The following is a 56,676-nucleotide window of genomic DNA, read 5'->3' on the forward strand; positions in this document are numbered from 1 at the left end:
GCGGACGTTGTGCACCACCTGCGCGGGCTCGTGGCCCTCGTAGAGATGCTGGCGGCCCATGAGCAGCAGCACCGGCGAATCGTTCACCAGGACCGAGTGAATGGTCCCCTGATGACCCTGCGCGGTGGGTGATCCGAATCCCGGCACCTCACCCATGGGGATGGTGCTCGCCGGTTCACCGATTTCGAGGGCGGCTTCCTGCCAGCCCGATCCGAGAATCACCGCGACCCGGTGACGCTCGATACCCGTTCGTTCCGCAATGGCCTGAGCGGCCTGCTCGGCTAGCATGTCTGCCACCCTAGTCCCAGGCGATCACCGACGCTCGGTCACGCCGCCCACCTGCCGTATTCGCCCCGATTTCGCCGAGCCCGCCGGGCTTCGCGCGGCATGCGAACGACACTTGCTACCCGTCAGTAGGAGCCCGCGCGCGCCCCCGCTAATCTGCACCCATGCCGTATTTGAAGCGTGACGGGGACGTGTTCGTGCTGTACCTCGGAGCCGAGGGACAGAACATCGACAGCGAGAACCGCTTCCACCCGGACTGGATCACCGAGGTGCACGCCCTGCTCGACGAGGTCGAGGCGTCCGAGGGCCCGGCCGCGCTGGTGGTCACCTCGAACGGCAAGTTCTTCAGCAACGGCCTCGACACCGATTGGCTGTTCGGCAATTTCGATCAGAACTGCTGGTATCTGGATCGCGTGCATTCGCTGTACACCCGCCTGCTGGCCTTCCAGATGCCGACCATCGCCGCGGTGAACGGTCACGCCTTCGGCGCCGGCGCCATGCTCGCCACCTCCTGCGATTTCCGCCTGATGCGCGCGGATCGCGGTTTCTGGTGCCTGCCCGAGGTGCACCTGGGCATGCCGTTCACGGTCGCGATGAACGCGCTCGTCACCGGCCGCCTCACCAATCAGGTCGCCGTCGAGGCCATGACCACCGGTCGCCGCTACGGCGCGGATGACGCCATCGCCGCGGGCATCGTGGACGGCAAACTGGCCGCCGAGGCATTGCTGGCAGGTGCGGTCGCCCAGGCCGACGCCCTCAAGGGCAATCGCAAGCCGAACCTGCCGGTCATCAAGCGCGCCCTGCACCAGCACATCCTGGCGGGCCTGGCCGTCGAGACCACCCCGGAGAACCTGGGCTTCAGCCCGAGCTGAGCCGTATCGAGAATGTGCGACCGCCCCGCCTACCAGACCGGATAAGCGGGGCGGTCGGTTTTTATCGGCGGCACGCTGTCCGCTGGTCCGGAGGTTGCGGACCGGCGGAAGAGTGTAAGACTGTGGTTTATGCCACCATCGCGCAACGGCGATGACCGGAATTCATTCCCCCCGATAAGTCGGTACGGTTCGCCCCTGCCGTCATGGCATGCTGCGTCGATGAACGCGTCCGTGGCACCCGGGGATCCGTCGCTGTTCGCCACCGCCGACTCGGCCATAGCGAACGCGCGGGAAGAGTTGCTGGCGCTGTCGCATTCGATTCACGCCGAGCCCGAGTTGGCTTTCGAGGAATTTCGCAGCGTCGCCAAGACGATCGAGCCGTTGCGCGAGCGCGGTTTTCATATCGAGTCCGGTATCGCCGATCTGCCGACGGCCTTTTCCGCGACCTACGGCCATGGCGACCTGGTGGTCGGTATCTGCGCGGAGTACGACGCGCTCCCGGAAATCGGACATGCCTGCGGCCACAACATCATTGCCGCGTCCGCGGTCGGCGCGGCGCTGGGTCTGGCCGCGGTCGCGGACGCCTGCGGCATCACCGTGAAACTGCTCGGCACTCCGGCCGAGGAGAGCGGCGGCGGCAAAGTCCTCATGCTCGAGCGCGGCGCTTTCGACGGAATCGCCATGGCGCTCATGGTGCATCCGGGCCCGGACGATATCTCCGGTGCGCATTCGCTGGCACTCGCGGATTTGTCGGTGACCTACCTGGGCCGGGAATCGCATGCCAGCGCCGCGCCGCAATACGGGCGAAACGCCCTGGACGCGGTCACCGTCGCCCAAGTTGCCCTGGGTTTGCTCCGCCAACATCTCCTCCCCGGGCAACAGCTGCACGGTATAGTCGGCTCGGGCGGTGTGGCCCCGAATATCGTGCCCGGACACGCGGAACTGCTGTATTACCTACGCGCAGTCGACTCCGCGACCCTCGATGATCTGATGCAACGCGCATCGGCCTGTTTCGAGGCAGGCGCCCTGGCAACCGGATGTACCCATGAAATCCGGAAGCTCGCGCCGACATATACCGAGCTGACTCCCGACAGCGCACTACTGTGTGCCTATCGCGAGCAGATCCGCGATCTCGGACGCGAGCCGATAGCCCCGGAACTCGAGGCCGCACGCCCACTGGGCAGCACGGATATGGGCAACATCACCAATGTCATCCCCGGCATCCACCCGGTCATCGGGATCGATGCGGGAGGCGCGGTGACGCATCAGCCCGCGTTCGCTGCTGCCGCGGTGAACGCCTCCGCCGACCGAGCTGTGATCGACGGGGCAACGGCTTTGGCCCGCACCGCGATACAACTCGCAGGCGACAAATTTCATAGGGACAGGTTGTCGGAACGAGTCATGCAACGGCAGTTTCTTCGACAGGAGGACATTCGGTGAGCACAACCGGCCGGTCCACGGGCCACGCCAGCGCAGCGTTCGACACTGCGCGCGCCACGCGGCATTCGGCTGCTACGCGTGCGACGCAGGCTGCGAGCATCGCGGCAGGCGGCTCGGTGGGGGTCGATATGGGCTTGGAAATGGGCACGGTGGGTGTTGACATGGATATGGCTGGATTACCGGACGACATCATGCGCGGCCGGGACGTGGTGGACGCGTGGCTCGCCGAGCACGCCGACGACCTGGTGTCCTGGCGACGGCACATCCACGCCAATCCGGAGCTCTCCCGTACCGAGTTCGGCACCACCGAATTCATCGAATCCTGGCTGGTGAAGGCCGGTCTGGAACCGCGCAAACTACCCGGCGGCACCGGACTGATCTGCGATATCGGCCCGGACACCCCGCGCATCGGATTGCGCGCGGATATGGACGCCCTGCCACTGCAGGAGTACACGGGCCTGCCGTTCGCCTCCACGGTTCCCGGTGTGTCGCACGCCTGCGGGCATGACGCGCACACCACGATCCTGCTCGGCACCGCGCTCGCGCTCGCCGAGGTTCCGGACCTGCCGGTCGGTGTGCGGCTGGTGTTCCAGCCCGCCGAGGAGGTCATGCCCGGCGGCGCCATCGATATGGTCGCCGCGGGCGCCATGGAGGACGTGTCGCGCATGTTCGCGCTGCACTGCGATCCGCGCCTGGAGGTCGGCCGCGTCGGAATTCGGGTGGGGGCCATCACCTCCGCCGCGGACACCGTCGAACTGGTGCTGGACTCGCCCGGCGGGCACACCTCGCGTCCGCATCTCACCAGCGATCTGGTGTACGCCATCGGCACCGTCATCACCGGTCTGCCCGGACTGCTGAGCCGTCGCATCGATCCGCGCACCAGCACCGTCATGGTGTGGGGTGCGGTGTCGGCGGGCAAGGCGCCCAACGCGATTCCGCAGACCGGCATGCTCACCGGCACCGTCCGCACCGGCGATCACGCCACCTGGTCGCTGCTCGAGCCCATGGTGCGCGAGATCGTCGAGGGTTTGCTCGCGCCGACCGGCGTGCGCTGGCAACTCAACTACAAGCGCGGCGTGCCGCCGGTCGTGAATGACGAACTGGCCGTGCGCATGTTCGAGGACGCCATCCGCGAGGTCGGTCCGGACGCGCTGGCCGATACCCAGCAGTCCGGCGGCGGTGAGGACTTCTCCTGGTACCTGGAAGAGGTTCCGGGCGCGATGGCGCGTCTGGGCGTGTGGTCCGGTCAGGGCGAACAGCTCGACCTGCACCAGCCCACCTTCGATATCGACGAGCGCGCGCTCGAGGTCGGTGTCCGAGTCATGACGAATATCGTCCTGAACGGCTACTGACCGGCGGTTACCGCCAAAACCCAAGCGTCGGGCCGCCCCGGGGGGGGGGGGCCCGGGGGGGATGTCGGGCGGGGTCCTCATCCCCGGCGCAAGCAAGCCGGGGGGACGCGGGGGGGCCCGGCCGGGGCGCGCATGGCGGGGATGACATGGCGGAGGGCCCGCACATGATGTGCGGGCCCTCCGGGAATGGTCGGGTGGGGCGGCGGCTCAGAGGCCGAAGGTGCCCGGGCCTACGTTCTTGCTGTTGCGGGTGCGTAGGGCGTGCACGTATTCGCTTGGGGCGCCGGCTTTTTCGGCCCCTTCGGCGATGACGCCGATGTAGCGGGCCGAGGGTAGGCCACCCTCGTAGGCGTCCAGCACGTAGAGCCAGGCCAGGACGGGCTGGGTGGCGGCGCCCTGGTTCAGGGTGACGCGGAGGCGGATCTTCTTGTGAATGCCGAAGTCCGAGCCCTCCCAGCGGTCCAGGCTCGCTTCGTCCTCACCCGGGACGTCGTAGAGGACGACGAAAACCCGGGATCCGGGCTCCTCGACCACGGTCGCGAGCGGTCCCTCCCAGCCGATGTCGTCCCCGGCGAAGGTCAGGCGCCAACCCTCCAGCCAGCCGGTTCCGTACACGGGGGAGTGCGGACAGCGCTTGAGCATCTGCTCGGGATCCATGTTGGATCCGTAGGCGGCGTAAATCGGCACCGTTAGAGCGTATCGAACAATCCCGAGCAACCGCCCCTGATCCCGATCCTCAGCGGTTCGTGTGCAACCCGACCGGTCACCCCGGAGCAGCCCTTATCTCATTTACGGCACTCGCCAATTGTGACGAAGCTGTCTTCAGACGCGGTCGGAGCTGTGGGGATACCGCCCGTTAGGGTTTTAGTGCGGCGCCGGAGATCCCGGTTGCCCACCAGAAGCGAGGGAAACAATGACCCGCATTGCGATCATCGGAGGCGGACCCGCCGGATACGAAGCGGCGCTGGTGGCCGCACAGCACGGCGCGCCCGTCACGCTGATCGACAGCGACGGGATCGGCGGCGCCTGCGTGCTCTGGGACTGCGTGCCCTCCAAGACCTTCATCGCCTCCACCGGCGTGCGCACCGATCTGCGCCGCGCCCGCGATCTCGGTATCACCGTGCATCCCTCGCAGGCGCAGGTGCGCCTGGCCGAGGTGAACTCGCGTGTGAAGGCCCTCGCGCAGGCGCAGTCCGCCGATATCAAGGTGAAGTTGCAGACCGCCGGGGTGACGGTGCTGTCCGGTTACGGCGAACTCATCGATCAGGCCCCCGGTCTGGCCACGCACCTGGTGAAGGCGACCCTCGCCGATGGTCAGCAGCAGGTGATCGAGGCCGAGGTGGTGCTCATCGCCACCGGTGCGAGCCCGCGCGTGCTCGAGGGCGCGGAGCCCGACGGTGAGCGAATCCTGAACTGGCGTCAGCTCTATGACTTGAAGGAGCTGCCCGAAACCCTGGTGGTGGTCGGTTCCGGTGTCACCGGTGCGGAATTCGTCTCGGCGTACACCGAGATGGGTGTGAAGGTGAAGCTGGTCTCCAGCCGCGACCGCGTACTGCCCGGTGAGGACGCCGACGCCGCGCTGGTGCTGGAGGACGCGCTCGCCGAACGCGGTGTGGAACTGGTCAAGCACGCCCGCGCCGATGCGGTGGAGCGCACCGCCGACGGCATCGTGGTGAAGCTGTCCGACGGTCGCACCGTGACCGGTTCGCACGCGCTCATGACGGTCGGCTCCATCCCCAATACCCAGAACCTGGGTCTGGCCCGGCTGGGCATCGAACTCGACAAGGGCGGTTACCTTCGCGTCGACCGGGTCTCGCGCACCACCGCCACCGGTGTCTACGCGGCGGGCGACTGCACCGGACTGCTGCCTTTGGCCTCTGTGGCGGCCATGCAGGGCCGAATCGCCATGTATCACGCACTGGGTGAGGGTGTGCAGCCGATTCGCCTGAAAACCGTTGCCTCGGCGGTGTTCACGCGTCCGGAGATCGCGACCGTCGGTGTCAGCCAGACCGCGATCGACAATGGCGAGGTGCCCGCGCGCACGGTCATGCTGCCGTTGAACACCAATCCGCGGGCCAAGATGTCGGGCCTGCGACGGGGTTTCGTGAAGATCTTCTGCCGTCCCGCCACCGGCGTGGTGATCGGCGGTGTCGTGGTCGCGCCGATCGCCTCGGAGCTGATTCTGCCTATCGCCCTTGCGGTGCAGAACAATCTGACGGTGAACGATCTCGCGCAGACGTTCTCGGTGTACCCGTCGCTGACCGGTTCGGTCACCGAGGCCGCGCGTCAGCTGATGCGGCACGACGACCTGGACTGACGGGTTAACTTCCGGTGTAATGACACTCGCCGCCTTGCCTGGAATACGCTGGTGTGATTCACTTCGCGACGGGAAGCGATCGGCAGGGCGGTCGCGAGAACGCCGGGGGGTCAACCCTTTCCGAGGCGGCCGCTGTGCAGCTCGTACTCGCCCCGCTTGCTCGATCGCGGCGATGAGGTACGAACGAATAGGGCGAAAAGTGAAGCACCGCAAGCCGAATCGGATAAAGGCCAGTACCTCCCTGTCGCTGGCCGGCGCGGTCGCCGTGGTCAGCCTGCTGGGCGCACCCGCGAACGCGGCCCCCAATGACCCGGGCGCGGTCCCGGCGCAGCCCGGCCAGCAGCCGGGCGATACCCAGCAGCCGCCGACCACCGATCCCACCCCTGAAAACCCGCAGGCCGCAGTCGTTCCCGCGCCCAAGCCGGAGAATGTGCAGCCGGGCACCACCAAACCGCAGCAGAGCCAGCCGGGTGTCACCACGCCGGGCTCGCCCAAGCCCGACACCACCCAGCCCGGCACCACGGTGCCCTCGGGTGAGACCCCCAAGGCCGATGACACCACCCCGGCCCAGCCCGCCGGTGTGGCACCGCAGGCGAATCCGAAGGATTCCAAGCCGACCCAGCCCGGTGTGACCGTGCCGCGCGTCGCACCGCTGCCGGTGCCCGGTCAGACCGCGCCCGCCATCCCTGTGCAGAACCCGCCCGCGGGCACCCAGACCAAGCCCGATACCCAGGCGACCAATCCGGGTACGGTGCAGCCCGCCGTCACCACCGATCAGGATCAGCCGGACACCACGCTGAACACCCTGACCGGTGAGCAGACCAAGCCGAAGCCGCAGTGGCAGGCCCCGGCCGTGGAGACCGCCCCCGCGGCTCCCGTGGTCGCCATGCAGGGTCCGCACACCGAGATCGGCGCGAATATCGACGGCGGCGCGGCGCTGCCCGGTTTCGCCGCGAACACGCACCACTTCAGCAACCTGGACGGTTACGTCGGCACCATCGGCTACACCACCCCGGGCGGCACCGGTGAGGCCGGTATGTCGCTGGACTTCACCCAGGTCAATCAGATCAAGGTGACGGCCTTCGCGAGCGCCGGTCCGGGCGATGATCGCAAGCTGGAGTTCGTGCTCGATTCCACCGTGGCCAATCAGGCCAAGGCGGACACCGAGAATTTCATTCGCCTGCTCCCCGGTGGCGGCACCATCCTGGACGCGGCCGCTCAGATTGGTAAGCTCCCGCAGGGCGATATCCCCGGGCAGACCACCGACCTCGGCGGCGTGACCACGCAGGTGGGCGGTTCGGTCCAGTACTGAGAACTGCGGGCGCCCGGGAGGCGCCCGGCAAGCACTGAGTTGTCGCGTGGGGCGGTCGTGAGACCGCCCCACGCGTGTGTGGCGAAAGGACGTGTGATGGATTCCGGCAAGGACACCTCGGCCGACCGCCCCGCATCGGGTGCCGGCGCCGGAGCGCCGGATCCGGGGACCGAGCACGACGCGCTCACCGAAGCGCACCGGCGGCCCCCCGCGGAGCAGCCGGATGACGATTCCGGGTTCGGGCCGCCGGTGTCGGAGTTCGGGCCGTCGCTCAATGACTTCGGACCGCCGATCTCCGTATTCGGTTCCGCCGGTGAGGGTTTCGGCGCGCCGAGTGCCGACTTCGGGGCACCGGCGGCGGATTTCGGTGCGGGTGAATTCGGCCCGCCGACGGGTGAGTACCCGGTGGTGCCCGAGGCGTCCGCGTCCGGATGGACGCCCGCACCGGCACCGGCCAGTCCCGAATTGGCCTGGCGGCCCGCCGATGACGGCGCGGTGACGCCGGGCGTCGCACCGGAGTACCTCGCGCCGGATTCCGGTACGCCCTATTCGGGTGACCCGAATGCGTTGTACGGCAACGATTTCGACGGCTCCGAGCAGACGGTGCGGCATGCGACCACGCCCGAGCCGCCCAAGCGTTCCTCGGGCTGGGCCACCGGCGGCGGTATCAAGACCTCGCAGATCGGCCGGGAATCGGCCTGGCTGCGCTCCGCCGAGAACGGTATGCCGCCCGCGGACTCCGCTGCGCCGCAGCAGGAATCGCTGTCCTGGGCGGACGATCCGCTCACCAAGATGCTGATGCCGAAGAAGGCCGAGCCCGGTAAGGGCGGGGCCAAGAAGGAATCGCTGTCCTGGGGCGATGACGAGATCGCCAAGCGGCTCGCGCCGAAAGCCGCCGCGCCGCAACGCAAGTCGAAGAAGCCGTGGATGCCGATCGCGGTCGGCGCGGGCGCGGTGGTGCTGATCGCCGTGGTCGCGCTGGTGGTGGTGTCGCTGACCGGCGGCGAGGACAAGGCCCCGGAACCGGAGGCGGTATTCGGTCCCGGCGGCACTGTCACCACCGCCGCGCCGACCTCGGTGGCCGCGCTGAGCTGCCCCGCCAAGCGCGAGGGACCGCTGACGATCGGGAACGGCGCCGGTGGCACCGATACCGGTGCGAACGCCATTCTGGGTTTCCAGCACGCGTTCTACGCCGATCGGGACGGCAACAAGGCGCGATCCTTCGTCGCCCCGGACGCGTTGAACGTCTCGCCCGCCGACACCATCCAGAAGGCCATCAACGATGTGATCCCCAAGGGCACCAGCTACTGCCTGCGCATCACCGATGTCAGCACCGAGGACGGTATCCGGGACGGCAACAACGCCTATGACGCCGATCTCACCGAACATCGCACCGACGGGACCACGACGGTCTATCGCCAGCGCATCGGCACGGTGACCCGGGACGGCAAGCACCTCATCTTCGCCATCGACGAGCGCTGATCGCTCGGGGACGCCGGAGTCGCATCTCACAATGCGGGATCGGAATTTCATATTCTGGTAGCGCTGTGAAACAGTGGGTTTTGGCGTACCCCGGCGTTCCCTCGGAGGTGTTTCATGTCCGCGATCACTCCACCGCTGTCCCGGCGGCTCGATGGCCTGCAGAGTTCCGCGATTCGCGATCTGCTCAAGCTCACCGCGCGTGCCGAGATCATCAGCCTGGCAGGTGGATTGCCCGATGCGCAGCTCATGCCCCGGGACCGGATCGCGGTAGCCGCCGACGCCGCGCTGAGTGATCGCTCGGTACTCCAGTACACCGAATCACCGGGCTGGGGTCCACTGCGCGAGGTGCTCGCCGCCCGCGAGTCCACCCGCATGGGCCGCACTATCCCGGTCGACGAGGTGTTCGTCACGCACGGCTCCCAGCAGGCGCTGTCCCTGCTCGCCGAGGTGCTGCTCGATCCCGGCGCACTGGTCGTGGTCGAGGATCCCGCGTATGTCGGTGCGCTGCAGGTCTTCCGGGCCGCCGGAGCCCGCATCGTCGCCGTCCCGCTGGATGCCGAGGGTATGCGCGTGGATGTGCTGCGCGAACTCCTCGCGCAGGGTGAGCGCCCGGCCTTCGTGCACACCGTCAGCAACTTCCACAATCCGGGCGGCGTCACCATGAGCCCGCAGCGCCGCCTGGAATTGGCGGAACTGGCGACGGCGCACGGCTTCTGGGTCATCGAGGACGATCCGTACGGTGAGCTCTGGTTCGACCGCCCGTCCCCGGCTCCCGTGGCGACCTACTCGCCCAACGTGATTCGCCTGTCCAGCGCCTCCAAGATCCTGGCCCCCTCGCTGCGGGTCGGCTGGATGGTCGCTCCCACGCAGGTGTGCCGCGCGGTGGAACTGCTGAAGCAGGGTGCGGACCTGTGCGGTTCCGCGCTCACCCAGCAGATCGCCACCACCCTGCTCTCGGACACCGATTGGCTTGCCGCCCATGTGGATTCGGTCCGCCAGGTGTACGGCGAACGCGCCCGCGCCCTGGTGAACGCGGTCCGCTCGGCCTTCGGCGACCGCATCGTCACCACCGACGCGGCGGGCGGCATGTTCGTCTGGGCCGACTTCCGGGACGGCACCGACACCGCCGCCCTGCTGCCCCGCGCCCTGGACGCGGGCGTCGCCTACGTCCCCGGCGCGGCCTTCGCCGTCTCCACCGACTACACCCACTCCATGCGCCTGTGCTTCACCACCTCGGACACGACGGTGCTGGAGGACGCGGTCGCGCGCCTGGCCAAGGCGCACGCCGCGCAGTAGACGACGGGTAGCGCCGGGAGCGTGCTCGAGCGCCCGGCGAACCCGCGGCTACGCCCAGTTGTAGGTGCGCTCGACCGCCTTGTTCCATTCATGAACGAGGTGGTCGCGGTCGGCGTCAGCCATGGTGGGATTCCAGCGCTTGTCCTCGGCCCAGTTGGCGCGGATCTCATCGGTGGAGGACCAGTAGTCGACGGCGAGTCCGGCCGCGTAGGCCGCCCCCAGGGCGGTGGTCTCGGTGACCACCGGGCGCACCACGGTGGCCTCGAGGATGTCGGACTGGAACTGCATGAGCAGTTCGTTGACGACCATGCCGCCGTCCACCTTGAGCGTCACCTTCTCCACGTCCAGATGCTGCGCCGCCGCATCGGCGCGCATGGCCTCGATGACCTCGCGGGACTGGAATGCGGTGGCCTCCAACACCGCTCGCGCGATATGGCCGCGATTGACGAACCGCGTGAGACCGGCGAACACACCGCGCGCGTCCGGCCGCCAGCGCGGTGCGAACAGGCCGGAGAACGCGGGCACGATGTAGCAGCCGCCATTGTCGGCGACGGTGCGGGCCAGCGGTTCGATCTCATCGGCGCTGGAGATCATGCCCAGGTTGTCGCGCAACCACTGCACCAGTGATCCGGTGACGGCGATGGAACCCTCGAGCGCGTACACGGCGGGCTGATCGGCGAGCCGGTAGCAGACGGTGGTGAGCAGTCCGTGCTCACTGAAAACCGGTGTCTCGCCGGTGTTCATGAGCATGAAATTGCCGGTGCCGTAGGTGTTCTTGGTGTCACCGGGCGACAGGCACGCCTGCCCGAAGGTGGCGGCCTGCTGATCGCCGAGAATGCCCGCGATCGGGGTGCCCGCCAGCGCGGTGCTGGTGATCTCGCCGTACACCTCCGAGGAGCTGCGAATGGTCGGCAGCATGGCCATCGGAATGCCGAAGTCGGCGCAGATGCCCGAATCCCATTGCAGCGTGCGCAGATCCATCAGCATGGTGCGCGATGCGTTGGTGACGTCGGTGATGTGCTGGCCGGTGAGATTCCACAGAATCCAGCTGTCGATGGTGCCGAAGCAGAGTTCCCCGGCCTCGGCGCGCTGCCGGGCCCCGGGCACCCGATCCAGGATCCAGCGCACCTTGGGTCCGGCGAAGTAGGTGGACAGCGGCAGTCCGGTGCGGTCGGCGTAGCGATTCGCGCCCTCGGAACCGGCGAGTTCGACGGTCAGATCGGCGGTGCGGGTGTCCTGCCAGACGATGGCGTTGTGGATCGGCTTACCGGTGGCGCGCTCCCACACCACGGTGGTCTCGCGCTGATTGGTGACGCCCGCGGCGGCGATATCGCCCGCCCCGATGCCGACGTTCTCCAGCGCCTCGGCGATGACGAGTTCGGTATTGCGCCAAATGGGTTCGGCATCGTGCTCGACCCAGCCGGGTTGCGGGAATATCTGCTCGTGCTCGCGTTGCGCGACCCCCACGATGAGGCCCTGGTGATCGAACACGATGCACCGGCTGGAGGTCGTACCGGAATCGATGGCAGCCACATATCGACGCATTCGGGACAGGCTACCCGCCGGGTATGCCCGCGCACCGCCATGACGCGCACCCCGTCCGGACACCACGCCGCCGGGTCGTACACCGAACGATTAGTGTGGACTACGGTTGCTTGCGAGTAGCTGAGCGTCGACATCGATACGAACGCCGCGCCGGACATCCGCGGCGAAAGCCGGAGGAGTCGAGCATGACGAAGAACCCGCGATCGCAGTTTCTCGGCCCCGAACAGCGCGAAGAGGCTTGGGCGCGCTTGGGTAAGGACAACTTCGATGTGGTGGTGATCGGCGGCGGCGTGGTCGGCGCCGGTATCGCACTCGATGCCGCGACCCGTGGCCTGGAGGTTGCTCTGGTGGAGGCCCGCGATCTCGCCTCGGGCACCTCCAGTCGCTCCTCGAAGATGTTCCACGGCGGTCTGCGCTATCTGGAGATGATGGAATTCGGGCTGGTGCGCGAGGCGCTGCACGAGCGTGAACTCTCGCTGTCCAAGCTCGCGCCGCATCTGGTGAAGCCGCTGCGCTTTCTGTACCCGCTCACCCACTACGGCTGGGAGCGGCCCTACGTCGCCGCCGGACTCACCCTGTACGACACCATGGGTGGTGCGAAATCCGTTCCGGGACAGCATCATCTGACCAAGTCGGGGGCGCTGCGACTGGCTCCCGGACTCAAGAACAACGTGCTCACCGGCGGGCTCACCTACTACGACACCGTGGTCGACGACGCCCGGCACACCATGACCCTGGCGCGCACCGCCGCGCACTACGGCGCGGTCATCCGCACCTCCACCCAGGTGGTCGGCTTCCTGCGCGAGGCCGATCGGGTGGTGGGCGTGAAGGTGCAGGACAGTGAGGACGGCCGCCGCACCGAGGTGCGGGGCAGCGTCGTCATCAATGCCACCGGCGTCTGGACCGATGAACTGCAGGCTCTCGCGCATCAGCGCGGACGATTCCATGTGCGAGCGTCCAAGGGTGTGCATATCGTGGTTCCGCGCGATCGCATCGCCAGCGATACCTCGATCATTCTGCGCACCCCCACCTCGGTGCTGTTCGTGATCATGTGGGGCACCGATCACTGGCTGATCGGCACCACGGACACCGATTGGAATCTCGACCTCGCGCATCCCGCCGCGACCAAGAACGACATCGACTATCTGCTCGAACACGTGAATTCGGTGCTGGTCACCCCGCTCACGCACGCCGATATCACCGGCGTGTACGCGGGCCTGCGCCCACTGCTCGCGGGGGAGAGCGATCAGACCTCCAAGCTCTCGCGCGAGCATGCCGTCGCCCGCATCGCCCCCGGTCTGGTGGCCATCGCGGGCGGTAAGTACACCACCTACCGCGTCATGGCCTACGACGCGGTCGACGAAGCGGCACAGGACATTCCGCGCCGCGTGCCGCCGACCATCACCGACAAGGTCCCACTGCTCGGCGCGGACGGCTATCACGCGCTGCTGAACCAGACGCCGCACCTGGCCGAGAAGTACGGCATCCACCCGTACCGAATCCAGCACCTGCTCAACAGGTACGGTTCGCTCATCGACGAGGTGCTCGGCCTGGCCGACGGCAAACCCGAACTGCTGCAACCGATCGAGGCGTCCCCCGGCTACCTCCAGGTCGAAGCCGTCTACGCCGCGGCCGCCGAAGCCGCCCTGCACCTGGAGGACATCCTCGCCCGCCGCACCCGCATCTCCATTGAATACGCGCATCGCGGCGTCGACTGCGCCGAACAGGTGGCCCGCCTGGTGGCACCGGTGCTCGGCTGGGACGAAGCCGAGATCACCCGCGAGATAGCGACTTACGTGGCTCGCGTACAAGCCGAGATCGAATCCCAGACCCAGCCCGATGACGCCTCGGCCGACGCCCTGCGCGTGGCCGCCCCGGAGCCCCGCCCGCAGATTCTGGAGCCGGTTCCCGTCGAAAAGTAGTGCGCTGAAAGGGATCCGACGGCGGCCGCCCGATGGTGCGTCGCCGTCGGGTTCGTCGAGCTCGGTATCGGCGTGGGATACCGGTGATCAGCGGTAGCTGCGCGAAGTAGCGGTTCGCGTGATCCCGCGGTTTACGGCCCGGGCGGCTGGGGCTGGCAGCGCGGGCAGAAGTAGATTCCTCTGTCCGCGCGGGCCAGGGCCGGATCATCGGCGAGCAGGTGCACGACCAGGTTGGTGCCGCAGCGGCGGCAGGGGCGGCGCTGGCGGCCGTAAGCAAGTGCGCGCCACGGGGGTTGGTGGGCGGCGCGGGTGAGGACCCGATGCGCCTCGTCCACGAGGGCGGGGAGATCCTCGACCGCTGCCACCGGGGTGGCGGGGTGCACGCGGCGCAGGAAACAGATGTCGCTGCGGTAGATGTTCCCGATTCCGGCCAGATTCCGCTGATCCAGCAGTGCCAGGCCGATCGGCTGGTCCGGATGCTCCGACAGTCGCCGGACCGCTTCGGCCGCATCCCAATTCGGGCCGAGCAGATCCGGGCCGAGATGATCGGTAGCGGTGTGCTCGGCGGATAGCGGGAGCACCTCCACCAGGCCGAGGGAGAAGCCGACAGCCTCGGCGTCCTCGGTGGCGAGCACCAGGCGGGCGGTGAAACCGGGTTTGGTCCAGCGCTGGCCGGGCGTGAAGACCCGGTAGACGCCTTCCATCTTCAGATGGGTGTGAATGCTCAGCTCTGGGGTGCGCACGAACAGGTGTTTGCCGTAGCTGCCTACGCTCTCCACCGGCTGCCCGCGCAGATCCAGGGTGGCATATCTGGGCACCCGGAAATCACTGCGCGTCAGCACCTTTCCGGCCAGCGCTCTGCGCAGCCGGGCGGCGGTCAGGAATACCGTATCGCCCTCAGGCACAGCCGATCCCGTTCACGGGCGGCTCCGCAACCGGAAACCCTTGGGCGTGGCCGCGAACCCGGCCTGCGTGAGAAACTCCGCGAACGTATTGCCGTGCACCGATTCCCCGTCCACCCGATCGATCACCAGCGAATCCACCCGCCGCTCCCGCACCAGCCCCGCCAGCGCCTCGGCCCCCGCCGCACGCAGGGCCGCATCTTCGGTGAACGTGAGCAGCGTCTTCCCGCCCCGCTCCAAATACAGCGCCAGCTCCCCGTTCACCAGCACCACCAGCGCACCCGCCTTCCGCCCCGGCCGATGACCTGCTCCCTCCACCGCAGACTTCGGCCAAGGTAGCGCCGCCCCATAGGCATTCGCCGGATCGCACGCCGCCAGCACCAGCGCCGTCTCCCGAGCGTTGCCGCCCGGCATTGTCGACGAGCCCGAACCACGTCCGCCTACATCCGACCCGCTGTTCTCGAATGCGCGCGGCCTATCCGTTTCGAACGAACGCAGCCGATCCACCACGTCGGTGGTCGAGAACTGCGCTCCGCCCAGCGAATCCACGAAATAGCCGCGGCGGCACCGTCCCCGATCCTCGAATTCGGTGAGCACCCGGTACATGAGCGCGAACCCGCCCCGAATGCCCTCGCTCTGCACCGACCCGCGCGTCAGCACCCCGTACCGCTCCAGCAGCACATCCGCCGTAGCGTGCGCCCGGATCGTATTGTCGGCCACCCGCTCCGGTAGCAGCGACCATCGCCCGGCCGCACTGGGCGGACTGGTCCGCACCGGAACCCCGGTGCGCGGCAGATACATTCGCCCGCGCGGCGCTCGCCGCGGCGTGCGATGCGCGGTGGTCGTCCGCGCGGTCCCGGCCAGCAGCGCCCGCACCGGCGCGAACGTATCCCCGGCCACATATCCGGCCCACACCAGCTCCCACAGCGCGCCGAGCACCGCCCCCTCATCCTCCAGTCCGCTGGCATCGGCCAACTGCCGGAAGAAATACGCCCCGCCACCGGACATATCCACAACCTGGTAACCGGTTCCCCGCGACGATGATTCGCCCGCCTCGGCTTCGAGCTCGGCCGCGGCGATATCGCCGCTTCCCCTGTTCGCGGACGTGGCGTCGGCTCCGGACTCCGCGTCGGTTCCGGGCGAGACGCCGGCGGACGTCGTCGTCGCCCCGGCCTTGGCGTTGGACCGGGGTGCTTGCCCGTTCGTGCCCGGGCCGCCGATCACCGTGGCGCCCAGGGCCAGCAGCAGGCTGATGTGGGTTTCGGTGAGGTCGAGGTCATCGGGTGGGGGGAGGGTGAGGCCCGCTTGGTCGGCGGGGTGCAGGGCTATCCAGCCGTCCTTGGCGGTGATGGAGCCGTGGCCGGACCAGAGGACTTCGCCGGTGGCCATGAGTTCGTCCAGCATGGCGGGGGAGTAGTCGCGGACGCGGGCGGGCAGGATGAGCGATTCCCAGGCCGAGGCCGGGATCGGTACGCCCGCAAGCTGTTCCACCACGGCCGCGACGCCGTCGACACCGCGCAGTTCACCGGTGCCGATGTGCTGCCAGGACGGCAGGAAGCGGGCCAGGGCGGCGGTGGCGACCGGCTCCACCTCCTTGCGGGCCGCCGCGAGCGAGCGGCGGCGCAGGCGGCGCAGCACTTCGCTGTCACACCATTCGGATCCGGCCGCACCCGGCGTGAATTCGCCTTCCACGACGCGCTTTTCGGCGGCGAGGCGATGTAGTGCGGTGGCCGCGACCGCCGTGCCGAGACCGAAACGGTGCGCGACCTGGGTGAGGGTGAACGGTCCGTGGGTGCGGGCGTAGCGCCCGACCAGATCGCCCAGCGGATCGGCGATCGGTTCGATGAAGGCCGCCGGAACCCCGATGGGCAGCGGCACCCCGAGCGCATCACGCAATCTGGCGGCGTCCTCGACCGCGACCCACCACCGCGAGCCCGCGAAGGAAACCTCCAGGGCGCGATGGCTTTTCACCAGTTCGGCATGCCAGGGCCGGGGATCCTCGAGGCAGCGTTCGGCGGCCTCCTCGGCCGTGATCGGCCCGAGCAGGCGCAGCAGATCGGCCAGCCCCTCCATATCGCGCGCCTGCCGCTCCGGGGTGAGCCGCTGCAATTCCCGCTCGGTCTGTTCGAGCACCTCGGCGTCGAGCAGTTCCCGCAGCTCCACCCGGCCCAGCAGTTCCGCCAGCAGACTGGAATCCAGTGACAGCGCCGCCGCCCGGCGTTCGGCCAGCGGACTGTCGCCCTCGTACATGAACTGCCCGATGTAATCGAACAGCAGCGAATTGGCGAACGGTGACGGCGTGGCCGTCTCCACCTCGACCAGCCGCACTTGCCGTCGCGCCACCCGCCCCAGCAGTTCCCGCAGCGAGGGCAGGTCGTACACGTCCTGTAGACATTCCCGCACCGTCTCCAACAGGATCGGGAACTCCGGGAATTTGCGTGCCACATCAAGTAGTTGGGCCGCCCGCTGCCGCTGCTGCCACAGCGGCGCGCGCTTTCCGGGATCGCGCCGGGGCAGCAGCAGCGCCCGCGCCGCACACTCGCGGAACCTCGACGCGAACAGCGCCGACCCGCCCACCTGCTCGGTCACCAGATCATCGATCTCATCCGGTTCGAACACGAACAATTCCGCGCCCGGCGGATCATCGGTGGTATCCGGCAGCCGCACCACGATCCCGTCATCGGACGGCGTCGGCGCGGCATCCACCCCGAACCGCTCCCGCAATCGCGCCCCCACCGCCAGCGCCCACGGCGCGTGCACCGGCAGCCCGTACGGCGAATGCAATACCACCCGCCAGTCCCCGAGCTCATCGCGGAACCGCTCCACCAGCATGGTCCGATCGGTCGGCAACTGCCCCGTCGCCACCCGCTGCTCCTCCAGCAGCGCAACCAGATTCGCGGTGGCATTGGCATCCAGCCCCGCGGCGGAGGTCACTCGCTCCAACTCGGTCGTAACCGGCCCGGCGGATGCGGATGTGCCCCGCCCGGACCCGTTCTTGCCAGCGGTGTCGGCGGTTACCGCCGTGCCGGATGACTGCTCTACCGCCTTGCCCGCCGTGCGGACGAATTCGCCGAGGGCCGCGCCCAATTCGGCGGGGCGGCCGAGGGAATCGCCGTGCCAGAAGGGGAGTCGGCCGGGGAGACCGAAGGCGGGGGTGACCAGGACGCGGTCGAAGGTGATCTCCTCGATGCGCCAGCTGGTCGCGCCGAGAGCGAAGACGTCGCCGACGCGGGATTCGTAGACCATCTCCTCGTCGAGTTCGCCTACGCGGGAGGCTTTCTCACCGACCATGAAGACCGGGAAGAGGCCGCGATCGGGGATCGCGCCGCCGGAGGTGACGGCGAGGCGCTGTGCGCCCGGGCGGCCGGTGAGGGTGCCCGCATCGCGATCCCAGACGATGCGCGGGCGCAGTTCGGCGAACTCGTCGGAGGGGTAGCGGCCGGACAGCAGATCCAGCACCGAGTCGTAGGCCGAACGGGGCAGGGACGCATAGCTTCCCGTACCGCGCACGGTCTCGAACCACACCTCGGCGTCGAGCGGCTCCAGGGCGCACGCTGCCACCGTCTGCTGGGCGAGGATATCCAGCGGGTGCAGCGGAACCTTGAGTTCCTCGATCTGCCCGGCCGTCATGCGCTGCGATGCCACCGCGCAGTGGATGACATCGGTGCGATGCTTGGGGAAGATCACGCCCCGCGAGATCTCCCCGACCTGGTGCCCGGCGCGCCCGACGCGTTGCAGGCCGCTGGCCACCGAGGGCGGGGCCTCCACCTGCACCACCAATTCGACCGCGCCCATATCGATTCCGAGCTCCAGGCTGCTGGTGGCGACCACGCAGCGCAATCGCCCGCTCTTGAGATCGTCCTCGATGATTGCGCGCTGTTCCTTGCTCACCGACCCGTGATGGGCGCGCGCGAGCAGCGGAGCCGCACCGTGAATCACCTCGGTGGACGCCCCCAGCTGCGCGGGCGGCGCATGCTCGGTATCGACCTCTTCGCCGATCCGCCCCGCGTACTCCTCGTTCAATCGGGCCGTGAGCCGCTCGGCCAGCCGCCGCGAATTCGCGAACACGATCGACGATCGATGTTCGAGCACCAGATCCACGATCGCCTCGTCCACATGCGGCCAGATCGATCCGGGCTGATCCGAATCCTCCGCTCCCGCATCGGGTTCGGTCATATCCGCCACCGGCACCCGCACCGACAGATCGAACGTCTTCGGTGCGGGCGGCTTCACAATGGTGATGGGCGCACTCCCCACCAGGAATCGCCCCACCTCCTCGGGCGGCCGCACCGTGGCCGACAACCCGATCCGCTGCGCCGGGCGTTCGGTCAGAGCATCCAGCCGAGCCAGCGAAAGCGCCAGGTGCGCACCGCGTTTGGACCCCGCGATGGCATGCACCTCATCCACGATCACGGTGTGCACCTCGCTGAGGCTCTCCCGCGCCGCCGAGGTGAGCATCAGGAACAGCGACTCCGGCGTGGTGATGAGAATGTCCGGCGGCGTCCGCAACAGCCCGCGCCGATCCGCCGGACTGGTATCCCCGGACCGCACCCCCACCCGAATCTCGGGCGCGTCCAACCCGAGTCGTTTCGCGGTCTGGGTAACCCCCACCAGCGGGGCCCGCAGATTCCGCTCCACATCCACCGCGAGAGCCTTCAGCGGAGAGATATAGAGCACGGACGTCTTACGCTTCTCGGCGACAGCCTTCGCGCCGCCGTCGGCGCTCACGCCTTTCGCGCTCTTCGCGCTGCTCGTCGCCTTTCGCGCCCGGGTGGTGCGCTTCACATCGGCAGGTTCGACCGCCGCGGTTATCTCCCGAGTCGCCAGCCGATCGATCGCCCACAGGAACGCCGACAGCGTCTTACCCGACCCGGTCGGCGCGATGACGAGCGTGTGTTCCCCCGCCGCGATGGCCTCCCACGCCCCCAACTGCGCGGCCGTCGGCGCCGGGAACGCGCCGTCGAACCACTCCCGGGTAGCTGGTGAGAACCGATCCATCGCCCCAGTCTGCACCCGACCACCGACACCCGGCGCTGATGCGCCGGTCGAACCCGGGATCGTCCGCGTTTCGGATGAGCGGGTGATCGCGCGCATGCGATCAAGATCGACCGGGTGCGGGTCGGGAGCGAAGGACGGGCAATCGGATTACGGCTGCGGAGCCCGCGCGTAGGCTGCGAATCGTGCAGAAGGTGCTCCGGCTCGACCTGGTCAGTCACGGGATGACCGAGGCGATGCGCAAGGCACGATTCCCGGTGGACGAACCCTTGACCGAAGCCGGGCGGCGCGCGGTGTCGGCGTGCGGGCGATTACAGGCGGCGCGGGTGCTGACCGCGCCGGAACGCCGGACCGTGGAGACCGCGGCGCTCATGGGTCTCATCGGTAATGAGGATGATCGATTACGCGATCTCGACGCCGGCGCGTGGCGGGGCGGGGAGCTCATGTCGGTGCCGAAGGAAGATCTGTATCTCTGGCTCACCGATCCCGGCTATCGCGGACACGGCGGTGAATCGGTGGTGGATGTGGTCGAGCGCACGGGGGAGTGGCTGGCCGATATCGCGGTCGAAGGTGAGCCCACCATCGCCATCACGCATCCCTCGGTCATTCGCGCCGCACTCCTGGTGACCCTCGACGCGCCCGCGAAGTCGTTCTGGCGCATAGACGTTCCGCCGGTGAGCGTCACCCGCCTGCACTATCGCGGCGAATGGACCCTGCACTTCCGGCCCTGAGCGGACCGGTCAGCTGGTCAGCGCACCGCCGAGCATCGCCCGCACCGCGTCGGTGATGAGCTGAGCGGACAGCGTCGGATCGATGGCACGCAGAATGCCCAGCCCCAACCCGAGACTCAGCACCGAGGTCGCCGCGTCCTCGGCGGGCAACGGCAGGCTCAGCCCGGTCGAATCGGCGAGGGATTGCAGGCTCGCGGCAATGGTCCCGCGCACCACACCGAGACTCGACACCATGGCGGCCTGCAGCGCCGGATCGTCCCGGGCCACGATGGCGAATTCGAATTCCAGCATGGTCCAGCCGACATCGCCGAGCGTGCGCTCGGCCCAGCCCTGAAACCGCGCGAGCCGTTCCTCGAGCGTGCCCTCGGTGCCCAGCACCTCGGTGACCTCCGCGAATTTGGACTCGTGAATGAGCCCGAGCACCTCCAGGCACAGCGCCGATTTGGTGCGGAAGTTCGAGTACACCGCGCCTTTGGAGTAACCGGCCTCCTCGGCGACGCGTTCCAGGCTGGTCTTGGCGTACCCGTCGGTGAGGAACATGTCGCGTGCCGTCGCGAGCAGGTCGGCGCGGGTGCGGGCCTGGCTCTCGGTGCGGGTCAGTCGTGCCATGCGGACATTCTATGTACTCGAAGATTTGGGATACCCCGGGTATTCGAATCTAGACGCGGGGAGGCGGAGTCGATAGTGTTCGAAACTATGAGTAACAGGAACGGGTCACATCGACGTGGCCTGGCCATCGGATGCGGCGGCACGGTCGGCGCGGCGTGGATCGTGGCCGCGCTGGCGGCGGCCCGCGATGTACTGGACTGGGATCCCCGCACCGCCGACGTCATGATCGGCACCTCCGCCGGCGCGGAAATGCTGACCATGCTGGGCAGCGGCATCGGCGTCGACGAGCTGATCGATATGCAGCGCGGCACCTCGACGAATCCGATCCTCACCGCCCATATGCGTTGTGAGCCACCGCGATTCCCGCCGCTGCCGCGCCCGCGCCTGAACGCACCCGCCCGCGCCGCGCGAGAGTTGCTGGCGCGCCCCGGCAATGGCCACGCCCTGCTCACCGCCGGTAGCGGCCTGCTCCCGCGGGGCAGCGGCGACGCGAGCTGGCTGCAGCGCCTCGCGGACCGCCTCAACCCCGGCCGCACCTGGGTCGAACACCCAGCCACCTGGCTGGTCGCCATGGACGACGCCACCGGCGAACGCGTGGTCTTCGGTTCCCCGCATGCCCCGCGGGCGAGTCTCGGTGCGGCACTTCGTGCTTCCTGGGGCGTCCCCGGCTGGTTCCCGGCCGTGCCCATCGACGGCCGGAATTTCATCGACGGCGGCGCGGCCTCCACCGCCTCGGCCGATCTGCTCATCCCGGCACAGCTCGACGAGGTCGTGGTCATCGCCCCGATGGCCTCCACCGGCCGCATTCCGGCGACCGGCGCGGGCCACTTCCTGGAGCGGCAAATGCGAAATCGCATGAGCGAGAAGCTCGATACCGAGATCGCCCAGCTGCGCGCCAGTGGCACCAAGGTGCTGCGCCTGGACGCCACCGCCGAGGATCTCGCCGTCATGGGCCCCAACTTCATGGACGGCCGCCGTCGCCTCGCCACCTTCGAACACAGCCTGATCAGCACCCGCAAAGCCATGGAACAGGGAGTTTTCGCATGAGCGTCCTCGGAAAGAACTATCCGGCAATCGATCTCGCCGGAGCACGGGTCCTGATCACCGGCGCGGGCCGCGGTATCGGCCAGTGCACGGCCGAACTGTTCGCGAGCAAGGGCGCGGAGGTCGCCATCGCCGATGTGGACACCGCCGCCGCCCAGGCCGTGGCAGCCGCCCTGGACGCCAAGGCTTTCGAACTCGATGTGCGCCACCGCGACCAGTGGGACAAGGTCGTCGCCGACTTCGGCCGCATCGACATCCTGGTCAACAATGCCGGTGTCATGCCCGCGGGAGCCTTCCTCGACGAACCGGATGCGGTGGGCCACACCACCATCGACGTGAACGTCTGGGGACTCATCCACGGTATGCGCGCCGTCGCGCCCGGCATGGTGGACCGGGGTAGGGGCCACATCATCAATGTCGCGTCGCTGGCGGGCAAGATCCCGATCGCGGGCCTGGCCGTCTACAACGCCAGCAAGTTCGCCGCGGTCGGCCTGTCCGCCGCGACCCGGCTGGAGTTCGAACCGTACGGCGTCAGCGTCAGCACGGTCATGCCGTCGGCGGTGCGCACCCGCCTGTCGTCCGGCCTGACGCTGGGTGCGGGCATGCCCACCGTCGACCCGGAAGACGTTGCCGCGGCGGTGGTTCAGACCGTGCGCACCCGCCGGGCCGAGGTCGCCGTCCCCAACTATCTCGGCCCCATCGACGCGGTGTTCGCCGCCGCGCCGGAACCCGCCGTGCGCCTGGTCCGCCGCCTGTTCAACGGTGACCGCGCCCTGCACCCGTCCGACGAATCCACCCGCGCCGCGTACGAACAGCAGATTCGCGCCATCAGCACCGACGAACAGGGCTGATCCGAATACTCGACGGCCCGAACCGCATGGGGGGTTCGGGCCGTTGCCCTTCGGTCATCCGGGCGGGTCAGCCGAACTGAATGCCCTGCGCCAGTGGCAGTTCCGTGGAGTAGTTGACGGTGTTCGTGGCCCGCCGCATATACGCCTGCCACGAATCCGATCCGGATTCGCGGCCGCCGCCGGTCTGCTTCTCGCCGCCGAACGCACCGCCGATCTCCGCACCCGAGGTGCCGATATTGACATTGGCGATACCGCAATCGGATCCGTCCGCGGCCAGGAACCGCTCCGCCTCGCGCTGGTTCTGCGTGAAGATGGACGACGAAAGTCCCTGCGGCACACCATTGTGCAGTTCGATCGCGGTATCGAGATCGTGATAGGTGAGCACGTAGAGAATGGGCGCGAAGGTCTCCTCGCGCACCACCGCGGTCTGCGCGGGCATGCGCACGATGGCGGGCCGGACGTAGTACGCGTCCTCGCCGAAACCGTCGACTCGCTCACCCCCGCACAGCAATTCACCGCCGTCGGCCTGCGCCCGCGCCAGCGCGTCCCGCATCGCGTCATAGGAGCGGCCGTTGATCAGCGGTCCGACCAGCACCCCCTCCTCGAGCGGATTGCCAACGCGCAGTTGCCGATACGCCGAGGAGATGCGATCCAGCAGCGGCCCGGCCACATCCGCGTGCACGATCAGCCGCCGCAGCGAGGTGCAGCGCTGCCCGGCCGTCCCCGCCGCCGCGAACACGATGCCGCGCGCCGCCAGATCCAGATCCGCCGACGGCGTCACCACCGCCGCGTTATTGCCGCCCAATTCCAGCAGGCAGCGCCCGAACCGCTCGGCCACCCGCGGGGCCACGATCCGCCCCATCCGCACCGATCCGGTGGCGCTCACCAGTGCGACGCGCGGATCGTCGACCAGCTGTGCGCCGACCTCGCCCGTGCCCTGAATCAACTGGTGCACTTCGGGATTCACGCCGACATCGACTGCCGCCCGGCGCAGCAGCGAATGGCACGCCAGCGCCGTCAACGGCGTCATCTCCGATGGCTTCCACACCACGGTGTCCCCGCACACCAGCGCCAGCGCGGTATTCCACGCCCACACCGCGACCGGGAAATTGAACGCCGAGATCACCCCGACCACGCCCAGTGGATGCCAGGTCTCCAGCAGCCGGTGCCCGGGCCGCTCGGACGGCATGGTCTTGCCGTACAACTGCCGCGAGAGCCCGATGGCGAACTCGCAGATGTCGATCATCTCCTGGACCTCGCCGCGTGCCTCGGCGCCGATCTTCCCGGCCTCCAGGGTCACCAGTTCGCCCAGCTCGTTCTGGTGCTCCACCAGCAGTTGCGCCAGGCGCCGCACCACGGCGGCCCGCTGCGGCGCGGGCACGGTGCGCCAGTCCCGGAACGCCTCGGCCGCGCGCCCGATCGCGGCGTCCACCTCGGCCGCCGAACTGGGTCGCAGGGTGAGCAATTCGCCGCCGGTGATCGGCGTGCGCACCGAGAGCTCCCCGGGTTCGGGGGTTTTCGCGCCGAGCGCGCGTAGTAGCGACTCGGTGCGAGCGCGGGGCTCGCCGGTCAATTCATCGGTCATTACAGGGTTCATCGGCAGCTCCAGTATGGGTTCCGGCCACGAGTTCGGTTCGCTGAGTTAGCCTTCGCTGATGGCGGATACACCGGCGAAACCACAACTCGACGACATCGATAGATTGCTGATCCGTGAGCTGATAGCCGATGGTCGCGCCACACTCTCCAATCTTGCCGAGAAGGCGAACCTTTCGGTGTCAGCGGTGCAGTCGCGTGTCCGGCGGCTGGAGGCGCGCGGCGTGATCCGCGGCTACACGGCGAACGTCGATCCGGAGGCGCTGGGGCAGATGCTGTCGGCATTTGTCGCCATCACTCCTCTCGACCCGTCGCAGCCCGATGACGCACCCGCACTGCTACAGCACATTCCGGGCATCGAGGCCTGCCATTCGGTGGCCGGAGACGAGAGCTACATGCTGCTCGTGCGAGTGGCCTCACCCCGGCACCTGGAGCAGCTGCTGCAGGAAATTCGCGCGACCGCCAACGTCCGGACTCGAAGCACCATCATTCTGCAGACATTCTATGACAAGTAGGTTGCTTTCGTAATTAGTTCGGAACTTACGGACAAAACCGTAAAAGTTCGTTTACGCTGGGGTGGTGACCCTAGAACTCGATCGGCTCGGGGCGGTTGCCGACACGACCCTGGTCACCCCCGCCCGGGTGCATGAAATCCTGTCCGAGAACATCCTCGCGGACGGCTTCGATCTAGTGCTGGACCTGCGAAAGTCTCGCGGCCGCCGACTGGTCGACGCCCGCGACGGCACGGCTTACCTGGATATGTTCGGCTTCTTCGCCTCCTCGGCGCTGGGCATGAACCATCCGGCCCTGGTCGGTGACCGCCGCTTCCTGTCGAACCTGACCGCGGCGGCCCTGAACAAGCCGAGCAACTCCGACGTCTACACCGTCGAAATGGCCAGATTCGTGGACACTTTCGCGCGTGTCCTCGGCGACCCCCGGCTACCGCATCTGTTCTTCATCGACGGCGGCGGGCTCGCGGTCGAGAACGCCCTCAAGGCGGCGTTCGACTGGAAGTCCCGGCACAATGAAATGCACGGGCGCGCAGCGGAACTCGGCACCAGGGTGCTGCATCTGACCGGCGCCTTCCACGGCCGCACCGGGTACACGCTCTCGCTCACCAATACCGATCCGGTGAAGACGGCACGCTTCCCGAAGTTCGACTGGCCGCGCATCGACACCCCGTACATCGGCGACGCGCATCCCGATATCGAGGCCGCCGAACGGCACGCCCTCGATCAGATCATTCGCGCCTTCGCCGAAAACCCGGACGACATAGCGTGTTTCATCGCCGAACCCATCCAGGGCGAGGGCGGCGACCGGCATCTGCGGCCGGAATTCCTGCGCGCCGTACAGGAGCTCTGTCACGCCAACGACGCGCTGTTCATCCTCGACGAGGTGCAGACCGGCGTCGGCATGACCGGCAGCATGTGGGCGTACCAGCAACTCGGCCTGGAACCCGATGTGGTGGCCTTCGGCAAGAAGACCCAGGTCTGCGGAATCATGGCGGGCGGTCGCATCGACGAGGTGCCTGACAATGTCTTCCACGTCAGCTCCCGGCTCAACTCCACCTGGGGCGGCAACCTCGCCGATATGGTGCGGGCGCGCCGCATCCTCGAGGTGATCGAGCAGGACGCCCTGCACGAGCGCGCCCGCGAACTCGGTGCGCACCTGCTGCGCCGACTGACCGAATTGTCCACCGCCCATGCGGAAGTCACCGAACCGCGCGGACGCGGCCTCATGTGCGCCATCACCCTCGACACGGCCCAACTGCGCGATGACGTGGTGACCCGGCTGCGCGAGCAGGAACACATCCTCATCCTCGGCACGGGGGAGCGCGGTATCCGCTTCCGGCCCCCGCTCACCGTCACCGTCGCCGAACTGGACGAGGCCGTCGACGCGCTGGACCGCGTATTGGGCTGAGCCGCTGGACGATCCGGGCCGGACAACGACGTCCGGCCCGGATGCCCACGGCTCCGGATAACCGGGCGGTCGCGCCGGGATTGCCCATGATTTCGGAATCGCCGGATAGGTCCGAGCCGCGCGACACCCGGTGACGACTCGGTGAAACCCCATGTGGCCTCCTAGCATTCGGCCACATGTCAGCTCGCCGCCATGCCGGTATGACACGGTGCATCGCGTGATCGCGTGCGGTACTCGACCGGTTCTGCTTGTTGCCCTGACCCTGCTGGCCGGATGTTCCGGCGGCCAGGCCGCGACCGATGGCAAGGCGTCCGGAACCGCCGGATCATCCACCTCGGTCCCGGTATCGAGTACCGCAGCGCCCACAACCGTTGCGCCGCAGGCGAATCTGCTGCCCGGGATGCCGCCGCCGTTATCGTCCACCGATGTGTACGCGGCCACGCGCGAGCTGAGTCCGGCCGTCGCCGACCATTTGCCGCGCGTCTACGTGCCCAATAGCGAATCGCACACCATCACGGTGATCGACCCCGCCACCTTCCAGATCGTCGACAGCTATCCGGCGGGCGGGTCGGAGCCGCAGCACGTGGTGCCCTCGTACGATCTGCAAACTCTCTACGCCAACAATGATCTGCCGATCGGCGGCGGCAGTCTGCTGCCCATCGATCCGCGCACCGGTAAGGCGGGGGAGCCGATTCCGGTGCGCGATCCGTACAACATGTATTTCACCCCGGACGGCAAATACGCCCTCGTGGTCGCGGAAGCCGACCGGTCGCTCGATTTCTACGATCCGCACACCTGGGAGAAGCTGCACGCGGTCGCCGTTCCCGACTGCGGCGGCGTCAACCATATGGATTTCACCGCCGACGGCCGCACCGCATTGGTCAGCTGTGAATTCAGTGGCCGCATGGCGGTGGTCGATATCGCGGAGCTGCGCCTGATCCGCATGGTCGACCTGCCGCAGGGCCGCGGGGCCATGCCGCAGGATGTGAAGCTGTCCCCGGACGGCCGCACCTTCTACGTCGCCGATATGGCCACCAACGGCATTCACGTCTTCGACGCGAACACCTTCGAGAACACCGGCTTCGTCCCCACCGGCGACGGTACGCACGGGCTCTACATCACTCGCGATTCCACAGCGATGCTCATCACCAATCGCCATGACGGGACCATCTCGGTGTGGGACTTCGCTACGAACCGGCTGGTTCGCAAATGGCAGATTCCGGGCGGTGGCAGTCCCGATATGGGCAATCTCTCGGCGGACGGCCGCGTCTTCTGGGTCTCCGGCCGCCATCACGGCGAGGTCTACGCCATCGACATCGTGGAATGGAAGTTGTTGGCCCGCATCCCCGTTGGCCGGGGCGCGCACGGACTCACCATCTGGCCGCAGCCCGGACGCTATTCCACAGGCCACACCGGGGTGATGCGGTGACCATTCACAAGCGAGATATTTTTCCCGGGCCACAGCTCGCCTGCGGCGTCAAAACGAGTCTCGACCTGCGGGTTTCTACTGGCAGCCAGTCAATAACCATACTGACGAGTAGGCAAGACGGGATTACCAGAGGGCACTGGTACTGGTTACACTCCCGGGCATGACGAGTGTCCAGCAGCAGCCTTCGCCGGGGTCGGCGGGCGCCCCCGATATCCACACCACCGCCGGCAAGCTGGCTGACCTGCGTAACAGGCTGGATGAAGCCAAGCACCCGATGGGTGAAGCCGCCGTCGACAAGGTCCACGCCAAGGGCAAGATGACCGCGCGCGAGCGCATCCTCGCCCTGCTGGACGAAGGTTCGTTCGTGGAGCTCGACGCGCTCGCCCGGCATCGCAGCGTGAATTTCGGCCTGGAGAACCAGCGTCCGCTCGGCGACGGCGTGGTGACCGGTTACGGCACCATCGACGGCCGCGACGTGTGCATCTTCTCCCAGGACGTCACCGTCTTCGGCGGCTCGCTCGGCGAGGTGTACGGCGAGAAGATCGTCAAGGTCATGGATCTGGCGCTCAAGACCGGCCGCCCGCTGGTCGGCATCAACGAGGGCGCGGGCGCGCGCATCCAGGAAGGCGTTGTCTCCCTGGGCCTTTACGGTGAGATCTTCCACCGCAATATCCAGGCGTCCGGCGTGATCCCGCAGATCTCGCTCATCATGGGCCCGGCCGCGGGTGGCCACGTCTACTCGCCCGCCCTCACCGACTTCGTCGTCATGGTCGATCAGACCTCGCAGATGTTCGTCACCGGACCCGACGTGATCAAGACCGTCACCGGTGAAGAGGTCACCATGGAGGAGCTGGGCGGCGCCCACACCCACATGGTGAAGTCCGGTGTCGCGCACTACGTCGCCTCCGGCGAGCAGGACGCCCTGGACTACGTCAAGGACCTGCTGGGCTACCTGCCGAGCAACAACCGCGCCGAGGCCCCGCGCTTCCCGGCCACCGATCCGATCTCGGGCGCCATCGAGGAGAACCTCACCGAGGACGACATCGCGCTCGACACAATCATCCCGGATTCGCCGAACCAGCCGTACGACATGCACGAGGTCATCAAGGCCCTGGTGGATGACGACGAATTCCTCGAGGTGCAGGCCGAGCGCGCGATGAACATCATCGTCGGCTTCGCCCGCATCGACGGCCGCAGCGTCGGCTTCGTGGCCAACCAGCCCTCGCAGTTCGCGGGCTGCCTGGATATCGACGCCTCGGAGAAGGCCGCGCGCTTCGTGCGCACCTGCGACGCCTTCAATATCCCGATCATCACCCTGGTGGACGTTCCGGGCTTCCTGCCGGGCACCGGCCAGGAGTACAACGGCATCATCCGCCGCGGCGCGAAGCTGCTCTATGCCTACGGTGAGGCCACTGTGGGCAAGATCACAATCATCACCCGCAAGGCCTACGGCGGCGCCTACGACGTCATGGGATCCAAGCATATGGGCGCCGATGTGAACCTGGCGTGGCCGACCGCTCAGATCGCCGTCATGGGCGCGTCGGGCGCGGTCGGATTCGTCTACCGCAAGCAGCTCAAGGACGCCGCCGCCGAGGGCGCCGATGTCGACGCGCTGCGCCTCGAACTCCAGAACGAGTACGAGGACACGCTGGTCAACCCGTATGTGGCCGCCGAGCGGGGCTATGTCGACGCGGTCATCCCGCCGTCGCACACCCGCGGTCAGATCGTCTCGGCGCTGCGTCTGCTGGAGCGCAAGATGGTGACACTGCCGCCCAAGAAGCACGGCAACATTCCGCTCTGATCGGACGATAAGCGCTTCATGGGGCGCACACTGAGGTTGGGACTCCGGTACCACTCGTACCGGGACCCGCACACCGCGCAAGAACGCCCCATCCGAGCAAAGATGGTAGGAACGGGCCTTCGACGTTGAGGGCCCACAAATTACCGTTCGCGGATTCGAACCCATTTCCGCGAACAGCCGCGCCACCCGCGCGGAATTGGACAGGAGGACTGGCGCTGTGACGACCATGGCTGACGAAGAAGTACTGCGCGCCGCCGAACTGGATCTAGCCGTCGATGGATTGACGGAAACGGTCGAAACGGCTGTTGCCGAAGCTGACCCGTCGAGCGCCGGTCCGCTCATCCAGGTAATCAAGGGAAATCCCAGCGATCTCGAATTGGCCGCCCTGGTGGCCGTATTCGCGGCCGCCGCGAGCGTCCCGACTGCCGCGCCCGATAACGGCCCGGCCGATATGTGGGGCCGGCCGACCCTGCTGCACCGCGGCTCCGCGCCGTTCTCGCCCTACGCCTTCCCGGCCCTGTCCCATCTGAAGGACTGACACGCCGAAAGGCGACCGACCGCGCCGGTGCGCGTGACCACCGGCCCGACCGGTCGCGGCAGGGCTCCAAATAGGCTGTGCCCATGACCGCTGTGACCGAGACGAACGCTGTGCCCGGGACGACTTTCGTCCTGGCCTCCCAATCTCCGGCCCGGCTCGGCGTACTCCGCAATGCGGGAGTCGAACCGGTGGTCCGGGTGTCCCACGTCGATGAGGACGCGGTGGCCGCGGCCCTACCCGCGGACACCACACCCGATCGCGTGGTGATCGAACTGGCCCGAGCGAAGGCGCGCGAAATCGCCGCCGTGATCGCCGCCGAGGCCGACCCCGCTTCCGGTGAATTCACCGATTCCGTTGTGGTGGGCTGTGATTCGATGCTGCTCGTGGACGGGCGGCTACAGGGCAAACCACTCACCCCCGAGGTGGCGCGGGCGCGCTGGGCCGAAATGGCCGGGCGCAGTGCCGATCTGCTCACCGGGCACTGCGTACTGCGCCTGCGCGCGGGCGAGATCGTCGGCGAGGCGGCCGATTGCAGTTCCACCACGGTGCATTTCGCCAAACCCGAACCCGAGGAGCTGGACGCCTACATCGCGACGGGCGAGCCCTTGCAGGTGGCCGGATCCTTCACCCTGGACGGCCTCGGCGGCTGGTTCGTGGAGCGCATCGAGGGTGATCCGTCCAGCGTGATCGGGATCGGGCTACCGCTGGTTCGTCGACTGCTTGCCCAGGTGGACGTCGGGGCTACGCAGTTGTGGCGCGACCCGGCTCGTTGAGGTCGCCAGGCGCGGCTCCTCGGTGTCGTTCGCGACGCCGGGGATGCCATCGGTGGTCCGGGCCGCCGCGAGCAATTCCAGTCGCGCCACACACAATTCGGGTTCCACGAAGGGATGCAGCCGCACCGTGACGGTGTCGCGCGCGCCATTGTGGTCCAGCACCTCGCGCATGAGTCCCAAATGCACGCCGCACACGACTTCGGAGTGGGTGCGCGCGAGTTCGCGCAGCGGGCACGCGGTGAGCCGAATGAGCGAATGCTCCTCGGTCTCCCCGGCCGGATCGCGTTCGGGTGCGAAACCGAGTTCGGAGGCGACGGTGACGGTGAGATCCCGTGCGTCCTCCAGTGTTTCGACCGGTTGGTCCACCGATTCCAGTTTGGAACCCCAGACCCGGCCCGCGGCAATGGCGGCGTCCGAGCGGCGGCGCGGATCGCTGCCCAGTTGATCGGCGAGCACCTGCGCCAATTCCTGATAGCCCACCGATCGCTGTACGGCGGTATATCCGATTCGCGGGCGGCCGCGGCCGCGCGGGGGCTGTTGGAATTGGCGTACCAGTGATTCCCGGGTGAGCACATCCAAATGGAAACGCACCGTAGTCACATGTTGGCCGGTGACGCGGGCCAGTTCCTGCGCGTCGAGAGGCTCGCTGGCGCCACGTAGGATCGCGAGCAGACGTCGTCGCGGCCAAGAATCGGACATAGCTCACCCCTCCTCTCGAGAGACTTTATCGGATGAAGCTGCGCTTAATTCGCTCAATCATCCGATTCGTGATCTGAAACGAGTTTCGTTACCGCCACTTGCCTACGATCGGTGCTGAGATTCGAACTGCCGATACCCAACCCACCACGCGTGAAGGACCACACTGTGCCCGTTGCCCCGGATCCGCATCCCTCGTTCGGTTCCTACGCACATCCTCACCGACTAGTAACCACAGAATGGCTGTCGGCAAACATCGGCGCGCCGGGACTCAAGATCATCGAGTCCAACGAGGACATATTGCTATACGACATCGGCCATGTCCCAGGGGCCATCAAGATCGATTGGCGAAACGAGTTGATCGACCCCCGAACTCGCGATGTCGTCGACGGTGAAACCTTTGCCGCGCTCATGCGTGCCAAAGGTATAGGCCGCGACGACACCGTGGTGCTCTACGGTGATCGCGCCAATGGCACCGCGGCCGCCGCCCTGTGGGTGATGGACCTCTTCGGACACGAGGATGTGCGCCTGTTGGACGGTGGCCGGGATGCCTGGATCTCCGAGGCCCGCGACACCACCTTCGAGGTCCCGTACCCGCTCGCGAGCGAATACCCGGTCCCCGCGCGCGATGACAAGACCGCCCGCGCCTTCCGCTCCGATGTCATCGCGCACCTGGGCGCACCGCTGATCGATGCCCGCGTCTTCGAGGAGTACACCGGCGACCTCGTCGTCCTGGACCGTCCCGAGGAGCAGGCGCTGCGCGCGGGGCACATCCCCACGGCCGTCAGCATCCCGTGGAGCGCCTCGGTCGCCCCGGACTCGCGTTTCCGGCCGCGCGCCGAACTCGACGTGATCTACGGCGCGGTGTCCGACGGCGTCGCCCCGATGGTCTACTCCCGCATCGGCCGCTGGTCGGCCCTCACCTGGTTCGTCCTGACCTACCTCGTCGGTGTGCAGGGCGTCCGCAATTACGACGGCTCCTGGACCGAATGGTCGAACGCGGTCGGCGCGCCCATCGTGACCGGCGATCAGCCCGGCGCGCTGCCGGAGATCATCCGGCGCGACTGATCCGGCCGTGATCCCGCGCGGGTTACCGGGCTGTCCCGCGTGCGATCCGGTGCTGAGGTAACCCCGGCCGCTCTATGCGCGAATAGTGATGCGAGGGTAGGTTCTTCCCCGGACATCCCCGCGCAGATGCTCCGCCCGGTCATCCGGGGTCCCCCGAGGGTCACGAACGCTGTGATTCTCACCCTTCGGGCCTACCCATGGGTAGCCCTAGCCCGGTTCGGCTGTTGTTGGCAGACTGCCTACACTGCCCAAGACGAAGTTATCTCCAGCACAGGAGGCTCAGTGCCCAACCATGCCAACGCGCAGATCACGAAGGTCCTCGTAGCCAATCGAGGCGAGATCGCCGTGCGCGTGATCAGGGCTGCCAAGGACGCGGGCATCGCCAGCGTCGCGGTGTACGCGGAACCGGACGCAGACGCGCCTTTCGTGAAGCTCGCCGATGAAGCTTTCGCGCTCGGTGGGCAGACCTCCGCCGAGTCGTACCTGGTCTTCGACAAGATCCTCGACGCCGCCGCCAAGGCCGGCGCGGACGCGATCCACCCCGGTTACGGCTTCCTCTCCGAGAACGCCGAATTCGCGCAGGCCGTGATCGATGCCGGTCTGATCTGGATCGGCCCGTCGCCGCAGTCCATTCGCGATCTGGGTGACAAGGTCACCGCGCGCCACATCGCGCAGCGCGCCGAGGCCCCCATGGCCGCGGGTACCAAGGATCCGGTCAAGAACGCCGACGAGGTCGTCGCGTTCGCCAAGGAGTACGGCGTTCCGGTCGCGATCAAGGCCGCCTTCGGTGGTGGCGGTCGCGGTATGAAGGTCGCCCAGACCATCGAGGAGATCCCGGAGCTGTTCGACTCCGCCACCCGTGAGGCCATCGCCGCCTTCGGTCGCGGTGAATGCTTCGTGGAGCAGTACCTGGACAAGGCGCGCCACGTCGAGGCGCAGGTGCTTGCCGACAAGCACGGCAATGTGATCGTGGTCGGCACCCGTGACTGCTCGCTGCAGCGTCGTTTCCAGAAGCTGGTCGAGGAAGCCCCCGCCCCGTTCCTGTCCGATGCCGTGCGCGAGAAGATCCATTCCTCCGCCAAGCGGATCTGCAAGGAAGCCGAGTACTACGGCGCCGGCACCGTGGAGTACCTGGTGCAGGGCGAGACCGTGTCCTTCCTCGAGGTGAACACCCGCCTGCAGGTCGAGCACCCGGTCACCGAGGAGACCGCGGGCATCGATCTGGTGCGTCAGCAGTTCCGCATCGCCGAAGGCCATGAGCTGGAACTGAAGTCGGATCCGATCCCGCGCGGGCATTCGTTCGAATTCCGTATCAACGGTGAGGACGCGGGCCGCGGTTTCATGCCCGCCCCCGGTCCGGTCGTGGTCTACAAGGAGCCCGCGGGCCCCGGCGTGCGCGTGGATTCCGGTGTGGTCGAGGGTTCGGTCATCGGCGGTCAGTTCGACTCCATGCTGGCCAAGCTGATCGTCACCGGCGAGAACCGTGAGCAGGCGCTGCAGCGTGCCGCCCGCGCCCTGGCCGAGTACGAGATCGAGGGCCTGGCAACGGTGCTGCCGTTCCACCGCCACATTGTCGAGAACCCGGCGTTCATCGGCGACGGCACCAAGTTCGACGTCTACACCAAGTGGATCGAGAACGACTGGACCAACACCATCGAGCCGTACACCGGTGGCGTGCCGATCGAGGACGAGGACGAGGCTCCCCGTCAGAAGGTCGTCGTCGAGGTCGGCGGCCGTCGCCTCGAAGTGTCGCTGCCGGGCCAGTTCTCGGTCGGCGCGGCGCCTGCCGCGAACGGCGCGGGCGTCATCCGCAAGAAGCCGAAGCCGCGCAAGCGTGGCGGCGCGGCCGGTGCGGGTGCTTCCGGTGATTCGGTCACCGCTCCGATGCAGGGCACCGTCGTCAAGGTCGCGGTCGAAGAGGGTCAGACCGTCGAGGTCGGCGATCTGGTCGTGGTGCTCGAGGCCATGAAGATGGAGAACCCGGTCACCGCGCACAAGGCCGGTGTCATCACGGGCCTGTCGGTGGAGGCCGGTGCGGCCATCACCCAGGGCACCGTGCTCGCCGAGATCAAGTGATCTCCCGCCGGATCTGACCGTCCGGCAACAGCTTTCCCGTCCGGGCCGCTCACAGCTGTGAGCGGCCCGGACGTTTCTCGAGGTGTCGCGCTAAGGTCTTTGCATGGCTGAACCACCGGACATTCGTATCGGCACCGCGGAGCGGGAAGAGGCCATGAAACGGCTGTCCGACAACTTCGCCGCGGGGCGGTTGAGTGTTGCCGAATTCGATGAGCGCAGCAGGGTTGTGGCCGCGGCCATGACGCGCGGGGACTTGGAGCCGGTGTTCTCGGATCTGCCCGCGGTGGTGCTGGACAAGCCGGTTCCGGCGGCGCAGGGATTGCGGTTCGGCGGGAATCTGCCGCAGCGGATCATGCCGGTGGTGCCGATTCTGGCGGTGATCCTGTTCTTCGTCACGCATCAGTGGTGGGTGTTCCTGTTGATTCCGGTCGCGGGTGCGCTGCTGTTCGGTGGCGGCAATCATGAGCGGCGCGGGCGCCGGGAGCGGAGGCGGGAGCGCTGATGGAACCCATTGAAATCAATGCGGGCAGTTGGTATTTGCGCGCGCTGCGGGCCGATGAGCGCATCGACGATCGCCCCGCACTGGCCGACGGCGGCATCACCGATCCCGGCTATGTCGCAACGCGGACCGCGCAGTGGGCCGATGAGACGCACTATTCGTGGGCGGTATGCGTGCCGACCACCGCCGAGATGGTCGCCGAGATCGGCGTGACCCCGGGAGCCGACGGCACCGCCGCGATCACCGGCTGGGTACGCGAGGGCTATCGCGAGGCCCTCGATGACGGTCTGGTCGCCGTGCACCGATTCACCTCCGGATTCCTCGGCCTGGAACCGGTCGCCGCGTCCTGAGATCCCGGCTCCGGACCGTCGATCCTTTCCGGTCCGGAGAAATCCGGCACCCATGAAACGCCAGTTCAGCGCCCTGTTCCGGCGCTGTTCGGGCCATAAATCATTGGTGCGCAGCCCTTTTCCACGAGACCCTGGAGTGGCATCCGAAGCCGACTACAGGGGAGCGGTTATGTGGGGCTGGAGTACACATCAGGCAGAACGCGCGGCGGTCTCGGCGGTCACGAGCTGGACCATCACCGAGCCGCGGCCGACCATCACCGAACACGAGATCCGGACCGAGACCCGGGGGATCGAGGACAGCGCACCCGCCGCGAACGGCGGGTGCGCTGCCGCGCTCACCGATGACGAAATGTGCGTGGCGGACGCCCCGGCCGCCGATCCGCGCATGCCGGTCGGGGGCGCGGGGATCGTCGCGCCCGGTGGAGTAGCCTCGCGGCATGGACAGGCCAGCCTTGGATATCGACCGACTGCGGAGCAGTCTCGCCGCCTCGCCGGAGGGGTCGTTCTTCACCGGGATCGACGTGGTCACCTCGACCGGGTCGACGAATGCGGACCTGGTTGCGCGTGCGGCCGATTCGACCATCGACCGGGTGGTGCTGATCGCCGAGGCGCAGGAGCGCGGCCGCGGCAGGCACGAACGGCAGTGGGTGAGCCCGCCGCGCGCGCAGATCGCCATGTCGGTCCTGGTGCGGGCGCGCGGTATCGACCCTGAGGTCTTGGGCTGGCTGCCCCTGCTGACCGGGGTTGCCGTGGTGGACGCGGTGCGCGCGTCCGCCGGGGTCAAGGCAATTCTGAAGTGGCCCAATGACATTCTGGTCGATGGCCGCAAACTGTCCGGCATCCTCGCCGAGATCGCCGCGGCGGGAACCGATCCCGCGATCGTGATCGGCGTCGGGTTGAACGTCAGCCTCACCGAGGCGGAATTGCCGGTGCCGCACGCGACTTCGCTGCTGCTGTCCGGTGCGGGCGACGCCGACCGCACCGAACTGGCGGCGGCCATGCTGCGCGAGTTCGCGCGCCGTTTCACCGCCTGGGAGGCCGCGGGCTGGGATACCGCGGAACTGTCCGCCGAGTACCGGGATCGCTGCTCCACCATCGGATCTCAGGTCAAGGCCGAGATTCCGGGCGGTGAGGTGCTCACCGGCATCGCCACCGGTGTCGACGCGCACGGCCGCCTGTTGATCGGCGATCGCGCCGTCTCCGCCGGTGACGTCACTCACCTGCGCGCCGAATACTGAGCGCACCCCGTCATCGTGCGATGACGGGGTGTACGGGTATTCCGATGGGTGCTAGACGATTTCGGTGTTCGGCCTAGACGGTTTGGAGTTCGGCGCGGGCCGCTTCGCGGGCCAGCAGGCGGTCGCGCTGCTCCTCGAATTTGACCGTATCGGCTTCCAGCTTGGCGACGTACGCCGCCAGGATCTCCCGCGCCTTGTCGCCGCGCGGCCCGAAGTCGTTGCGCTCGAAGATATTCCAGTTCTTGAGCACCGGGTTCACGACCTCTTCGAGGTGCTGGCGCAGATCGTAGATGCCGTGCTTGGCCATCAGCACGCCGTTGCGCCGGAAGTTCGGCATGCCCGCGCCCGGCATGACGAAGTTGGTGAGCACCTTGGTGATCGCCTCCATGGCCTGATCGGGTGCCAGGTCCAGGCCCGCGCCGCAGAGGGTGCGGTAGAAGATCATGTGCAGGTTCTCGTCGGCGGCGATGCGCTGCAGCATGCGGTCGGCGATGGCGTCATTGCATACGCGTCCGGTATTGCGATGCGAGATGCGGGTGGCCAATTCCTGGAATGTCACGTATGCGACGTTCTCCAGGAATCCGCCCCAATCATCGGGTGACTGTGCGCCATTGGTCATATGGATCATCCGCGCCTCTTCGAGCGCGACCGGATCGACGCCGCGGGTGACGATCAGATAGTCACGGATGACGATGCCGTGCCGGTTCTCCTCGGCGGTCCAGCGGCCGACCCAGGTGCCCCACGCGCCGTCCTGGGAGAAGTTCTCGGCGATCTCGCGGTGGTAGGAGGGCAGGTTGTCCTCGGTGAGCAAGTTGGTGACCATGGCGATCTTGGCGACCTCGCTGAGTGAGGATTGCGAAGGGTCCCAGTCCTGTCCGCCCATTGCGGCGAAATTGCGGCCCTGATCCCACGGCACGTAGTCGTGCGGATGCCAGTCTTTCGCCATGGACAGGTGGCGGTTCAGGTTCTGCTCTGCCACCGGTTCGAGTTCTCGCAAGATTTGCAGCTGGGTCAACTCTCGGGTCACACACGCCTCCTGTGTCATGCGCCGGTTTTGAATGCGGCCGGAATGGTGTTGCGCGGGACAGCTCGACGAAAGGCAGATCTGAGTCGCCGATGCTACGCGGATGCCGCACGATTGTGCGCCAGACCGGTGTTCGGCGTGAGGCATTCTGTCATCTCCGCGGGATAGGGTGCTTACATGGGTTATCCAGAGGAAGCATTGGCGCCGGAGGAGCAGCTGGTGCTACATCGTCATCCGCATTGGAAGATGTTGTTCTGGCCCGCTGTAACTTTCATCCTGATCACCGCATTGGCCGGATTCGGGTTGGGCGTTGCCGCGCGCAATACCAATGGCAACGTGGCGACCGGTCTGTTGATCGGCATCGGGGTGCTATGGCTGGTGATTGTGTTGTGGCGCAGCGTCATCCCGTTGATTCGCTGGAAGTCCACGCATTTCATCATCACCGACCGGCGGGTGCTGATCCGGCAGGGCGTGCTCACCCACACCGGTATCGACATTCCGATGAACCGCATCTCGAATGTGCAGTTCCGGCATAGGTTGTTCGATCGACTCCTGGGTACCGGCACGCTCATCATCGGGTCCGCGTCGGAGGATCCGTTGGAGTACGACGACATTCCGCATGTGCAGCAGGTGCACGCGCTGCTGTATCACCAAGTCTTCGATGTGGTGCAAAACGATCCGCGCAATCACGGTTCCCCGCCCGCCTACCCGTAGGCTTGCTCCGTGACCGCTGTACTGCTGGCCGAAGACGACGAGGCCATTGCCGCGCCGCTGTCGCGGGCGCTGGGGCGTGAGGGCTATGCGGTGACCGTGGAGAGCTACGGTCCCGCCGTATTGGAGCGCGCCCTCGAGGGCGGCCATGACCTGCTGATTCTCGATCTCGGACTACCCGGTATGGATGGTCTGGAGGTGTGCCGCCAGGTGCGGGCGCGCGGGGCGGATCTCGCGGTGCTGATGCTCACCGCGCGCACCGACGAGGTCGATTTCGTGGTCGGGCTGGACGCCGGCGCGGACGACTATGTCGGCAAACCCTTCCGGCTCGCCGAACTGCTCGCCCGGGTGCGAGCGCTGTTGCGGCGCAGCGGAATCGGGGACGAAACGGTCGAGGTGGGCGGAATCCGGCTCGAACCCGCCGCGCGTCGCGTACTCGTGAACGGCCTCGAGGTGAATCTGGCCAATAAGGAGTACGAACTGCTCAAGGTGCTCATCGACCGCGCCGGACAGGTGGTTTCGCGCGAGACCATCCTGCGTGAGGTGTGGGGTGACGCCGATCTGCGCGGCTCCAAAACCCTGGATATGCATATGTCCTGGTTGCGCCGCAAGATCGGTGACGAGGGACCGGTGGCGGAGCGCCGGATCGTGACGGTGCGCGGCGTAGGCTTCCGCTTCAACACCGATTAGCGGTTCCCGCGACCGGTTTTTCGTATGCTCCCCCCTGCGCCAGAGCGCGCGAGTCAGGCCGCGCCCCGGCGTACCCGCAGGTCCGTGCTGTGGCGTCGGCCGACGCCGTGGCGTATCCGTATCGAACGCCGAGCGAAGCGAGGCATCTCGACGATGAGACGCAGAATCCTGCTGTCGATGGTGGCCGCACTCACCCTCACCACACTGGTTCTCGGTGTGCCGCTGGCCTTCACGGCGTGGCAGTGGGTGGAGGACATCTCGCGCAATGAACTGCGCAATCGCCTCGATCGGATCGCGGTGGAGGTGGTGGCGCAGGAGCGCGATGACGGGCTGGTGCACGGGGAGCTGGATCTGCGGTCGGTGCGGCCGCTGATTCCGCCGGACGGTCGGCTCACCATCGTGTATCCGACGCCGCAGGACAATGCCTCGCGCATCGATGTGGGGGCGGATCAGGTGCGGGATCCGCTGGCCGAATCCCTGGCGATGGGCACCTCCGGATCGCTGCGGCTGGAAACCCCTGCCGCGCCGATGCATTCGATGCAGCGGCAGGCACTCGGCGCGGTCGCGGCGCTGGTGCTGATCTCGCTCGGCGCGGGCATCGCGGTCGCGGTGGTGACCGCGCGCCGGGTGGCGGATCCGCTGCGCGATGTGGCGGCGCGGGCCGCGCGCCTCGCGATGGGTGATTTCCGGGCGGATTCGCGACGGCACGGGATTACCGAACTCGATCGCGTATCGGACGTATTGGACTCCGCGACAGTCGAAATCGCGGGACGGCTGCAACGTGAGCACGCGCTCGTGGCCGATGTGTCGCATCAGCTGCGCAGTCGCCTCACCGCCGTGCGGCTGCGCCTGGACGAACTCTCCACCCATGACGATCCCGCCGTCGTGCACGAGGCGGAAGAGGCCATGGCACAGGTGGATCGGCTCACCGACGCCATCGACGAACTCGTGCGCGCCTCCCGCGACGAGGGCGCGGCGGATCGCGATCCGGTGCCGGTCGTCGCGGAACTGCGTGGGGTGGTGGCGGAATGGCGGCACCCCTTCGCGGAAGCGGGCCGCAAACTGGTGCTGCTCGGCGACCCCACCCTGCGTGCGCCGGTCACCGGTTCTCGCCTGCGTGAAGCGGTCGCGGTGCTGGTCGACAACGCCCTCATGCACGGCGGCGGCACCTGCACGGTCTCGGTCCGCACGGTTACCGGCGGCCTGGCCTCCCGCGAACCCCTCGTCGTGGTCGAGGTGGCCGACGAGGGCGACGGCGTCCGAGATGAATTGGCCCCGCACATCTTCGACCGCGGTTTCTCCGCCGCGGGCTCCACGGGTGTCGGCCTGGCCCTCGCCCGCGCCCTCATCGAAGCAGACGGCGGCCGCATGGAACTCCAGCGCCGCCGCCCCGCCCTGTTCGCCGTATTCCTCGGCTCCAGCGGCGGTTCCCCCCGCCCGGCCCCGAACGGTCCTGTCACCGAACCACGTTGACGTCGCGTTCTCTATCGATTCCCTAACCATTCGCTAGCCGGGGTTGAGAACTTGCTCCATACCTTCGGATTCGTCAGACAGAACGGCGAGAGATCGTCGACGAACCGAAGGAGTTGCCATGCAGAAGACCACAGTTCGCCGCGGCGCGATCGCGGGCGGAATCGCGGGTGTCGCCGTGCTCGCCGCACTGCTTGCCCCGGCGGTCGCCAATGCGGCCGAGCCGGACGCGACCGGCGGCGAGGTGGCTCGCCCCGGCGTGGCGATCCCGGTGGATCCGAATGTGCAGTACCCGTCCGACCCATCCGAGACCGTCCTGGTGACCAAGGACGAGGACGGCAATGTCACCGTGCAGCGCGGCCGCCCGGGCCAGCTGCCGCCCGGCGCGATTCCGGCGACCCCGCTGGAGCCCGGCCAGCACGGCGTCACCATCCTCCCGCGCGATACCTATCCCGCCGCGCCGGTCGTCCCGGCGCTGCCCGCTCCGTCCACCGGTAGCGCGGGCTGATCCGTTCCCGGCGCGCGGGCGAGCTGTCCCGCGCGCCGGATCCATGGCGCTGCCGCATGGTGTGAGCGGCGGAGATATCCACTGATCAATGGGAGATTCGGCCGAATTGTCTTACGGAATCGCGAGGAGTGACCGTCGGCCCGGGGTGATTCACCCGGTGAGCGGACAGCGTGAATTCGTGGCGCGGGTCGGCGATTCGCTCACAGTTTCCGCACGGGTGGCGTCAGTAGGGTCTGGGCTGTGAGTGGTCCGCTGATTCTGGTTGTGGACGATGACGCGCGGGTGCTGGCGTCGGTGGCGCGGGGGCTGCGGCTGTCCGGTTTCGAGGTGGAGACCGCGACGGACGGGGCCGCCGCGCTGGCGCGCATCACCGCGAGCGCGCCGCAGGCGATGGTGCTGGATCTGAATATGCCGCTGCTGGACGGGGTGCAGGTGGTGACGGCGCTGCGGTCGTTCGGGAACGATATTCCGATCTGCGTGCTGAGTGCGCGGGCGGAGGTGACCGATCGGATCGGTGCGCTGGAGGCCGGGGCCGACGACTATCTGACCAAGCCGTTCGACCTCGGTGAACTGGTCGCCCGGTTGCGCGCCATGCTGCGCCGCGCCCCCGCGCCCACACCTGAGGCGGATCGAATCACGGTGGGCCCCCTCAGCATTCAGCCGAGCGCCCGCCGCGCCTACGCCAATGACGCCCGGCTGGATCTCACCAAACGCGAATTCGATCTGCTCGCCGCCCTGGCCGCCGCCCCCGGCCAGGTCTTCACCCGCGCCCAGCTGCTGGATCGGGTCTGGGGCTACGACTTCGAAACCCAGACGAAAGTGGTCGACGTGTTCGTCTCCTACCTGCGCCGCAAAATCGAATCCACCGGCAGCCCGCGCCTCATCCACACCGTCCGCGGCGTCGGCTTCGTCCTGCGAGACGACGCATGAGCGGGTTCGCTCGCATCCGGCAGCTGTTCGGCTCGGTTCGGCGGCGCGGACCCGGTACTCCCCGGCGGCCGCTGTCGCTGCGCACTCGCGTCGCGCTGGCCAGTGCCGCGACCGCCGCCGTGGTGGTGGCGCTGATGAGCACGGTGTTGTTCGCGGTGGCGAGCAGTGATGCCAAGACGCAGGTGGGGTCGGTGGTGGATGCGATCGCGCTGTCTCCGGCGCAGCCGCTGCCCGCGTTGCCGACGGATCCGAGCGCACCGCTGGTCACGACGGATGTGCCGGGCGCGCATGCGCTGCCGCAGCCCGCGACGCCCGGTCCGGAGCTGTATCTGCAACGCGGCCCCGATGCGGATTCCTCGACCGCGGTGGAGTTCGCACGCACCTTCCCGGTGGCGGGCAAGACCGTGGTGGTGGCCGTACCCCGCACGGTCGCAACGGATTCCGCGACCAAGCAGCGCACGCGGATCATCGGCATCGGGGTGGCTGCGACCGCCCTGGCCGCCCTGCTCGGCTGGTATTTCGCCTCGCGCGCGGTGGCTCCGCTGCGCCGCCTCACCGCCGAGACGGCCGGGCTGGGGGATCGGCTGGCATTGGACCCGCCCAAGCGCCCGGTGGCAAGTGAGACAAGGGAATTGGCCGATGCCATGAACACCATGCTGGACCGGATCGCGGTCGAGCGGCGGCACACCAGCGAAGCCCTGGTCACCGCAAGGGATTTCGCGGCGACGGCCGCGCATGAACTGCGCACCCCGCTGACCGCCATGCGCACCGATCTCCAGGTGCTGCGCACCATATCGCTCTCGGAGTCCGAGCGCACCGAGATCCTGGACGAGGTGCTCGCCGGTCAAACCGCGATCGAGGCGACCCTGCATGCCTTGGAGCGCTTGGCCGTCGGCGATCTGACCACCGAATCCGATTGGGAGGACGTGGATCTGGGTCAGCTCATCGATCAGGTGGTCGATGACGCGGCGCACATGCATCCGGGCGTCGCCATCGAAACCGAAGGCGTGGAACCCATTCGCCTGCGCGGCCTGGCGGCGGGCCTGCGCTCGGTGCTCGAGAACGCCATCACCAATGCCGTCCGGCACGGCTCCGCCACCCGCGTCGATATAGCCGCCCGCACCGTCGGCGATACGGTCACCCTCACCATCGACGATGACGGCACCGGTGTCCCCGAGCCCGAACGCGAGCGCGTCTTCGAGCGTTTCCAGCGTGCCAGCCCCAACTCCGGAAGCGGCCTGGGCCTGGCCCTGGTGGCCCAGCAGGCCCGCTTGCACGGTGGCACAGCCACTCTCACCGACAGCCCGCTGGGCGGTGCCCGCCTGACCGTCACGCTGGTCGTGGACCGAGGTTGACGCCGCCGGGCACGGCACCCCGAATACGACGGCGGCCCACAACCGAAAGGTTGTGGGCCGCTATCTTTTCAGGCTCTAACTATGTCCGAGTTGTTCCTCGTTGACCAGATCCTCGAACTCTTCCTCGAGTTCTTTCATTTCATCCGGAAATACCCAGCGCCGCATGGCCCAGAATCGGAATGCCATCTGCAGCAGATTTCCGATGATGAACGCGCTGAAGAAGTCGGCGATGTTCTCGACGGTGAAGCTGACGTTCGGCTGGCGCAGGTCGAACACGTAGCTGGAGATGTACAGCGGCAGACTCGCCAGCAGCACCCCGATGCCGCTGACCGCGAAGAACAGCAGCGCCTCGTGATGCTTCTCGCGCCCGCCGCGCTTGTCGAAGGTCCATTCGCGGTTGAGGATGTACGACACGATGACCGCGATGGTGCCCGACAGGATGCGGGCGATCGTCGGCTTGGTGTCCAGTACGGTCCACTTCAGCAGGTAGAAAATCCCGATATCGATAACGAAGGTCGTCGCTCCGACAATCGCGAACTTCAGCAGTTCGGAATGGCGGTCGGCGAGGTCCCGCAGCGGTGTGGGCAGGACGTTTATGACCTTGTCGACAAATGACACCAGCCGAGTCTACGTCGCTTACCGACTCGGAGAGCAACCCGCGGGTTGTAGGGGGTCGGTGCCATGACAACATTGACGAACGTGAGCGCACGTTCCTTCGATTCCTCCGCGATGCCCACCGTCACCATGATCGGTGGCGGTCAGCTCGCGCGCATGACCCATCAGGCGGCCATTGCGCTCGGGCAGCGGCTGCGCGTGCTGGCCGAGCGGCCGGATGATCCGGCGGCGCAGGTCACACCCGATGTGGTGTTCGGCAGCCATCAGGATCTGGCGGCGCTGCGTAAGGCGGCCGTCGGCTCGAACGCGGTGACCTTCGATCACGAGGGTGTGCCGACCGAGCATCTGGAGGCGCTGATCGCCGAGGGCGTGAATGTGCAGCCGCCGCCGAGCGCGCTGATCTTCGCGCAGGACAAGCTGATCATGCGCCGCAAGCTGGCCGAGCTGGGGCTGCCGATTCCGGCGTTCACCGAGGTGAGATCGGTCACGGACGCGGTCGAGTTCGGTGACGCGAACGGCTGGCCGTTCGTGCTCAAGGCGGTGCGCGGCGGTTATGACGGCCGCGGCGTGTGGATGCCCGCCGATGCCGCCGAGACCGAGCGCATTGTCAACGATCAACTGGCGCACGGTGTTTCGCTGCTGGCCGAGGCCAAGGTGGATCTCGCCCGCGAACTGTCCGCCATGGTGGCGCGGTCCCCGTTCGGTCAGGCGGCGGCCTGGCCGGTGGTGGAGACCGTGCAGCGCAATGGCCAGTGCGCCGTGGTGATCGCCCCCGCGCCCGCCCTGCCCGAGCAGCGCGCGACCGAAGCCGGTGCCCTGGCGCTGCGCCTGGCGGCCGAACTCGGTGTCACCGGGGTGATGGCCGTGGAGCTGTTCGAAACGCACTCCGGTGAGCTGCTGGTGAACGAGCTGGCCATGCGCCCGCACAATTCCGGCCACTGGGGTATGGACGGCGCGTGCACCGGTCAGTTCGAACAGCATCTGCGCGCGGTGCTGGATTACCCGCTGGGTTCCACCGCGCCGCTGGCCCCGGTGACCGTGATGGCGAATATTCTCGGCGCGGCCGAATCCCCGGCGATGTCGATGGACGAGCGCCTGCATCATCTGGCGGCGCGTCTGCCGGAGGCGAAGGTGCACCTGTACGGCAAGGGTGAGCGCCCCGATCGCAAGATCGGCCACATCAATATCCTCGGCGACGATGTCGCCGTCACCCGCGAGAAAGCGGAGCGCGCGGCGCATTGGATGTCGCACGCGATTTGGACCGACGGATGGGATCCGCATCATGACTGAGACCGCACAGGTTGGCCTGATCATGGGCAGCGACTCCGACTGGCCCACCATGGTCGCCGCCGCGGAAGCCTTGGCGGAGTTCGGGATTCGCTTCGAGGTCGGCGTGGTCTCGGCGCACCGCACCCCGCAGCGCATGCTCGACTACGCCAAGGAGGCCGCCGGTCGCGGTCTCCAGGTCATCATCGCGGGCGCGGGCGGCGCGGCGCACCTGCCGGGCATGGTCGCCTCGGCGACCCCGCTTCCGGTGATCGGCGTCCCGGTCCCGCTCAAGCACCTCGACGGGATGGATTCGCTGCTCTCGATCGTGCAGATGCCCGGCGGCGTCCCGGTCGCCACGGTCTCCATCGGCGGCGCGCGCAATGCGGGCCTGCTGGCCGTGCGCATTCTGGCCGCCTCGAATCCCGAACTCCGCGGGCGGATGGAGCAGTTCCAGGCCGATCTGGAGAAGATGGTCCTGGAAAAGGATCAGGCCCTGCGAACCCAGCTGCTGGGCTGACCGAATCCGTGCGCCCACCCGGCTACGGTGGGCAGGTGGCCCCCGACGACGCTACTGCCAGACGCCTGACGGTTGTCGATCATGCCCTGCGGTTGTTCGCCGAAAAGGGTTATGAGGCAACCACTGTCGACGAGATAGCGGATGCGGCCGGTATTTCGCGGCGCACCTTCTTCCGGCAGTTCCGGTCGAAGGAGGATGTGGTCTTCGCGGACCACGAATCGCAACTGGCGCAGGCCCGGGCGTATCTGGATGCCGCGCACGGCGATCCGTGGGACGCGGTGCTCGAAGCCGTGATCGCGGTGTTCGAAAGGTTCACGCAGTGGCGGGAATTGGCGGCGCGGCGGTATCGGGTGGTGCGGCAGGTGCCGACACTGCGCGAGCGCGAGATCGTCACCGTTTTCCGCTATGAGCGATTGTTCACCGACTATCTGCGCGCGCGATTGCGCGGCGAGTCGGATCTGGCACTGGTGCAGTTCACCGCGGCGGTGACCGCCACGCACAACTATCTGCTGCGGCGCATGGTGCGCGGCGAGTCCGATGCGAGTCCGGCGGATCTGCGCGCGGCGCTGGCCACGGTGCCGCGCGGTGATGCCGTGCGTCCGGCGGGTGTGGAATCGGATCAACTGGTGGTCGCGGTGTTCCCGCGCGATATGCCGTCCCGGCAGGTCGCCGATCTTCTGCAGCGTCGTCTCGATACGCTGTGACCGATACGCAGTGGCGTAAATGACACTGCGTGCCAAGGTTTGGTAGGGAACTAAGCGCACGTGGCCGCGATATCGCGGCGTATACTTTGCTTTGAATGGCACTGAGTGCCGAGACGCTGGGAAGGTTGGGCTTCCAGCGGCGATCCGATCCGAACGACCAGGAGACGAATCCATGGCGGGCAATCCCGATTTCGATCTGTTCAAGCTCGAGGACTTCCACGATGAGCTGCGCGGCGCGATCCGCGCGCTGTCGGAGAAGGAGATCGCCCCGTACGCGAAGGACGTCGACGGCAACTCCCGCTTCCCGGAGGAGGCGCTGACCGCGCTCAACGCCGCCGGGTTCAACGCGGTGCACGTGCCGGACGCCTACGGCGGCCAGGGCGCGGACTCCGTGGCCACCTGCATCGTGATCGAAGAGGTCGCCCGCGTCTGCGGTTCCTCCTCGCTCATCCCCGCGGTGAACAAGCTCGGCACCATGGGCCTGATCCTGCAGGGCTCGGAGGAGCTCAAGCAGCAGGTGCTGCCGACCATCGTGAACGGCGGCATGGCCTCCTACGCGCTGTCCGAGCGTGAGGCCGGCTCCGACGCCGCCTCCATGCGCACCCGCGCCAAGGCGGACGGCGACGGCTGGATCATCAACGGCTCCAAGTGCTGGATCACCAACGGCGGCAAGTCCGATTGGTACACCGTCATGGCCGTCACCGACGCCGACAAGGGCGCCAACGGCATCTCCGCGTTCATGGTGCACAAGGATGACGAGGGCTTCGTCGTCGGCCCGCTGGAGCACAAGCTGGGCATCAAGGGTTCGCCCACCGCCGAGCTGTACTTCGAGAACTGCAAGGTTCCCGGCGATCGCATCATCGGCGAGCCCGGCACCGGTTTCAAGACCGCGCTGCAGACCCTGGATCACACCCGCCCGACCATCGGCGCACAGGCCGTCGGCCTGGCCCAGGGCGCGCTGGACGCGGCCATCGCGTACACCAAGGACCGCAAGCAGTTCGGCAAGGCCATCGCGGACTTCCAGAACACCCAGTTCATGCTCGCCGATATGGCGATGAAGGTCGAGGCCGCGCGCCTGATGGTCTACACCTCGGCCGCGCGCGCCGAGCGTGGCGAGAAGAACCTCGGTTTCATCTCCGCCGCCGCCAAGTGCTTCGCCTCCGATGTGGCCATGGAGGTCACCACCAACGCCGTGCAGCTGTTCGGCGGCGCGGGCTACACCACCGATTTCCCGGTGGAGCGCATGATGCGCGATGCCAAGATCACCCAGATCTACGAGGGCACCAACCAGATTCAGCGTCTGGTGATGTCGCGTCAGATCCTGCGCTGATCGTCGCGCAGACCTGAATATCTCCGCGAGGCGGTCCGAGTGTCACTCGGGCCGCCTTCGGCGTTTCCGGGCGGAAATGCGTTCGCGTGGAACGATATTCAGCCTGCGTCTCCGAAACGCAGTGAGCGCGTGATGAGTTCGCGCAGTGCGCGCTGACCGGGTTCGCCGGGGGCGATCGTGTAGGTGACCATGGCGCGGACGCCGGGATCGGCTGTGAGGGGCAGGAATTCGTAGTCGAGGGAGATCGGGCCGACCTCGGGATGCTGGAAGTGGTAGACGCCGTGCGCGACGCCCACGACATCGTGACTGCTCCAGAGCTCGTCGAATTGCGCACTGGACGAGCGCATTCGGTCGACCAGATCGCGCAGCTCCGAATCGCCGGGCCGGTGCGCCAGCCGCATGCGCAGATCATGGGTGATCTGCCGGGCGATAACGGGTTGTTCGCCCGCGAGCAGCGTCCGCAGCCGCGGGTCGAGCAGCACCAGATGCGCCCAATTGCGTTGCGGGCCGGGCAGGGTGGCGAAGTCGATGCCGAAAAGCACGGTGGCGGCGTGATTCCAGCCGAGGATATTGGTGCGGTGGCCGACGATATAGGCCGGAATCTGCTCCATCGCGGCGAGTAGTGCGTGCAGGGCGGGCCGCAGCACCGGTGCGACGGGTTCATCGCCGGGTGCGGGCGGATGGGCCAGTTGATACAGGTAGCCGCGTTCGTCATCGCTGAGCCGCAGTGCGGTCGCGACGGCGTCCAGGACCGTGAAGGACACATTGTCGAGCCGTCCCTGCTCGAGTCGCGCGTAGTAATCGGCGCTGACCCCGGCGAGCTGGGCGAGTTCCTCGCGGCGCAGCCCGGGCACTCGGCGGCGGGTGCCGTAGTACGGCAGTCCGACATCCTGCGGCTGGAGCCGGGCGCGCCGGGTGCTCAGGAAATCGCCGAGTTGCTGAGAGGTGTCCACGAGTACCGAATCTTAGGGTGGGTTTGCTGGACCGAGGTTGCCCGGACCTCGGAAATACAGGTTCTGGTCCGGATGTTCGTGATCGATGAGGCTGTGTATCGATACAGCTTCGAAGCACGAGAACGGATTTCGCCATGTCTGCCCCCATGACCCGCCGCCCCGGTATCGAGAAGATCGCCACCACCCCCGACTGGTACCACCCGTACCGCATCTCCCAGGCGATCACCGCGAACGGCATGATCTACGTCTCCGGCCAGGCCGGTTTCACCGAGGACGGCCGCACCGTTCCGGGCGGCTTCCTGGAACAGGGCCGCCAGGCCTTCCGCAATGTGCAGCGCGTATTGGCCGAAGCCGGAGCCGATTTCAGCGATGTGGTCAAGGTGGGCATCTTCGTCACCGATATGCCCGCGAATCTCCAGCATGTGATCACCCTGCGTGGCGAATTCCTCAGCGAGCCGTACCCCGCCGACACCCTGCTGCAGGTGGCGGCGCTGGCTCAGCCCGATTGGCAGATCGAGGTCGAGGTCATCGCCATGGTTCATCCCCGATGACCGATCCGGTACTGCTGCTCGGCGGTGCGGGCCTGCCCGGCTGGATCTGGGATGGGGTCCGCGCCGAGCTGCCGGTCGAATCGGTGGTGGTCCGCTATCCCACCGCCGCGGGCGCATCGCTGCGCGAGTACGCCGAGGCCGCTCTCGCGCAGGCCCCGGCTCGCCGCTTCGCCGTCGTCGCGCACTCCATCGGCGGCGTGGTGGCGAGCGAGATGGCGGCGATCGCCCCCGATCGCCTCACCGCGCTCCTGGCGGTGTCCGCGTCGATCCCGGCTCCGGGCGGCTCGTTTCTGCGGGCGCTGCCGTTCCCGCAGCGCTACCTGGCCGATCTCATCATGCGCGTGGCCGGAACTCGCCCGCCCGCCAACGCGATTCGCTCCGGGCTGGGCACGGGCCTGTCCGAGGCCGATATCACCCGGCTCATCGACGAGTTCGCTCCCGAATCCCAGCGCCTGTACCGCGATCGGGTTTCCGAGCGGGTGCTGCCCGCGGCTCGCGGCTACCTCACAACGCTGAACGATCGCGAGTTCTCCGTTGCCGCGCAACGCCGGTACCGCGCGGTGCTGGACCCCGGCCTGCATCGGGAGATCCCCACGGGTCATCTGCCCATGTTGCAGGATCCGGTTCTGCTGGCCCGGACCATCGAGGAGTTCCTGACGATGTGCCGCTGAAGAGACTGGTCCTCCGCCTTATTGGGGCTCGGGTGGGACATCGGCGCGTTTGCGCGTGTCCGATGTCCGAGTTGCCCCCAATTCCCGGGTGTCGCAAGGGTTTGGCCTCGAACGTTGTGTGTTGGTCTGGGAAATAAGAGGTTTCAAGACTGTTCGAAGTGGGAAAGCGGGGGCACTATGGAGCCATGGCCGGAGTCGAAATCACCGACACCTTCGTCCGGCGGACCCTCGCGGACGGACGGGTGGAGGAAGTCGCGTGGCGGGAGCTGGCGGAGGTGCGCATTATCACCACGGCCGATGGGCCGTTCGCCGAAGATGTTTTCTTCGTGCTGATCGGGGCCACCGGTAAGGGATGCGTGGTACCGCATTCCGCCGCCGACACCGCGTTCCTGGCGCGATTGCAGCGGCTACCCGGCTTCGACAACGAGAAGGTCGTCGAAGCCATGGTGAGCACCGGGGATCGGCAGTTCCTGGTGTGGCGGGCGCAGCGACCCGACGGCAATCGGTCGAATTAGCCGACCAGATCGGCGTATTCGGGGTGCGAGCCGATGTACTTCTCCACGTACCAGCAGGTCGGGATGATCGAGAACCCCTGGGCGCGTGCGTCGTTCAACGCGAACTCGACCACCTGCGCGGCCACGCCGCGGCCCCGGAACTCCGGGAAGGTGAGGGTGTGCTGGATGTCGAGGGTCTTCTTGTCGCCGTCCACGCGCTCGGCGTAGTCGGCGTAGCCCGCGAGGGTGTCATCGAGGTAGATCTCGTAGCGGGTGTCGTCGACATTGTGTTCCAGCCGGGTACTCATGGTCGGTGAAAACTCCCTCGCGCGGCGGATTGTTCCGGGCGGCAGGTCAGATGACCGCGCCCGGATTCAGTATCCCGTGCGGATCCAGGGCGTCCTTGACCCGGCGCGTGAGCGCCATCACATCCGGGCCCAGCTGATCGGGCAGCCACGCCTTCTTCAGCCGTCCCACCCCGTGCTCCCCGGTGATGGTGCCGCCCAGCCCGATCGCCAGATCCATGATCTCGCCGAACGCCAGGTGCGCGCGTTCGGACTCGGCCGGATCATTCGGATCGTGCACGATCAGCGGGTGGGTGTTGCCGTCGCCCGCGTGCGCGATCACCGAGATCAGCACCCGGCGTTCGCGCGCGATATCGGCGATGCCGTGCACCAGATCGCCGAGCCGGGGCAGCGGCACCCCGACATCCTCGAGCAGTAGCGGGCCCTTGCGCTCCACCGCGGGAATCGCGAATCGCCGTGCGGCGCAGAAGGCTTCGCCCTCCTCGGGATCATCGGTGCGGAAAGCCTCGCTCGCCCCGGCCTTTTCGCAGGCGGCGAGCATGATGTCGGCCTCGTGCCCGGCGTATTCGCCCGGCGCGTCCGACCGCGCCACCAGCAGCCCGGCGGCGGTGCGATCGAGGCCCATGCGCAATTCGTCCTCGACCGCGTTGATGGCGACCGAATCCATGAACTCCAGCATGGACGGCCGCAGCGCTCCGGTGATGGCGAGAATCGCCTCCATCGCCCCGCCGAGCGTCGGGAAGCTCGCGACCACGGTCGATTGCGGCGGCTGTGCGGGCAGCAGCCGCAGCGTGAGTTCGGTGATGATGCCGAGCGTTCCCTCACTGCCCACGAACAGTTTGGTGAGCGAGAGCCCCGCCGAATCCTTGAGCCGCGGCCCGCCCAGCCGCACCGCGGTGCCGTCCGCGAGCACGACCTCCATGCCGAGCACGTAATCGGTGGTCACGCCGTACTTCACGCAGCAGAGCCCGCCCGCGTTGGTGGCCGCGTTACCGCCGATGGAACAGATCTCGAACGACGACGGATCCGGCGGATACCACAGCCCCTGTTCCGCGACAGCCCTTTTCACCTCGGCGTTCAACAGCCCCGGCTGTACGACGGCGGTCCGGGTGACCGGGTCGACGCTGATCTCGCGCATCTTCTCGGTGCTCAGCACCAGCGCCCCGGCCTGTGCGGTGGCACCGCCGGAGAGTCCGGTGCCCGCCCCGCGCGGCACGATCGGCACCCGATGCTCATGCGCCCAGCGCACCACCGCCGACACCTGTGCGGTGGTGGTGGGCCGCACCAGGGCGAGCGCGAGCGCGGCGTCCGGATCCAGGGCCCGATCCTGGCGATAGGCCCCGAGCACATCGGGATCGGTGACGAGCATGCCGTCCGGCAGTTGGGCGCGCAGGGTGTCGAGAGCTGTGTGCTGATCCACAGTTGAAAACTACGTGATATGCCCATAAATCGGGCGCGTGTCCGATTGGTCGCAATTCTTGGCATTGTTTACCGAGTGTTCTCCGTGTCGGGGTGCCCCGGTGATTGCCGCGCACACTCTGATCGGCCAGCATGCGAACTCATGCCGTCCACACCGCTCAATCCCGCCGGTGACGTTCCAGATACCGGTATCCCCGCGCGGCTCGCCGCCCAGATGACCATGGCCGAGCAGCATGACTGGCATCGCGCCTATCTGCGCCGCCATGCGGTCTCGCGCCGGAACTTCCTGCTCGGCTCCGCGGCCGCCGCGGCGGTGGCCGGGGTGGGCGCCTCGCCGTTCGCCGCCCGCGCCTACGCCGATGACGCCCCGCTGGGCGTGGCCGGTCGCCACGTCGGCTTCGGCGCGGATTCGGCGTCGCAGCTGCGCTTTTCGGCCCAGCTGTCCCGAAATCCGGGTTCGGCCAAGGTATTCCTGGATCACGGACCCACGCCCGCGCTGGGCGGCACCGTCGAGGCCGAGGTGCGCAACCTGGTGACCCAGATCCCCAGCGCCGACGGGGGAGTCCTTGCGGCGGAACAGTTCTACGTGCACGCCCCACTGGACGGCCTGCCCGGCCGGCTGCCGCAGTTCTACCGCTGGCGCAGCTCCGACGGTTTCGCGGGCGATGTCCGCTCGGCGTCCACCGCCATGCCGACCGCGCGCGCGGCGGTGCTGCCCTTCCGCTTCACCATGATGGGCGATCAGGGCGCGGACGACACCCCGGGCCAGCCCGCGGGTCTGGCCCCGGGCGACTACGACGATATGTACTACAAGCCGGACAATGAGCCGGGCGTCCGGCACACCGAGAACGTCATGCGCCAAATCGTCGCCGCGCGACCGGATTTCCACGTGCTGGCCGGTGATATCGCCTACGCCGATCCCTCGGGCGCGGGTAAGAGCCCGCAGTACGTGGCCTCCGGCGGCACCCCCGCGAACGGTTTCGACAAGTTCAACCCCTACGTCTGGGATGTGTATTTCGGCGCGATCGAATCCAGCGCCTCGACCACCCCGTGGATGTTCGCCACCGGCAACCACGATATGGAAGCCGCGTACAACACCCACGGCTACGGCGGACACCTTGCGCGCCTCGACTTCCCGGGCAACGGCCCGGCGGGCTGCCCGTCCGCGTACTCCTTCACCTACGGCAATGTCGCGGTGCTGTCGCTGGACGCCAATGACGTCTCCTACGAGATCGGCGCGAACACCGGCTACTCGGGCGGAGCCCAGAACAGCTGGGTGGAAAGCACTCTCGCGCGCTACCGCTCGAATCCGGATATCGATTTCATCGTCTGCTTCTTCCACCACTGCGCCTACTCCACCACCGATTCACACGCCAGCGACGGCGGTGTGCGCGCCGCCTGGTGCGCGCTGTTCGACCGCTATCAGGTGGATCTCGTTCTCCAGGGCCACAATCACGTCTTCGAGCGCACCGACCCGATTCGCGGCGGTGTGCCCGGCAAGGCGGCGGGCGACAATTCGATCGTCTACCCGGACACCGACGGCACCGTCTACTACACCGTCGGTGGCGGCGGCCGCCCCCGCTACGGCTTCCAGCCCGGCTCGCAGGAAAGCTACCGCGGCAACGAAGTGCCCGACACCGCCGTCCCGAACAGCTACGTCTGGAACTCCGGCGGCGCCAAGACCGACGAAGCCGCCCCTTGGTCGCGGGTGCGCTTCCGCAACTACTCCTTCATCCGAGTCGACGTCCGCCCCGGCTTCTTCTCCAGCGAAATGGACGTGATCGCGGTCGACGAATACGGCCGCGAATTCGACAAGGTCACCTACCGCCGCCAGGTCCGCGGCTAGATCGCGGGACGAGAAATAAAGCAGGGCACGGCATTCGAGCGAATGCCGTGCCCTTGTCCTCGTGCGGACGATTCAGCGTGTGGCCGTACGCGGCAGTGTGAATGCCGCCGCCAGCACCACCGCCACGATTCCCAGCGCCGCGAGCGCCGCGATCTCCATGGCGTGCACGAAGCTGCCGAGATCATGTGCCCCGCCCAGCGCGCTGAAGAAAATGGTGCCGAGAACCGTTGCGCCGATGGCGTTTCCGAACTGCTGCGCGGTGGTCAGCACCCCCGCCGCCATTCCGGCCTGGTGTGCCGGAATCCCGGCGGACAGCACCGCGCCGATGGCCGACGGAATGGTCATCCCATTGCCGATGCCGACCAGCACCATGCCCGGAATCAAAGTCATTGCGGTGATGGATGATCCGTACCAGCCCAGCACGCCGACGGTGATCGCCAGCCCGGTGAAGCTGATGCCCGTGCCCAGCACCATCACCCGATTGCCGATCCGCTCGGCCACCTTGCGGGCGAACAGCGAGCTGGTGGCGAAGGCGATTCCCAGGGGCGCGAAGGTGAGTCCGGCCGCGAGCGGTGACATGCCGAGCCCGTTCTGCAGCAGCAGCGTCAGGCAGAGCATGAATCCCGCGAAGAATGCCAGGTACCCGCCGGAGATCACCATGCCCGCCGCGAACACCCGCTCCCGGATGAGCGCGGTATCGAGCACCGGCTGCCCGCCGCGCCGAGTCAGCGCCGCCTCGTACCGCAGTGTCAGCAGCAGCACCGGCAGCGCCGCGGCCATGGACACCCAGGTCCACACCGGCCACCCTTCGGGCCGTCCCAGCGTGACCGGCACCAGCACCAGTGCCAGCGCCGCCGAGATCCCCAGTGCGCCAACCGGATCCAGCCGGGGCCGATGGGTCTGCTCATGCCGGGGCAGCCACCGCGCCGCCAGCAGCGCCGCGATCACCCCGATCGGCAGGTTGATGAAGAAGATGGTCCGCCACCCCCACCCGAACAGGTCGAGGTCGAGCAGTACCCCGCCCAGCACCTGCCCGGACACCGCGCCCAGTCCGACGGTCGCCCCGAACGCCGCCATCGCCTTGGCGCGTTCGGCGGGCGGGAACATGGTGTTGATCAGCGCCAGCATCTGCGGCACCATCGCGGCGGCCGTAATACCCTGCAGCACCCGGAATCCCACCAGGGACCAGGCACTCCAGGCGAGTCCGCACAGCAGTGAGGCGGCGGCGAACGCGAGCATCCCGATGACGAACATGCGCCGGTGCCCGTACAGATCACCGAACCGCCCGCCGGTGATGAGCCCGCTGGCGTAGGCGAACCCGTACCCGCCGACCACCAGTTCGAGCGCGGCTTCCCCCGCGTGCAGATCGTGCTGTAGCGATGACGCCGCCACATTGATGACGAAGTAGTCGAACATGGCCATGAACATGGCCGTGAGGATCACCGGCAGCACCCGCCACCGATTCGGGAACGGCCCGGGCGGTGCGGAAATGGCTGCGGTGGAACGGCTTTCGAGAATAGTCACGTCGTTCTCCCGAACGTGGAGCAAGGACCGGATCTGATAACCAACTGGTTAGTTGAAAGTAATCCTTCGCCCGCGACCCTGTCAACTACTTAGTTGGTTATCATTGATGCCATGGCAGCTGTCAGGGATCCCGAGGCGACGAAGGCGCGGATCTTCGCTGCCGCCACCGATGAGTTCGCCGCGCACGGCATCGCCGGGGCCCGGGTCGATCGGATCGCCCGCAATGCCAAGGCCAATAAACAGCTCATCTACGCCTACTTCGGCGATAAGGAACTGCTGTTCCGGCAGGTGCTGGAGAAGACCATGCTGGATGTCGCGGCCTCGGTCACCACCGATATCGAGGATCTGGACACCTGGATCGATCAGCATCTGGACTATCACCGCGAGCATCCCGAACTGCTGCGCCTGCTCATGTGGGAGGCGCTGGAGCTGGGCGCGGAGAACGCCTCGGCGGGTGAGCTGCGCTGCGGCCGCTATCTGGAGAAGCGCACCAAAGTCGAAGTGGCGCAGGAGAAGGGGCTGATCCGCAAGGATATGCCGTCCGGTCACGTCATCATGCTGTTGATGAGCATGATCAACTATCCGCTCGCGGTCCCGCAGGTCGCCGAGTTCTCGCTCGGTGAGCACAGCGATCCGGAGTTGGTGCGCAAGTGGACCAAGGACGCCATTCGCCGCGTGGTCGCCCCGCAACCGGATGCCGCCGGCCCCGACGCGAGCGCCTGACCGGTCGGTCCCGGCGCGGTCACCGCACCGCAGTACAGTGTCGCCGTGCCCGATCCCAAGCTCGAAATCCAAATGCTGCACGACCGCGTCATGGTCAAGCTCAACCAGGACGCGGGCGAGCGTCGCAGCAG

Annotated in this window: 53 protein-coding genes (2 of these 53 only partly in view); 38 read left to right on the top strand and 15 right to left on the bottom strand. The window is 67.5% G+C overall.

The features are described 5' to 3' along the window. Positions 1-288, bottom strand: partial view of a purine-nucleoside phosphorylase gene (locus ACFC0O_RS29895; protein WP_375963481.1) — the beginning only. 492 nt of this gene lie to the left of the window's left edge; 288 of the gene's 780 nt are visible here — the first part of the coding sequence; the start codon lies at positions 286-288; its stop codon lies off the left edge, out of view. A 161-nt stretch (positions 289-449) separates the two neighbouring features. Here ACFC0O_RS29895 and ACFC0O_RS29900 point away from each other — a divergent pair, with 161 nt between their 5' ends. From ACFC0O_RS29900 to ACFC0O_RS29910, 3 genes are all read left to right on the top strand, one after another. Continuing rightward, positions 450-1,157, top strand: a complete 708-nt coding sequence (locus ACFC0O_RS29900) for an enoyl-CoA hydratase/isomerase family protein (protein ID WP_375963484.1) — start codon at positions 450-452, stop codon at positions 1,155-1,157. Positions 1,158-1,376: 219 nt separating this feature from the next. Further along, positions 1,377-2,597 (top strand): M20 family metallopeptidase, encoded by a 1,221-nt coding sequence (locus ACFC0O_RS29905; protein WP_364646168.1) that lies wholly within the window; start codon positions 1,377-1,379, stop codon positions 2,595-2,597. Between the two features lie 191 nt (positions 2,598-2,788). Beyond that, a complete protein-coding gene (locus ACFC0O_RS29910; protein WP_364646527.1) occupies positions 2,789-3,949 on the top strand; it encodes a M20 family metallopeptidase in 1,161 nt (386 codons plus the stop codon). Positions 3,950-4,156: 207 nt separating this feature from the next. Here ACFC0O_RS29910 and ACFC0O_RS29915 read toward each other — a convergent pair whose 3' ends face one another. Next, on the bottom strand, positions 4,157-4,636 hold the full coding sequence (locus tag ACFC0O_RS29915; protein ID WP_364646172.1) for a gamma-glutamylcyclotransferase: 480 nt from the start codon (positions 4,634-4,636) through the stop codon (positions 4,157-4,159). A 226-nt stretch (positions 4,637-4,862) separates the two neighbouring features. Here ACFC0O_RS29915 and ACFC0O_RS29920 point away from each other — a divergent pair, with 226 nt between their 5' ends. From ACFC0O_RS29920 to ACFC0O_RS29935, 4 genes are all read left to right on the top strand, one after another. Beyond that, positions 4,863-6,266 (top strand): NAD(P)H-quinone dehydrogenase, encoded by a 1,404-nt coding sequence (locus tag ACFC0O_RS29920; protein ID WP_364646174.1) that lies wholly within the window; start codon positions 4,863-4,865, stop codon positions 6,264-6,266. Between the two features lie 199 nt (positions 6,267-6,465). Then, complete coding sequence (locus ACFC0O_RS29925) at positions 6,466-7,578, top strand: hypothetical protein (protein ID WP_364646177.1); 1,113 nt, start codon at positions 6,466-6,468, stop codon at positions 7,576-7,578. A gap of 96 nt (positions 7,579-7,674) precedes the next feature. Further along, positions 7,675-9,060, top strand: a complete 1,386-nt coding sequence (locus ACFC0O_RS29930) for a hypothetical protein (protein WP_375963490.1) — start codon at positions 7,675-7,677, stop codon at positions 9,058-9,060. Positions 9,061-9,174: 114 nt separating this feature from the next. After that, positions 9,175-10,356, top strand: coding sequence for a PLP-dependent aminotransferase family protein (locus ACFC0O_RS29935; protein ID WP_375963492.1), 1,182 nt, complete (start codon positions 9,175-9,177; stop codon positions 10,354-10,356). Positions 10,357-10,404: 48 nt separating this feature from the next. On the opposite strand, the gene glpK is transcribed toward ACFC0O_RS29935, so the two are convergent. After that, the gene (gene glpK, locus ACFC0O_RS29940) at positions 10,405-11,901 is read right to left on the bottom strand and encodes a glycerol kinase GlpK (RefSeq protein ID WP_375963495.1); all 1,497 of its coding nucleotides are present in this window, start codon (positions 11,899-11,901) and stop codon (positions 10,405-10,407) included. 185 nt (positions 11,902-12,086) lie between these two features. On the opposite strand from glpK, the gene glpD reads away from it, so the two are divergent. Further along, positions 12,087-13,823: a glycerol-3-phosphate dehydrogenase gene (gene glpD / locus ACFC0O_RS29945; protein WP_364646188.1), complete on the top strand. Its 1,737-nt coding sequence runs from the start codon at positions 12,087-12,089 to the stop codon at positions 13,821-13,823. A gap of 131 nt (positions 13,824-13,954) precedes the next feature. Here the strand turns inward: glpD and ACFC0O_RS29950 are convergent, their stop codons facing one another. After that, on the bottom strand, positions 13,955-14,728 hold the full coding sequence (locus ACFC0O_RS29950; protein WP_375963498.1) for a DNA-formamidopyrimidine glycosylase family protein: 774 nt from the start codon (positions 14,726-14,728) through the stop codon (positions 13,955-13,957). Positions 14,729-14,740: 12 nt separating this feature from the next. Next, positions 14,741-19,723 (bottom strand): ATP-dependent helicase, encoded by a 4,983-nt coding sequence (locus ACFC0O_RS29955; RefSeq protein ID WP_375963500.1) that lies wholly within the window; start codon positions 19,721-19,723, stop codon positions 14,741-14,743. Positions 19,724-19,905: 182 nt separating this feature from the next. Here ACFC0O_RS29955 and ACFC0O_RS29960 point away from each other — a divergent pair, with 182 nt between their 5' ends. Then, the gene (locus ACFC0O_RS29960) at positions 19,906-20,451 is read left to right on the top strand and encodes a histidine phosphatase family protein (RefSeq protein WP_375963502.1); all 546 of its coding nucleotides are present in this window, start codon (positions 19,906-19,908) and stop codon (positions 20,449-20,451) included. 9 nt (positions 20,452-20,460) lie between these two features. Here ACFC0O_RS29960 and ACFC0O_RS29965 read toward each other — a convergent pair whose 3' ends face one another. Next, entirely contained in the window at positions 20,461-21,060 is a 600-nt protein-coding gene (locus tag ACFC0O_RS29965; protein WP_375963505.1) for a TetR/AcrR family transcriptional regulator, read from the bottom strand. An 87-nt stretch (positions 21,061-21,147) separates the two neighbouring features. Here ACFC0O_RS29965 and ACFC0O_RS29970 point away from each other — a divergent pair, with 87 nt between their 5' ends. Beyond that, positions 21,148-22,107: a patatin-like phospholipase family protein gene (locus ACFC0O_RS29970; protein WP_375963507.1), complete on the top strand. Its 960-nt coding sequence runs from the start codon at positions 21,148-21,150 to the stop codon at positions 22,105-22,107. After that, entirely contained in the window at positions 22,104-22,955 is an 852-nt protein-coding gene (locus tag ACFC0O_RS29975; protein ID WP_375963509.1) for an SDR family oxidoreductase, read from the top strand. Before ACFC0O_RS29970 ends, ACFC0O_RS29975 begins: the two co-directional genes overlap by 4 nt. Before the next feature lie 67 nt (positions 22,956-23,022). Here the strand turns inward: ACFC0O_RS29975 and ACFC0O_RS29980 are convergent, their stop codons facing one another. Beyond that, the gene (locus ACFC0O_RS29980) at positions 23,023-24,552 is read right to left on the bottom strand and encodes an aldehyde dehydrogenase family protein (protein WP_375963511.1); all 1,530 of its coding nucleotides are present in this window, start codon (positions 24,550-24,552) and stop codon (positions 23,023-23,025) included. 58 nt (positions 24,553-24,610) lie between these two features. Between ACFC0O_RS29980 and ACFC0O_RS29985 the strand changes: the two genes are divergently transcribed. The 6 genes from ACFC0O_RS29985 (at position 24,611) to ACFC0O_RS30010 (ending at position 31,009) form a co-directional block, all read left to right on the top strand. Next, on the top strand, positions 24,611-25,063 hold the full coding sequence (locus tag ACFC0O_RS29985; RefSeq protein WP_067562135.1) for an Lrp/AsnC family transcriptional regulator: 453 nt from the start codon (positions 24,611-24,613) through the stop codon (positions 25,061-25,063). A 64-nt stretch (positions 25,064-25,127) separates the two neighbouring features. Beyond that, positions 25,128-26,468: an L-lysine 6-transaminase gene (gene lat, locus ACFC0O_RS29990; protein ID WP_375963515.1), complete on the top strand. Its 1,341-nt coding sequence runs from the start codon at positions 25,128-25,130 to the stop codon at positions 26,466-26,468. Positions 26,469-26,685: 217 nt separating this feature from the next. Continuing rightward, on the top strand, positions 26,686-27,897 hold the full coding sequence (locus ACFC0O_RS29995; RefSeq protein WP_375963517.1) for a beta-propeller fold lactonase family protein: 1,212 nt from the start codon (positions 26,686-26,688) through the stop codon (positions 27,895-27,897). Positions 27,898-28,057: 160 nt separating this feature from the next. Next, the gene (locus ACFC0O_RS30000; protein ID WP_375963519.1) at positions 28,058-29,698 is read left to right on the top strand and encodes an acyl-CoA carboxylase subunit beta; all 1,641 of its coding nucleotides are present in this window, start codon (positions 28,058-28,060) and stop codon (positions 29,696-29,698) included. A 226-nt stretch (positions 29,699-29,924) separates the two neighbouring features. Next, entirely contained in the window at positions 29,925-30,236 is a 312-nt protein-coding gene (locus tag ACFC0O_RS30005) for an acyl-CoA carboxylase epsilon subunit (RefSeq protein ID WP_375963948.1), read from the top strand. Positions 30,237-30,319: 83 nt separating this feature from the next. Beyond that, a complete protein-coding gene (locus ACFC0O_RS30010) occupies positions 30,320-31,009 on the top strand; it encodes a Maf family protein (protein WP_375963520.1) in 690 nt (229 codons plus the stop codon). On the opposite strand, the gene ACFC0O_RS30015 is transcribed toward ACFC0O_RS30010, so the two are convergent. Then, positions 30,935-31,708 carry a transcriptional regulator gene (locus ACFC0O_RS30015; RefSeq protein WP_364646222.1) on the bottom strand — a complete coding sequence of 258 codons (774 nt, stop codon included), beginning with the start codon at positions 31,706-31,708 and terminating at the stop codon, positions 30,935-30,937. The genes ACFC0O_RS30010 and ACFC0O_RS30015 overlap by 75 nt on opposite strands. 165 nt (positions 31,709-31,873) lie before the next feature. Between ACFC0O_RS30015 and ACFC0O_RS30020 the strand changes: the two genes are divergently transcribed. From ACFC0O_RS30020 to ACFC0O_RS30035, 4 genes are all read left to right on the top strand, one after another. After that, positions 31,874-32,773 (top strand): sulfurtransferase, encoded by a 900-nt coding sequence (locus ACFC0O_RS30020; protein WP_375963522.1) that lies wholly within the window; start codon positions 31,874-31,876, stop codon positions 32,771-32,773. 282 nt (positions 32,774-33,055) lie between these two features. Next, positions 33,056-34,849, top strand: a complete 1,794-nt coding sequence (locus ACFC0O_RS30025; RefSeq protein ID WP_375963524.1) for a biotin carboxylase N-terminal domain-containing protein — start codon at positions 33,056-33,058, stop codon at positions 34,847-34,849. A gap of 103 nt (positions 34,850-34,952) precedes the next feature. Next, positions 34,953-35,351, top strand: a complete 399-nt coding sequence (locus ACFC0O_RS30030) for a DUF1707 domain-containing protein (RefSeq protein WP_375963526.1) — start codon at positions 34,953-34,955, stop codon at positions 35,349-35,351. Beyond that, a complete protein-coding gene (locus ACFC0O_RS30035) occupies positions 35,351-35,698 on the top strand; it encodes a hypothetical protein (RefSeq protein WP_364646234.1) in 348 nt (115 codons plus the stop codon). Before ACFC0O_RS30030 ends, ACFC0O_RS30035 begins: the two co-directional genes overlap by 1 nt. A 189-nt stretch (positions 35,699-35,887) precedes the next feature. On the opposite strand, the gene ACFC0O_RS30040 is transcribed toward ACFC0O_RS30035, so the two are convergent. Further along, the gene (locus ACFC0O_RS30040; RefSeq protein WP_364646237.1) at positions 35,888-36,037 is read right to left on the bottom strand and encodes a hypothetical protein; all 150 of its coding nucleotides are present in this window, start codon (positions 36,035-36,037) and stop codon (positions 35,888-35,890) included. Positions 36,038-36,135: 98 nt separating this feature from the next. Between ACFC0O_RS30040 and ACFC0O_RS30045 the strand changes: the two genes are divergently transcribed. Next, positions 36,136-36,936: a biotin--[acetyl-CoA-carboxylase] ligase gene (locus ACFC0O_RS30045; RefSeq protein WP_375963530.1), complete on the top strand. Its 801-nt coding sequence runs from the start codon at positions 36,136-36,138 to the stop codon at positions 36,934-36,936. A gap of 73 nt (positions 36,937-37,009) precedes the next feature. On the opposite strand, the gene ACFC0O_RS30050 is transcribed toward ACFC0O_RS30045, so the two are convergent. Then, the gene (locus tag ACFC0O_RS30050) at positions 37,010-37,963 is read right to left on the bottom strand and encodes an acyl-ACP desaturase (RefSeq protein WP_375963532.1); all 954 of its coding nucleotides are present in this window, start codon (positions 37,961-37,963) and stop codon (positions 37,010-37,012) included. 174 nt (positions 37,964-38,137) lie between these two features. Between ACFC0O_RS30050 and ACFC0O_RS30055 the strand changes: the two genes are divergently transcribed. From ACFC0O_RS30055 to ACFC0O_RS30080, 6 genes are all read left to right on the top strand, one after another. Further along, complete coding sequence (locus ACFC0O_RS30055) at positions 38,138-38,674, top strand: PH domain-containing protein (RefSeq protein ID WP_375963535.1); 537 nt, start codon at positions 38,138-38,140, stop codon at positions 38,672-38,674. Positions 38,675-38,683: 9 nt separating this feature from the next. Further along, positions 38,684-39,361 (top strand): response regulator transcription factor, encoded by a 678-nt coding sequence (locus ACFC0O_RS30060; RefSeq protein WP_364646249.1) that lies wholly within the window; start codon positions 38,684-38,686, stop codon positions 39,359-39,361. Between the two features lie 153 nt (positions 39,362-39,514). Continuing rightward, positions 39,515-40,834 (top strand): HAMP domain-containing sensor histidine kinase, encoded by a 1,320-nt coding sequence (locus tag ACFC0O_RS30065; protein WP_364646252.1) that lies wholly within the window; start codon positions 39,515-39,517, stop codon positions 40,832-40,834. Between the two features lie 118 nt (positions 40,835-40,952). After that, positions 40,953-41,339 carry a hypothetical protein gene (locus tag ACFC0O_RS30070; protein ID WP_375963538.1) on the top strand — a complete coding sequence of 129 codons (387 nt, stop codon included), beginning with the start codon at positions 40,953-40,955 and terminating at the stop codon, positions 41,337-41,339. A 240-nt stretch (positions 41,340-41,579) separates the two neighbouring features. Continuing rightward, the gene (locus tag ACFC0O_RS30075) at positions 41,580-42,269 is read left to right on the top strand and encodes a response regulator transcription factor (protein ID WP_375963540.1); all 690 of its coding nucleotides are present in this window, start codon (positions 41,580-41,582) and stop codon (positions 42,267-42,269) included. Further along, positions 42,266-43,624 carry a sensor histidine kinase gene (locus tag ACFC0O_RS30080; RefSeq protein WP_375963542.1) on the top strand — a complete coding sequence of 453 codons (1,359 nt, stop codon included), beginning with the start codon at positions 42,266-42,268 and terminating at the stop codon, positions 43,622-43,624. The genes ACFC0O_RS30075 and ACFC0O_RS30080 overlap by 4 nt, the downstream gene beginning before the upstream one ends. 75 nt (positions 43,625-43,699) lie before the next feature. On the opposite strand, the gene ACFC0O_RS30085 is transcribed toward ACFC0O_RS30080, so the two are convergent. Continuing rightward, positions 43,700-44,242, bottom strand: a complete 543-nt coding sequence (locus ACFC0O_RS30085) for a GtrA family protein (protein WP_364646265.1) — start codon at positions 44,240-44,242, stop codon at positions 43,700-43,702. Between the two features lie 63 nt (positions 44,243-44,305). Here ACFC0O_RS30085 and ACFC0O_RS30090 point away from each other — a divergent pair, with 63 nt between their 5' ends. The 4 genes from ACFC0O_RS30090 to ACFC0O_RS30105 all read left to right on the top strand — a co-directional run bounded on the left by ACFC0O_RS30090 (position 44,306) and on the right by ACFC0O_RS30105 (position 48,059). Beyond that, entirely contained in the window at positions 44,306-45,529 is a 1,224-nt protein-coding gene (locus ACFC0O_RS30090; protein ID WP_375963544.1) for a 5-(carboxyamino)imidazole ribonucleotide synthase, read from the top strand. Next, on the top strand, positions 45,522-46,025 hold the full coding sequence (gene purE / locus ACFC0O_RS30095) for a 5-(carboxyamino)imidazole ribonucleotide mutase (protein WP_375963547.1): 504 nt from the start codon (positions 45,522-45,524) through the stop codon (positions 46,023-46,025). The genes ACFC0O_RS30090 and purE overlap by 8 nt, the downstream gene beginning before the upstream one ends. A gap of 35 nt (positions 46,026-46,060) precedes the next feature. Next, positions 46,061-46,729: a TetR family transcriptional regulator gene (locus ACFC0O_RS30100; RefSeq protein ID WP_375963550.1), complete on the top strand. Its 669-nt coding sequence runs from the start codon at positions 46,061-46,063 to the stop codon at positions 46,727-46,729. Positions 46,730-46,901: 172 nt separating this feature from the next. After that, positions 46,902-48,059, top strand: a complete 1,158-nt coding sequence (locus tag ACFC0O_RS30105; RefSeq protein WP_364646274.1) for an acyl-CoA dehydrogenase — start codon at positions 46,902-46,904, stop codon at positions 48,057-48,059. A 98-nt stretch (positions 48,060-48,157) separates the two neighbouring features. Here ACFC0O_RS30105 and ACFC0O_RS30110 read toward each other — a convergent pair whose 3' ends face one another. Continuing rightward, the gene (locus ACFC0O_RS30110) at positions 48,158-49,012 is read right to left on the bottom strand and encodes a helix-turn-helix transcriptional regulator (protein WP_375963553.1); all 855 of its coding nucleotides are present in this window, start codon (positions 49,010-49,012) and stop codon (positions 48,158-48,160) included. A gap of 134 nt (positions 49,013-49,146) precedes the next feature. Between ACFC0O_RS30110 and ACFC0O_RS30115 the strand changes: the two genes are divergently transcribed. From ACFC0O_RS30115 to ACFC0O_RS30125, 3 genes are all read left to right on the top strand, one after another. Beyond that, positions 49,147-49,563, top strand: coding sequence for a RidA family protein (locus ACFC0O_RS30115; RefSeq protein WP_375963556.1), 417 nt, complete (start codon positions 49,147-49,149; stop codon positions 49,561-49,563). Continuing rightward, positions 49,560-50,234 carry an alpha/beta fold hydrolase gene (locus ACFC0O_RS30120; protein ID WP_375963559.1) on the top strand — a complete coding sequence of 225 codons (675 nt, stop codon included), beginning with the start codon at positions 49,560-49,562 and terminating at the stop codon, positions 50,232-50,234. Before ACFC0O_RS30115 ends, ACFC0O_RS30120 begins: the two co-directional genes overlap by 4 nt. Positions 50,235-50,419: 185 nt before the next feature. After that, entirely contained in the window at positions 50,420-50,749 is a 330-nt protein-coding gene (locus ACFC0O_RS30125; RefSeq protein WP_375963562.1) for a hypothetical protein, read from the top strand. Here ACFC0O_RS30125 and ACFC0O_RS30130 read toward each other — a convergent pair. Beyond that, a complete protein-coding gene (locus ACFC0O_RS30130) occupies positions 50,746-51,036 on the bottom strand; it encodes a GNAT family N-acetyltransferase (RefSeq protein WP_364646280.1) in 291 nt (96 codons plus the stop codon). The genes ACFC0O_RS30125 and ACFC0O_RS30130 overlap by 4 nt on opposite strands. A 46-nt stretch (positions 51,037-51,082) precedes the next feature. Further along, positions 51,083-52,402, bottom strand: a complete 1,320-nt coding sequence (locus tag ACFC0O_RS30135; RefSeq protein ID WP_375963951.1) for an FAD-binding oxidoreductase — start codon at positions 52,400-52,402, stop codon at positions 51,083-51,085. Positions 52,403-52,594: 192 nt separating this feature from the next. Between ACFC0O_RS30135 and ACFC0O_RS30140 the strand changes: the two genes are divergently transcribed. Then, on the top strand, positions 52,595-54,298 hold the full coding sequence (locus ACFC0O_RS30140) for a metallophosphoesterase (protein WP_375963565.1): 1,704 nt from the start codon (positions 52,595-52,597) through the stop codon (positions 54,296-54,298). A gap of 72 nt (positions 54,299-54,370) precedes the next feature. Here the strand turns inward: ACFC0O_RS30140 and ACFC0O_RS30145 are convergent, their stop codons facing one another. Continuing rightward, positions 54,371-55,822 carry an MFS transporter gene (locus ACFC0O_RS30145; RefSeq protein WP_375963567.1) on the bottom strand — a complete coding sequence of 484 codons (1,452 nt, stop codon included), beginning with the start codon at positions 55,820-55,822 and terminating at the stop codon, positions 54,371-54,373. A 111-nt stretch (positions 55,823-55,933) separates the two neighbouring features. On the opposite strand from ACFC0O_RS30145, the gene ACFC0O_RS30150 reads away from it, so the two are divergent. Both ACFC0O_RS30150 and ACFC0O_RS30155 read left to right on the top strand, forming a co-directional pair. Then, complete coding sequence (locus ACFC0O_RS30150; RefSeq protein ID WP_375963570.1) at positions 55,934-56,545, top strand: TetR family transcriptional regulator; 612 nt, start codon at positions 55,934-55,936, stop codon at positions 56,543-56,545. A 45-nt stretch (positions 56,546-56,590) separates the two neighbouring features. Continuing rightward, positions 56,591-56,676, top strand: the beginning of a protein-coding gene (locus ACFC0O_RS30155) for a co-chaperone GroES (protein WP_364646293.1). Its footprint extends 235 nt past the window's final position; only the first 86 of its 321 coding nucleotides appear in the window; it begins with the start codon at positions 56,591-56,593; its stop codon lies beyond the right edge, outside the window.

Source organism: Nocardia sp. NPDC056100 (assembly GCF_042266325.1).
GTDB lineage: Bacteria > Actinomycetota > Actinomycetes > Mycobacteriales > Mycobacteriaceae > Nocardia.

Excerpts from the sequence above, each read along its gene's own strand:
- ACFC0O_RS29970 (WP_375963507.1), top strand. The coding sequence starts at position 21,148 with ATGAGTAACAGGAACGGGTCACATCGACGTGGCCTGGCCATCGGATGC.
- ACFC0O_RS29955 (WP_375963500.1), bottom strand. The coding sequence starts at position 19,723 with ATGGATCGGTTCTCACCAGCTACCCGGGAGTGGTTCGACGGCGCGTTC.
- ACFC0O_RS30055 (WP_375963535.1), top strand. The coding sequence starts at position 38,138 with ATGGGTTATCCAGAGGAAGCATTGGCGCCGGAGGAGCAGCTGGTGCTA.
- purE (WP_375963547.1), top strand. The coding sequence starts at position 45,522 with ATGACTGAGACCGCACAGGTTGGCCTGATCATGGGCAGCGACTCCGAC.
- ACFC0O_RS30045 (WP_375963530.1), top strand. The coding sequence starts at position 36,136 with ATGGACAGGCCAGCCTTGGATATCGACCGACTGCGGAGCAGTCTCGCC.
- ACFC0O_RS30070 (WP_375963538.1), top strand. The coding sequence starts at position 40,953 with ATGCAGAAGACCACAGTTCGCCGCGGCGCGATCGCGGGCGGAATCGCG.
- ACFC0O_RS30125 (WP_375963562.1), top strand. The coding sequence starts at position 50,420 with ATGGCCGGAGTCGAAATCACCGACACCTTCGTCCGGCGGACCCTCGCG.
- ACFC0O_RS30140 (WP_375963565.1), top strand. The coding sequence starts at position 52,595 with ATGCCGTCCACACCGCTCAATCCCGCCGGTGACGTTCCAGATACCGGT.
- ACFC0O_RS29905 (WP_364646168.1), top strand. The coding sequence starts at position 1,377 with ATGAACGCGTCCGTGGCACCCGGGGATCCGTCGCTGTTCGCCACCGCC.
- ACFC0O_RS29965 (WP_375963505.1), bottom strand. The coding sequence starts at position 21,060 with ATGGCACGACTGACCCGCACCGAGAGCCAGGCCCGCACCCGCGCCGAC.
- ACFC0O_RS29935 (WP_375963492.1), top strand. The coding sequence starts at position 9,175 with ATGTCCGCGATCACTCCACCGCTGTCCCGGCGGCTCGATGGCCTGCAG.
- ACFC0O_RS30065 (WP_364646252.1), top strand. The coding sequence starts at position 39,515 with ATGAGACGCAGAATCCTGCTGTCGATGGTGGCCGCACTCACCCTCACC.
- ACFC0O_RS30150 (WP_375963570.1), top strand. The coding sequence starts at position 55,934 with ATGGCAGCTGTCAGGGATCCCGAGGCGACGAAGGCGCGGATCTTCGCT.
- ACFC0O_RS30130 (WP_364646280.1), bottom strand. The coding sequence starts at position 51,036 with ATGAGTACCCGGCTGGAACACAATGTCGACGACACCCGCTACGAGATC.
- ACFC0O_RS30015 (WP_364646222.1), bottom strand. The coding sequence starts at position 31,708 with ATGTCCGATTCTTGGCCGCGACGACGTCTGCTCGCGATCCTACGTGGC.
- ACFC0O_RS30115 (WP_375963556.1), top strand. The coding sequence starts at position 49,147 with ATGTCTGCCCCCATGACCCGCCGCCCCGGTATCGAGAAGATCGCCACC.
- ACFC0O_RS29985 (WP_067562135.1), top strand. The coding sequence starts at position 24,611 with ATGGCGGATACACCGGCGAAACCACAACTCGACGACATCGATAGATTG.
- ACFC0O_RS30005 (WP_375963948.1), top strand. The coding sequence starts at position 29,925 with ATGGCTGACGAAGAAGTACTGCGCGCCGCCGAACTGGATCTAGCCGTC.
- ACFC0O_RS29900 (WP_375963484.1), top strand. The coding sequence starts at position 450 with ATGCCGTATTTGAAGCGTGACGGGGACGTGTTCGTGCTGTACCTCGGA.
- ACFC0O_RS29980 (WP_375963511.1), bottom strand. The coding sequence starts at position 24,552 with ATGAACCCTGTAATGACCGATGAATTGACCGGCGAGCCCCGCGCTCGC.
- ACFC0O_RS30090 (WP_375963544.1), top strand. The coding sequence starts at position 44,306 with ATGACAACATTGACGAACGTGAGCGCACGTTCCTTCGATTCCTCCGCG.
- ACFC0O_RS30035 (WP_364646234.1), top strand. The coding sequence starts at position 35,351 with ATGGAACCCATTGAAATCAATGCGGGCAGTTGGTATTTGCGCGCGCTG.
- glpD (WP_364646188.1), top strand. The coding sequence starts at position 12,087 with ATGACGAAGAACCCGCGATCGCAGTTTCTCGGCCCCGAACAGCGCGAA.
- ACFC0O_RS30105 (WP_364646274.1), top strand. The coding sequence starts at position 46,902 with ATGGCGGGCAATCCCGATTTCGATCTGTTCAAGCTCGAGGACTTCCAC.
- ACFC0O_RS30135 (WP_375963951.1), bottom strand. The coding sequence starts at position 52,402 with ATGCTCGTCACCGATCCCGATGTGCTCGGGGCCTATCGCCAGGATCGG.
- ACFC0O_RS29975 (WP_375963509.1), top strand. The coding sequence starts at position 22,104 with ATGAGCGTCCTCGGAAAGAACTATCCGGCAATCGATCTCGCCGGAGCA.
- glpK (WP_375963495.1), bottom strand. The coding sequence starts at position 11,901 with ATGCGTCGATATGTGGCTGCCATCGATTCCGGTACGACCTCCAGCCGG.
- ACFC0O_RS30080 (WP_375963542.1), top strand. The coding sequence starts at position 42,266 with ATGAGCGGGTTCGCTCGCATCCGGCAGCTGTTCGGCTCGGTTCGGCGG.
- ACFC0O_RS30000 (WP_375963519.1), top strand. The coding sequence starts at position 28,058 with ATGACGAGTGTCCAGCAGCAGCCTTCGCCGGGGTCGGCGGGCGCCCCC.
- ACFC0O_RS30010 (WP_375963520.1), top strand. The coding sequence starts at position 30,320 with ATGACCGCTGTGACCGAGACGAACGCTGTGCCCGGGACGACTTTCGTC.
- ACFC0O_RS30030 (WP_375963526.1), top strand. The coding sequence starts at position 34,953 with ATGGCTGAACCACCGGACATTCGTATCGGCACCGCGGAGCGGGAAGAG.
- ACFC0O_RS29920 (WP_364646174.1), top strand. The coding sequence starts at position 4,863 with ATGACCCGCATTGCGATCATCGGAGGCGGACCCGCCGGATACGAAGCG.
- ACFC0O_RS29910 (WP_364646527.1), top strand. The coding sequence starts at position 2,789 with ATGCGCGGCCGGGACGTGGTGGACGCGTGGCTCGCCGAGCACGCCGAC.
- ACFC0O_RS30120 (WP_375963559.1), top strand. The coding sequence starts at position 49,560 with ATGACCGATCCGGTACTGCTGCTCGGCGGTGCGGGCCTGCCCGGCTGG.
- ACFC0O_RS29930 (WP_375963490.1), top strand. The coding sequence starts at position 7,675 with ATGGATTCCGGCAAGGACACCTCGGCCGACCGCCCCGCATCGGGTGCC.